This is a genomic window from Micromonospora sp. DT46, from assembly GCF_049841735.1.
GTDB lineage: Bacteria > Actinomycetota > Actinomycetes > Mycobacteriales > Micromonosporaceae > Micromonospora > Micromonospora reichwaldensis.
In genome coordinates this window covers 420,117-475,907 of sequence record NZ_JBNCKW010000005.1, presented here as the reverse complement: position 1 = coordinate 475,907, position 55,791 = coordinate 420,117, and the positions used below count along the sequence as shown (strand labels likewise).

At 73.1% G+C, this 55,791-nt stretch carries 53 protein-coding genes, 1 tRNA gene, 1 other RNA gene and 2 pseudogenes (1 of these 57 cut by a window edge); 43 read left to right on the top strand and 14 right to left on the bottom strand.

Features of this window, described 5'->3' with window-relative positions; translation table 11 throughout:
• The 3 genes in view from gltX to ACLQ20_RS16460 are tightly spaced (at most 48 nt apart) and all read right to left on the bottom strand, a layout consistent with a single transcriptional unit that may run on beyond the window.
• On the bottom strand, positions 1–31 hold the 5' end (the start) of the coding sequence (gene gltX / locus ACLQ20_RS16470; RefSeq protein WP_425856254.1) for a glutamate--tRNA ligase. The gene continues 1,379 nt to the left of window position 1, outside the view; only the first 31 of its 1,410 coding nucleotides appear in the window; the start codon lies at positions 29–31; the stop codon falls past the left edge of the window.
• A gap of 48 nt (positions 32–79) precedes the next feature.
• Complete coding sequence (locus ACLQ20_RS16465) at positions 80–1,357, bottom strand: MFS transporter (protein WP_425856252.1); 1,278 nt, start codon at positions 1,355–1,357, stop codon at positions 80–82.
• Positions 1,354–2,685 (bottom strand): GH1 family beta-glucosidase, encoded by a 1,332-nt coding sequence (locus tag ACLQ20_RS16460; protein ID WP_425856251.1) that lies wholly within the window; start codon positions 2,683–2,685, stop codon positions 1,354–1,356. Before ACLQ20_RS16460 ends, ACLQ20_RS16465 begins: the two co-directional genes overlap by 4 nt.
• Before the next feature lie 186 nt (positions 2,686–2,871).
• Between ACLQ20_RS16460 and ACLQ20_RS16455 the strand changes: the two genes are divergently transcribed.
• Positions 2,872–3,318 carry an SRPBCC family protein gene (locus tag ACLQ20_RS16455; protein WP_151456531.1) on the top strand — a complete coding sequence of 149 codons (447 nt, stop codon included), beginning with the start codon at positions 2,872–2,874 and terminating at the stop codon, positions 3,316–3,318.
• A 138-nt stretch (positions 3,319–3,456) separates the two neighbouring features.
• Here the strand turns inward: ACLQ20_RS16455 and aceE are convergent, their stop codons facing one another.
• Positions 3,457–6,201, bottom strand: coding sequence for a pyruvate dehydrogenase (acetyl-transferring), homodimeric type (gene aceE / locus ACLQ20_RS16450; RefSeq protein ID WP_151456530.1), 2,745 nt, complete (start codon positions 6,199–6,201; stop codon positions 3,457–3,459).
• Between the two features lie 196 nt (positions 6,202–6,397).
• On the opposite strand from aceE, the gene ACLQ20_RS16445 reads away from it, so the two are divergent.
• The 9 genes and pseudogenes from ACLQ20_RS16445 (at position 6,398) to ACLQ20_RS16405 (ending at position 12,417) form a co-directional block, all read left to right on the top strand.
• On the top strand, positions 6,398–6,781 hold the full coding sequence (locus tag ACLQ20_RS16445; RefSeq protein ID WP_327029233.1) for a hypothetical protein: 384 nt from the start codon (positions 6,398–6,400) through the stop codon (positions 6,779–6,781).
• Between the two features lie 23 nt (positions 6,782–6,804).
• The gene (locus ACLQ20_RS16440; RefSeq protein ID WP_132237228.1) at positions 6,805–7,209 is read left to right on the top strand and encodes a YjbQ family protein; all 405 of its coding nucleotides are present in this window, start codon (positions 6,805–6,807) and stop codon (positions 7,207–7,209) included.
• Positions 7,210–7,277: 68 nt separating this feature from the next.
• A complete protein-coding gene (locus ACLQ20_RS16435; RefSeq protein WP_327029231.1) occupies positions 7,278–7,760 on the top strand; it encodes a MarR family winged helix-turn-helix transcriptional regulator in 483 nt (160 codons plus the stop codon).
• Positions 7,761–7,811: 51 nt separating this feature from the next.
• Positions 7,812–8,156, top strand: a pseudogene (locus ACLQ20_RS16430) (transketolase); the annotation flags it as partial.
• Positions 8,157–8,417: 261 nt separating this feature from the next.
• Positions 8,418–10,403: pseudogene (locus ACLQ20_RS16425) on the top strand (transketolase C-terminal domain-containing protein); the annotation flags it as partial.
• Between the two features lie 112 nt (positions 10,404–10,515).
• Complete coding sequence (locus ACLQ20_RS16420) at positions 10,516–10,953, top strand: DUF3052 domain-containing protein (protein WP_151457486.1); 438 nt, start codon at positions 10,516–10,518, stop codon at positions 10,951–10,953.
• Positions 10,954–11,036: 83 nt separating this feature from the next.
• A complete protein-coding gene (locus ACLQ20_RS16415; RefSeq protein ID WP_121400357.1) occupies positions 11,037–11,504 on the top strand; it encodes a peroxiredoxin in 468 nt (155 codons plus the stop codon).
• A gap of 79 nt (positions 11,505–11,583) precedes the next feature.
• A tRNA-Val gene (locus tag ACLQ20_RS16410) sits at positions 11,584–11,655 on the top strand.
• A gap of 204 nt (positions 11,656–11,859) precedes the next feature.
• A complete protein-coding gene (locus tag ACLQ20_RS16405; protein WP_327029230.1) occupies positions 11,860–12,417 on the top strand; it encodes a hypothetical protein in 558 nt (185 codons plus the stop codon).
• A gap of 21 nt (positions 12,418–12,438) precedes the next feature.
• Here ACLQ20_RS16405 and ACLQ20_RS16400 read toward each other — a convergent pair whose 3' ends face one another.
• Together ACLQ20_RS16400 and ACLQ20_RS16395 are read right to left on the bottom strand one after the other, a co-directional pair.
• Positions 12,439–12,750, bottom strand: a complete 312-nt coding sequence (locus ACLQ20_RS16400; RefSeq protein ID WP_151455190.1) for a hypothetical protein — start codon at positions 12,748–12,750, stop codon at positions 12,439–12,441.
• A gap of 173 nt (positions 12,751–12,923) precedes the next feature.
• Positions 12,924–13,796 carry a hypothetical protein gene (locus ACLQ20_RS16395; RefSeq protein ID WP_151455189.1) on the bottom strand — a complete coding sequence of 291 codons (873 nt, stop codon included), beginning with the start codon at positions 13,794–13,796 and terminating at the stop codon, positions 12,924–12,926.
• A gap of 132 nt (positions 13,797–13,928) precedes the next feature.
• On the opposite strand from ACLQ20_RS16395, the gene ACLQ20_RS16390 reads away from it, so the two are divergent.
• From ACLQ20_RS16390 to ACLQ20_RS16365, 6 genes are all read left to right on the top strand, one after another.
• Complete coding sequence (locus ACLQ20_RS16390; protein WP_425856246.1) at positions 13,929–15,755, top strand: sigma-70 family RNA polymerase sigma factor; 1,827 nt, start codon at positions 13,929–13,931, stop codon at positions 15,753–15,755.
• Between the two features lie 161 nt (positions 15,756–15,916).
• Entirely contained in the window at positions 15,917–16,381 is a 465-nt protein-coding gene (locus ACLQ20_RS16385) for a GNAT family N-acetyltransferase (protein ID WP_425856441.1), read from the top strand.
• 84 nt (positions 16,382–16,465) lie between these two features.
• Positions 16,466–17,263: an alpha/beta fold hydrolase gene (locus tag ACLQ20_RS16380; protein WP_358116369.1), complete on the top strand. Its 798-nt coding sequence runs from the start codon at positions 16,466–16,468 to the stop codon at positions 17,261–17,263.
• Positions 17,260–17,622, top strand: coding sequence for a hypothetical protein (locus ACLQ20_RS16375; RefSeq protein WP_425856440.1), 363 nt, complete (start codon positions 17,260–17,262; stop codon positions 17,620–17,622). Before ACLQ20_RS16380 ends, ACLQ20_RS16375 begins: the two co-directional genes overlap by 4 nt.
• A gap of 20 nt (positions 17,623–17,642) precedes the next feature.
• Positions 17,643–18,122, top strand: a complete 480-nt coding sequence (locus tag ACLQ20_RS16370) for a GNAT family N-acetyltransferase (protein ID WP_425856242.1) — start codon at positions 17,643–17,645, stop codon at positions 18,120–18,122.
• 67 nt (positions 18,123–18,189) lie between these two features.
• Positions 18,190–19,335 carry a polysaccharide pyruvyl transferase family protein gene (locus ACLQ20_RS16365; protein ID WP_151455184.1) on the top strand — a complete coding sequence of 382 codons (1,146 nt, stop codon included), beginning with the start codon at positions 18,190–18,192 and terminating at the stop codon, positions 19,333–19,335.
• Between the two features lie 9 nt (positions 19,336–19,344).
• On the opposite strand, the gene ACLQ20_RS16360 is transcribed toward ACLQ20_RS16365, so the two are convergent.
• Positions 19,345–19,551 (bottom strand): hypothetical protein, encoded by a 207-nt coding sequence (locus tag ACLQ20_RS16360; protein WP_151455183.1) that lies wholly within the window; start codon positions 19,549–19,551, stop codon positions 19,345–19,347.
• A gap of 83 nt (positions 19,552–19,634) precedes the next feature.
• Between ACLQ20_RS16360 and ACLQ20_RS16355 the strand changes: the two genes are divergently transcribed.
• Positions 19,635–20,156, top strand: coding sequence for a DinB family protein (locus tag ACLQ20_RS16355; protein WP_425856239.1), 522 nt, complete (start codon positions 19,635–19,637; stop codon positions 20,154–20,156).
• Between the two features lie 63 nt (positions 20,157–20,219).
• On the opposite strand, the gene ACLQ20_RS16350 is transcribed toward ACLQ20_RS16355, so the two are convergent.
• Entirely contained in the window at positions 20,220–21,092 is an 873-nt protein-coding gene (locus tag ACLQ20_RS16350; protein ID WP_327029225.1) for a carbohydrate kinase family protein, read from the bottom strand.
• 145 nt (positions 21,093–21,237) lie between these two features.
• On the opposite strand from ACLQ20_RS16350, the gene ACLQ20_RS16345 reads away from it, so the two are divergent.
• Both ACLQ20_RS16345 and ACLQ20_RS16340 read left to right on the top strand, forming a co-directional pair.
• Complete coding sequence (locus ACLQ20_RS16345) at positions 21,238–24,465, top strand: SNF2-related protein (protein WP_425856238.1); 3,228 nt, start codon at positions 21,238–21,240, stop codon at positions 24,463–24,465.
• Positions 24,462–25,598, top strand: a complete 1,137-nt coding sequence (locus tag ACLQ20_RS16340) for an SWIM zinc finger family protein (RefSeq protein WP_425856236.1) — start codon at positions 24,462–24,464, stop codon at positions 25,596–25,598. Before ACLQ20_RS16345 ends, ACLQ20_RS16340 begins: the two co-directional genes overlap by 4 nt.
• A 31-nt stretch (positions 25,599–25,629) precedes the next feature.
• Here the strand turns inward: ACLQ20_RS16340 and ACLQ20_RS16335 are convergent, their stop codons facing one another.
• On the bottom strand, positions 25,630–25,887 hold the full coding sequence (locus tag ACLQ20_RS16335) for a DUF3040 domain-containing protein (protein ID WP_121400370.1): 258 nt from the start codon (positions 25,885–25,887) through the stop codon (positions 25,630–25,632).
• Positions 25,888–26,356: 469 nt separating this feature from the next.
• Between ACLQ20_RS16335 and ACLQ20_RS16330 the strand changes: the two genes are divergently transcribed.
• The 5 genes from ACLQ20_RS16330 to ACLQ20_RS16310 all read left to right on the top strand — a co-directional run bounded on the left by ACLQ20_RS16330 (position 26,357) and on the right by ACLQ20_RS16310 (position 32,752).
• On the top strand, positions 26,357–28,432 hold the full coding sequence (locus ACLQ20_RS16330; protein ID WP_151455178.1) for a DUF1800 domain-containing protein: 2,076 nt from the start codon (positions 26,357–26,359) through the stop codon (positions 28,430–28,432).
• Between the two features lie 8 nt (positions 28,433–28,440).
• Positions 28,441–29,820 (top strand): DUF1501 domain-containing protein, encoded by a 1,380-nt coding sequence (locus ACLQ20_RS16325; RefSeq protein ID WP_151455177.1) that lies wholly within the window; start codon positions 28,441–28,443, stop codon positions 29,818–29,820.
• A 200-nt stretch (positions 29,821–30,020) separates the two neighbouring features.
• The gene (locus ACLQ20_RS16320; protein ID WP_425856233.1) at positions 30,021–31,349 is read left to right on the top strand and encodes a ferredoxin reductase family protein; all 1,329 of its coding nucleotides are present in this window, start codon (positions 30,021–30,023) and stop codon (positions 31,347–31,349) included.
• A gap of 10 nt (positions 31,350–31,359) precedes the next feature.
• The gene (locus ACLQ20_RS16315) at positions 31,360–31,950 is read left to right on the top strand and encodes an FMN-binding protein (RefSeq protein ID WP_425856231.1); all 591 of its coding nucleotides are present in this window, start codon (positions 31,360–31,362) and stop codon (positions 31,948–31,950) included.
• 79 nt (positions 31,951–32,029) lie between these two features.
• Positions 32,030–32,752, top strand: a complete 723-nt coding sequence (locus tag ACLQ20_RS16310) for an FAD:protein FMN transferase (RefSeq protein WP_425856439.1) — start codon at positions 32,030–32,032, stop codon at positions 32,750–32,752.
• A 243-nt stretch (positions 32,753–32,995) separates the two neighbouring features.
• Here the strand turns inward: ACLQ20_RS16310 and ACLQ20_RS16305 are convergent, their stop codons facing one another.
• On the bottom strand, positions 32,996–33,667 hold the full coding sequence (locus ACLQ20_RS16305; protein ID WP_358116388.1) for a bifunctional DNA primase/polymerase: 672 nt from the start codon (positions 33,665–33,667) through the stop codon (positions 32,996–32,998).
• A 249-nt stretch (positions 33,668–33,916) separates the two neighbouring features.
• On the opposite strand from ACLQ20_RS16305, the gene ACLQ20_RS16300 reads away from it, so the two are divergent.
• The 8 genes from ACLQ20_RS16300 to ACLQ20_RS16265 all read left to right on the top strand — a co-directional run bounded on the left by ACLQ20_RS16300 (position 33,917) and on the right by ACLQ20_RS16265 (position 41,424).
• A complete protein-coding gene (locus tag ACLQ20_RS16300) occupies positions 33,917–35,146 on the top strand; it encodes a helix-turn-helix domain-containing protein (protein WP_425856228.1) in 1,230 nt (409 codons plus the stop codon).
• Between the two features lie 16 nt (positions 35,147–35,162).
• A complete protein-coding gene (locus tag ACLQ20_RS16295; RefSeq protein ID WP_151456238.1) occupies positions 35,163–35,735 on the top strand; it encodes a flavoprotein in 573 nt (190 codons plus the stop codon).
• 170 nt (positions 35,736–35,905) lie between these two features.
• Positions 35,906–36,736 (top strand): Nif3-like dinuclear metal center hexameric protein, encoded by an 831-nt coding sequence (locus ACLQ20_RS16290; protein ID WP_192581510.1) that lies wholly within the window; start codon positions 35,906–35,908, stop codon positions 36,734–36,736.
• Positions 36,733–37,470, top strand: a complete 738-nt coding sequence (locus ACLQ20_RS16285; protein WP_151456236.1) for a zinc ribbon domain-containing protein — start codon at positions 36,733–36,735, stop codon at positions 37,468–37,470. Before ACLQ20_RS16290 ends, ACLQ20_RS16285 begins: the two co-directional genes overlap by 4 nt.
• 4 nt (positions 37,471–37,474) lie before the next feature.
• On the top strand, positions 37,475–38,695 hold the full coding sequence (locus ACLQ20_RS16280; RefSeq protein ID WP_425856225.1) for a bifunctional RNase H/acid phosphatase: 1,221 nt from the start codon (positions 37,475–37,477) through the stop codon (positions 38,693–38,695).
• Positions 38,696–38,854: 159 nt separating this feature from the next.
• Entirely contained in the window at positions 38,855–39,136 is a 282-nt protein-coding gene (locus ACLQ20_RS16275) for a DUF3311 domain-containing protein (RefSeq protein WP_151456234.1), read from the top strand.
• Positions 39,136–40,791 carry a monocarboxylate uptake permease MctP gene (gene mctP, locus ACLQ20_RS16270; protein ID WP_425856222.1) on the top strand — a complete coding sequence of 552 codons (1,656 nt, stop codon included), beginning with the start codon at positions 39,136–39,138 and terminating at the stop codon, positions 40,789–40,791. The genes ACLQ20_RS16275 and mctP overlap by 1 nt, the downstream gene beginning before the upstream one ends.
• Positions 40,792–40,875: 84 nt before the next feature.
• Positions 40,876–41,424, top strand: coding sequence for a hypothetical protein (locus ACLQ20_RS16265; RefSeq protein ID WP_425856219.1), 549 nt, complete (start codon positions 40,876–40,878; stop codon positions 41,422–41,424).
• Positions 41,425–41,443: 19 nt separating this feature from the next.
• Here ACLQ20_RS16265 and ACLQ20_RS16260 read toward each other — a convergent pair whose 3' ends face one another.
• Positions 41,444–41,938: a GyrI-like domain-containing protein gene (locus ACLQ20_RS16260; RefSeq protein WP_225852378.1), complete on the bottom strand. Its 495-nt coding sequence runs from the start codon at positions 41,936–41,938 to the stop codon at positions 41,444–41,446.
• A gap of 154 nt (positions 41,939–42,092) precedes the next feature.
• On the opposite strand from ACLQ20_RS16260, the gene ACLQ20_RS16255 reads away from it, so the two are divergent.
• Both ACLQ20_RS16255 and ACLQ20_RS16250 read left to right on the top strand, forming a co-directional pair.
• Entirely contained in the window at positions 42,093–42,902 is an 810-nt protein-coding gene (locus ACLQ20_RS16255; RefSeq protein ID WP_151456231.1) for a phytanoyl-CoA dioxygenase family protein, read from the top strand.
• Between the two features lie 2 nt (positions 42,903–42,904).
• Positions 42,905–43,723: a TrmH family RNA methyltransferase gene (locus tag ACLQ20_RS16250; protein WP_425692494.1), complete on the top strand. Its 819-nt coding sequence runs from the start codon at positions 42,905–42,907 to the stop codon at positions 43,721–43,723.
• A gap of 217 nt (positions 43,724–43,940) precedes the next feature.
• Here the strand turns inward: ACLQ20_RS16250 and ACLQ20_RS16245 are convergent, their stop codons facing one another.
• Entirely contained in the window at positions 43,941–44,702 is a 762-nt protein-coding gene (locus ACLQ20_RS16245; RefSeq protein WP_327029218.1) for a sulfite exporter TauE/SafE family protein, read from the bottom strand.
• A 103-nt stretch (positions 44,703–44,805) separates the two neighbouring features.
• Between ACLQ20_RS16245 and rnpB the strand changes: the two genes are divergently transcribed.
• Positions 44,806–45,223: RNase P RNA component class A (gene rnpB, locus ACLQ20_RS16240), an RNA gene on the top strand.
• A 552-nt stretch (positions 45,224–45,775) separates the two neighbouring features.
• Here rnpB and ACLQ20_RS16235 read toward each other — a convergent pair.
• Complete coding sequence (locus tag ACLQ20_RS16235; protein ID WP_425856215.1) at positions 45,776–46,246, bottom strand: hypothetical protein; 471 nt, start codon at positions 46,244–46,246, stop codon at positions 45,776–45,778.
• A 496-nt stretch (positions 46,247–46,742) separates the two neighbouring features.
• On the opposite strand from ACLQ20_RS16235, the gene ACLQ20_RS16230 reads away from it, so the two are divergent.
• The 3 genes from ACLQ20_RS16230 (at position 46,743) to ACLQ20_RS16220 (ending at position 49,331) form a co-directional block, all read left to right on the top strand.
• Positions 46,743–47,528, top strand: a complete 786-nt coding sequence (locus ACLQ20_RS16230; RefSeq protein WP_327029213.1) for a maleylpyruvate isomerase N-terminal domain-containing protein — start codon at positions 46,743–46,745, stop codon at positions 47,526–47,528.
• 708 nt (positions 47,529–48,236) lie between these two features.
• Positions 48,237–48,596, top strand: a complete 360-nt coding sequence (locus ACLQ20_RS16225) for a hypothetical protein (RefSeq protein ID WP_327029212.1) — start codon at positions 48,237–48,239, stop codon at positions 48,594–48,596.
• A 345-nt stretch (positions 48,597–48,941) separates the two neighbouring features.
• Positions 48,942–49,331 carry an Imm32 family immunity protein gene (locus ACLQ20_RS16220; protein WP_327029211.1) on the top strand — a complete coding sequence of 130 codons (390 nt, stop codon included), beginning with the start codon at positions 48,942–48,944 and terminating at the stop codon, positions 49,329–49,331.
• Between the two features lie 129 nt (positions 49,332–49,460).
• On the opposite strand, the gene ACLQ20_RS16215 is transcribed toward ACLQ20_RS16220, so the two are convergent.
• On the bottom strand, positions 49,461–50,114 hold the full coding sequence (locus ACLQ20_RS16215; protein WP_425856212.1) for a TetR/AcrR family transcriptional regulator: 654 nt from the start codon (positions 50,112–50,114) through the stop codon (positions 49,461–49,463).
• Here ACLQ20_RS16215 and ACLQ20_RS16210 point away from each other — a divergent pair.
• The 5 genes from ACLQ20_RS16210 (at position 50,058) to ACLQ20_RS16190 (ending at position 55,679) form a co-directional block, all read left to right on the top strand.
• On the top strand, positions 50,058–51,341 hold the full coding sequence (locus ACLQ20_RS16210) for an FAD-dependent oxidoreductase (protein WP_425856210.1): 1,284 nt from the start codon (positions 50,058–50,060) through the stop codon (positions 51,339–51,341). The two genes, ACLQ20_RS16215 and ACLQ20_RS16210, sit on opposite strands and share 57 nt — an antisense overlap.
• Positions 51,342–51,564: 223 nt before the next feature.
• Positions 51,565–52,026, top strand: a complete 462-nt coding sequence (locus tag ACLQ20_RS16205; protein WP_425856208.1) for a hypothetical protein — start codon at positions 51,565–51,567, stop codon at positions 52,024–52,026.
• Between the two features lie 222 nt (positions 52,027–52,248).
• Positions 52,249–52,611: an SCP2 sterol-binding domain-containing protein gene (locus tag ACLQ20_RS16200; RefSeq protein WP_151454039.1), complete on the top strand. Its 363-nt coding sequence runs from the start codon at positions 52,249–52,251 to the stop codon at positions 52,609–52,611.
• Positions 52,612–52,624: 13 nt separating this feature from the next.
• Positions 52,625–54,703 carry a glycogen debranching N-terminal domain-containing protein gene (locus ACLQ20_RS16195; RefSeq protein WP_425856436.1) on the top strand — a complete coding sequence of 693 codons (2,079 nt, stop codon included), beginning with the start codon at positions 52,625–52,627 and terminating at the stop codon, positions 54,701–54,703.
• 109 nt (positions 54,704–54,812) lie between these two features.
• Entirely contained in the window at positions 54,813–55,679 is an 867-nt protein-coding gene (locus ACLQ20_RS16190) for an AraC family transcriptional regulator (protein ID WP_151454038.1), read from the top strand.
• Positions 55,680–55,791 lie beyond the last annotated feature (112 nt).

Sequence of the window (55,791 nt, the reverse complement as noted above, 5' to 3'; positions counted from 1 at the left end):
GGGAGGGGGCGAAGCGCACACGTACCGTCACGTCTCCAGCCTACGGCGGCGCGCGACCGGATTCCGCCAGGGGTGCGGCTCAGGGCACCGAGCGGATCTTCAGCACCAGGACGCTGCCCAGCACGGTGACCGCCGCGGTGACCGCGTAGAGCACCGGGTAGCCGCCGAGGTGCACCACGAGCGGGGCGGAGAGCGCCGGGCCGAGCACCTGCGGGGCGGAGTTGGCGATGTTGATGACGCCCAGGTCCTTGGCCCGGTCGGTCGCGGCGGGCAGCACCTGGGTGATGAGCGCGGCGTCCACCGACAGGTAGACGCCGTAGCCGGCGCCGAGCAGCAGCGCGGCGGCCACGGCCACCGGCCAGACCGGCGCGACGGCCAGCAGCAGCGCGGCGACCGCGATGATGCCGCCGGCGGTGATGACGAAGACCTTCCGCTTGCCGGAGCGGTCCGACAGCCGCCCGGCCACCACGGCGGTGGCCGCCAGGCCGGCCGTGTAGAGCAGGATCAGCACCAGCAGGCCGCCCTCGGGGTCGGGGTGGCGTACCTCGTCGGTGAGGAAGTAGAGCAGGTAGAGCGTGCCGAGCGCGTTGCCGAGCTGCACCAGGAAGCGGGTGATCCAGGCCCAGCCGAAGTCGGGGTGGCGGCGCGGCGAGATCCACATCGACGTGAGCAGGGCGCGCCACCGCAGCGCCGGCCGGTGCGCCCGGGGCAGCGGGTCGTCGGCGGTGAGCAGCGCGAACGGCAGGGCCAGCAGCAGCACCGCCGCGGCCATCGCCAGGTAGCCGGCGGCGGTGCCGCTCACCACGGCGGTGACCAGCACCACCCCGAGCACCAACCCCAGCGCCTGGGGGATGCCGACCCAGCCGGAGACGCCGCCCCGTTGGGCGACCGGCACCCGGTCCGGCACGGCGGCGGTCAGGCTGGCCAGCATCGCGTTGAAGCAGACCTGGGCGGCCACCCAGCCGAGCGCGACCCCGGCGACGGTGCGTTGCTGCGCCAGCAGCACCAGGGCCGCCGCGCCGAGCAGCGCGCCGCCGGCGGTCCAGACGTGCCGCCGGCCGAACTCCCGCCCGGCCAGCTGCAGGCAGGTGCGGTCCGACAGCGCCCCGGCGAGGGGGTTGGCGAGCACGGCGGCGAGCGCGCCGAGGCCGGTGACCACGGCCAGCGCCGTCTCCTTGTCGGCCGGGGCGATCCGTTCCAGCTGCTGCGGCAGCAGCACCTGGATCGGCGTGAAGAACGCCATCCAGACCCCGAGGTTGGCCGCGAAGATCAGCGCGATCCAGCCCCGCCGCACCGGCGCGGTCGGCTCGGCGAGCGCCGCCGGCAGCGACGCGGGCGTCGGGTCGACGGTGGTCACGGCCGGGCGATCAGGTCACGGAACCAGGCGTACGAGGACTTGGGCGTACGGAGCTGGGTGTCGAAGTCGACGTGCACGAGGCCGAAGCGCTTGGTGAAGCCCTCCGCCCACTCCCAGTTGTCCAGCAGCGACCAGACGAAGTAGCCGGTCACGTCGACGCCCTCGGCCATCGCGGCGCGTACCGCGCGCAGGTGCCCGTCGAGGTAGGCGATGCGCTCCGGGTCGTGCACCCGGCCGTCGGCGTCGGGCGTGTCGTCGTACGCGCAGCCGCTCTCGGTGACCTGGATCGGGGGCAGGTCGTCGGCGTACGTGCGGTGCAGCCAGCCGAGCAGCTCGCGCAGCCCGTCGGGGGCGACCGGCCAGTCGAAGGCGGTACGCGGGTATCCGTCCAGCGGCACGAACTCGAACGGCAGCGGCGAGCCCTCCTGCGGGGCGCGTACGCCGGTGGGGTTGTAGTAGTTGACCCCCAGCACGTCGATCGGCGCGGCGATCACGTCGAGATCGCCGGCGCGCACCACGGCGGTGTCGAAGCCCAGCTCGGCGGGGTAGCCCCGGCCGAACAGCGGGTCCGTGAAGAGGCGGTCGTGCAGCGCCTCGTACGCCGCGACGGCCGCCCGGTCGGCGTCGGTGTCCCCGGCCGGCCGCACGGGCGAGTAGTTGTTCGCGATGGCGACCGGGCTCGCGGTGCGCGCCCGCAGCGCGGCGACGGCGAGGCCGTGGGCGAGCAGCTGGTGGTGGGCCACCGGGAAGGCGTCGAAGAGCAGCGTCCGGCCGGGGGCGTGCTCGCCCGTGCCGTGGCCGAGGCTCATGTGGATGAAGGGCTCGTTGAGGGTGATCCAGAGCTTCACCCGGTCGCCGAGGCGGGCGGCGGTCGCGTCGGCGTACTCGGCGAAGCGGTGGGCGGTGTCCCGGTTCAGCCAGCCGCCCGCGTCCTCGAGGGCCTGCGGCAGGTCCCAGTGGAAGAGCGTGGCGACCGGGTCGACGCCGTGGGCGAGCAGGTCGTCGACGAGCCGGTCGTAGAAGTCCAGCCCGCGCGCGTCGACCGGCCCGTCGCCGGTGGGCCGCACCCGGGGCCAGGCGATCGAGAAGCGGTACGCCGAGACGCCCAGCCCGGCGAGCAGCGCGACGTCCTCGGCGTGCCGGTGGTAGTGGTCGCAGGCCACGTCGCCGGTGCTGCCGTCGGCGACCCGGCCGGGGGTGTGGGCGAAGGTGTCCCAGATGGACGCTCCCCGCCCGTTCTCGTCGACGCCGCCCTCGATCTGGTAGGCGGAGGTGGACACTCCCCAGCGGAATCCGGCGGGGAACTCGGGCATCGCTGCGGTCGACATGCGCCCTCCCGTCGTACGTGAATCGTGTTCGGGACTCTAGGGGGCGGCCGGCCGTTGCGCCATAGGTCGTACGTCGCCGCAGCGCAAGAGTTTTCGGCGCGTCTTTTCCGAACCCGTCCGTATACGTCCGAATTTGCGCATAGAGTGCCGATATCGTGGGATGTCCTCACTGGAGGAAAGACGGAAATGATCCTCGTGGAACGCAGTGCGCACGTGATGGCGCCGGTGGAAGCGGTCTGGGACGTCGTGCAGCGGGCCGAGCAGTTGCCGGCCTGGCTGGCGGGGGTCCGTGCGGCCGAGGTGCTCTCGGGAGAGGGCTTCGGGCGCCGACAACTCGTCCAGGCCGGACGTGGCGCCGCGCATGAGGCCGAGGTGATCGCCTATCAGGCGCCGACCCTGATCGGCTGGCGCGAACGCGCCAAGGGCGCCGGTGCCCGGGCGGAGGCGCGCACCGAGATCTACGTCCAGCTCACCGTGGACGAGGAGGAGGGCGGGACGATCGTGCGGCTCATCGTCGTACGCTGGCCGGCCGGTCCGGTCAAGGCCGCCCTGCTCCGCCTCGGCCTGCGCAGGGTCGGCGCCGACCTGGAGGACTCGCTCGCCCGGCTGACCGATCTGGCCGCCGTCGGCTGAGCCGGGCACGTCCTGGCGCCACCCGCGACGGCGGTGGCCCGGTGTCCCCGCCAGGGACTCCGGACCACCGCCGGTTCGCTCGTCGGCGGACGACGAAGGGCCCGGCGCGGGAAGCGCCGGGCCCTCGTCTCGTACGTCCTAGCTGTCGCCGCCGGTCTCGCCGACCGGGGCCGCGTTCACGTCCTCGATGGCGTACTTCTTGGCCGCCTCGGCCGGCACGCTGGCCGGTACCGCGCCGCGCAGGGCGAGCTGCCGCAGCGTCGCGACCACCACCGACTCGGCGTCGACGTGGAAGTGCCGGCGCAGGGCGTGCCGGGTGTCGGACATGCCGAACCCGTCCGTGCCGAGCGAGGTGTAGTCGCCGGGCACCCAGCGGGCGATCAGGTCCGGCACCGCGCGCATCCAGTCGCTGACCGCGACCTTCGGGCCCTCGGCGTCGGCCAGCTTCTGCTGGATGTACGGCACCCGCTGCTCCGCGCCCGGGTTGAGCAGGTTGTGCTCCTCGCACTGCACCGCGTCCCGGCGCAGCTCCGTCCAGGAGGTCACCGACCAGACGTCGGCGGCCACGCCCCAGTCCTGGGCCAGCAGCTGCTGCGCCTTGATCGCCCACTGCATGCCCGTGCCCGAGGCGAGCACGTTGGCCTTCGGCGCGTCGTCGCCCACCGACGGGGCGGGGGAGTAGCGGTAGATGCCCTTGAGCAGCCCCTCCACGTCCACGCCCTCCGGCTCCGCTGGCTGGAGGATCGGCTCGTTGTAGATCGTCAGGTAGTAGAAGACGTTCTCCTGCGCCTCGCCGTACATCCGGTGCAGGCCGTTCTCCACGATGTGCGCGATCTCGAACGCGAACGCCGGGTCGTACGCGACCACCGCCGGGTTGGTGGCGGCGATCAGGAGCGAGTGGCCGTCCTCGTGCTGGAGACCCTCGCCGTTGAGCGTGGTCCGGCCGGCGGTGGCGCCGAGCAGGAAGCCCCGGGCCATCTGGTCGGCGGCGGCCCACAGCCCGTCGGCGGTGCGCTGGAACCCGAACATCGAGTAGAAGATGTACATCGGGATCATCGGCTCGTCGTGCGTGGCGTACGCCGAGCCCGCCGCCGTGAACGAGGCGACCGAGCCGGCCTCGTTGATCCCCTCGTGCAGGATCTGCCCGCCGGTGGACTCCTTGTACGACAGGAACAGCTCCCGGTCGACCGAGGTGTAGCGCTGGCCGTGCGGCGAGTAGATCTTCTGCGTCGGGAAGAGCGAGTCCATGCCGAAGGTGCGGGCCTCGTCCGGGATGATCGGCACCCAGCGCTTGCCGAACTCCTTGTCCTTCATCACGTCCTTGAGCAGGCGGACGAAGGCCATCGTGGTGGCCACCTTCTGCTTGCCCGAGCCGCGCTTGACGTCGGCGAAGCGCTCCGGGCCGGGGATGGCCAGCCGCTTCTGGCCCGAGCGCCGCGACGGCAGGTAGCCGCCGAGCTGCTGGCGCCGCTCCTTGAGGTACGCGATCTCGTCGGACTTCTCGCCCGGCGTGTAGTACGGCGGCAGGTAGGGGTTGTCCTCCAGCGCCTTGTCCGGGATGTCCAGGTAGAGCCGGTCGCGGAAGGTCTTGAGGTCCTCCAGCGTCAGCTTCTTCATCTGGTGGGTGGCGTTGCGGCCCTCGAAGTGCGAGCCCAGCGTCCAGCCCTTGATCGTCTTGGCCAGGATGACGGTCGGCTGACCGGTGTGCTCCATCGCCGCCTTGTAGGCCGCGTAGAGCTTGCGGTAGTCGTGGCCGCCCCGCTTGAGGTTCCAGATCTCGTCGTCGCTGAGGTCCTCGACCATCTTGCGGGTCCGCTGGTCGCGGCCGAAGAAGTGCTCCCGGACGTACGCCCCGGACTCCGCCTTGTAGGTCTGGTAGTCACCGTCGGGCGTGGTGTTCATCAGGTTGACCAGCGCGCCGTCGGTGTCCGCGGCGAGCAGCGGGTCCCACTCCCGGCCCCAGACCACCTTGATGACGTTCCAGCCGGCGCCCCGGAAGAACGCCTCCAGCTCCTGCATGACCTTGCCGTTGCCGCGCACCGGCCCGTCGAGCCGCTGGAGGTTGCAGTTGATCACGAAGGTGAGGTTGTCCAGCTCCTCGCGGGCGGCCACGCCGATCGCGCCGAGCGTCTCCGGCTCGTCCATCTCGCCGTCGCCCAGGTAGGCCCACACGTGCTGGTCCGAGGTGTCCTTGATGCCCCGGTGGTGCAGGTAGCGGTTGAACCGCGCCTGGTAGATCGCGTTCAGCCCGCCCAGGCCCATCGAGACCGTGGGGAACTCCCAGAAGTCCGGCATGAGCCGCGGGTGCGGGTACGACGGCAGGCCGCCGCCCGGGTGCGACAGCTCCTGGCGGAACCCGTCGAGCTGGTGCTCGGTCAGCCGCCCCTCCAGGAACGCCCGCGCGTACATGCCGGGCGAGGCGTGGCCCTGGTAGAAGATGTGGTCGCCGCCGCCCGGGTGGTTCTTGCCCCGGAAGAAGTGGTTGAAGCCCACCTCGTAGAGCGAGGCCGAGCTGGCGAAGGTGGAGATGTGCCCACCGACGCCGATCTCGGGGCGCTGCGCCCGGTGCACCAGCATGGCCGCGTTCCACCGGACGTACGCCCGGATCCGCCGTTCCACGTGCTCGTCACCCGGGAACCACGGCTCGTGCTCCGGCGGGATGGTGTTGATGTAGTCGGTGGTGGTCAGCGACGGCACCCCGACCTGGCGCTCGCGGGCCCGCTCCAGCAGGCGCAGCATGACGTAGCGGGCGCGCTTTGTCCCGCGCTCGTCGATGACACCGTCGAGCGACTCGACCCATTCGCTGGTCTCTTCAGGGTCGATGTCCGGAAGCTGGCTCGGCAGACCAGCGGTGATCACCGGGCGCTTGCGTTCCGTAGCCACAGGCGTTCCCTCGGTTCTGTGTGGGATAGGTCTCTAGCGCCATCCTGCCCCCTGGTGGCACCTGTCGTCACGCCCACCGCCCGGAGACGCGACGCGCGACACAGGTACCCGCCGGTAACTTTGCGCAACCGGCAACGCGTCCCATCCGTTACCGGCGGACGAGCGGCCCTTGCCCGGCCTCTCTACGGTGCCGGGCATGGACAGGCGGAAGGCACGCGTCGGCGCGGTCATGGTGGCGGCCGGAACGGCCGGGGTGGTCGCCGGCGGGATCGGGATGCGCGAGGGACGCGCCGCCCTCCTGGCGATCGTCCTGAGCGGGGGCCTGCTGGCGGTGTTCGGCGTGGCGGTGCTGCGCGGCGCCCGGCGTGGCCGGCGTCGCGGCGGAGCGGGCGGCCGGCACGCGGGGGTCGGTTTCACGCCGGTCGGGCCCGCCGGGGACATCGGGGCCAGCTACGACAACCGCGACTGCGGCTCCGACGCCGCTTCGGGCTCCGGCTGGTGGGGTGGCGGGGATTCCGGCGGCGGCTGGTCCAGCGGCGGGGATTCCGGCGGCGGCGGGGACTCCGGCGGTGGTTGCTGACCCCCTCGGGCAGAATGCGTCGTATGCGCAGTGAGGTCATCACCGTCCAGACCGGGGCCCGGCCGACCGTCCGGGACATCACGGCGGAGGCCGAGCGGTTCGTCGCCGGGCAGGGCGACGGCCTGCTGCACGTCTTCGTGCCACACGCCACCGCCGGGTTGGCGATCATCGAGACCGGCTCGGGGTCCGACGACGACCTGCTGGCCGCGCTCGACGACCTGCTGCCCACCGACGACCGGTGGCGGCACCGGCACGGCTCGCCCGGCCACGGGCGCGACCACGTCCTGCCGGCGTTCGTCCCCCCGTACGCGACGCTGCCGGTCGTCGACGGCCGGCTGGCGTTGGGCACCTGGCAGTCGGTCTGCCTGGTGGACCCCAACGGCGACAACCCCACCCGGACCGTCCGCTTCTCGTTTCTCCCCGGCTGACGGCGGGGTTCCGCGCGAACCGCCGATGGTGGAGCTGCTCAACTTTTGACGCGCGTAGGATATGAGGCATGGCGCCGCAGCCCGTCCCCTCCGTCCCGCCGGATCCCGCCGACCGCGCGGCGCTGGCCGGCGACGTCGTGCGCCGCATCACGCACGTCGCCGCCGCGCTGCGCCACCACCAGGACCGGGAGATCGCCGAGCTGGGGCTGACCCCCGCGACCGCGCGGGCGCTGCACGAGCTGGACCCCGACCTGCCGCTGCCGGCCCGCGACCTCGCCGAAGGGCTGGGCTGCGACCGCTCCAACGTCACCGCCCTGGTCGACAAGCTCGAGCGGGCCGGGCTGGTCGAGCGGCACGCCGACCCCGCCGACCGGCGGCAGAAGACGCTGGTGGTGACCGGGCCCGGGCGGCGGGTGCGGGCCCGCGTGCACCAGGTCATGTCGGACTCCCGACTGCTCGCCGGGCTCACCGTCGAGGAGCTGGCGACCCTGCGCGAGCTGGTCTGGAAGGTCTCCGACGGCGGCTGCCCCGAGCGGTGCGACGACGACTGACCCACACCGCGTCGTTCGTGTCCGAGTGGGCGCACAGGCCGCTCGTCGGTAATGCTGTCCGACGTGACCACCCCGCAAGATCTCGACGACCGGTTCCGGGAGACGCTGGCCGCGCTGGCCACCCCGTCGCAGCGGCGCGACCCCGCACGGCCGGTCACCGACGACACGACGCTGACCGGCGCGCGGGCGCTGGACCTCTTCGACGCGCAGGCCACCAGCCGCCAGCTCGACCTGGCCGGCCGGTGGCTGCGCAGCTTCGGCGAGGGCTACTACACGATCGGCTCCGCCGGCCACGAGGGCAACGCCGCGGTCGCCGCCGCGCTGCGCGCCACCGACCCGGCGCTACTGCACTACCGCTCGGGTGCCTTCTACTGCGTCCGCGCCGCCCAGGCCGCCGGGTGGACGCCGACCGAGCGCCCCGAGGCCGCCCGCCCCGAGGCCGAGCGGGACGAGGCCGACCAGCCCTCGGGCGAGCGGTCCGACGCCGGGCGGTTCGACGCCGGGCGGTTCGACGCCGAGCGGGGCGGCACCGACTTGCCGGCGGCGGCCGACGGGCCCGTCGAGGCCGCGCCGGCCGACCCGGACGGCCCCGGCGACGGTTCCGCGCCGGATGCCGCCGACCCGGGGGAGCCGACCGGCGGCGCCGGGTCCGCCGTGGACCGGCCGCTCCACCCGGGGTACGCCGAGGCGGCCCGCGACGTGCTGCGGGGCATGGTCGCCTCCAGCAGCGAGCCGCTCGCCGGCGGCCGGCACAAGGTCTTCGGCCGGGCCGACCTGGCCGTCGTCCCGACCACCTCCACGATCGCCTCGCACCTGCCCCGCGCCGTCGGGATGGGGCTGGCCGTGGAACGGCTGCGCCGGCTGGAGACCTCCGGTCGGCGGGACGGGGTGCCGACCAGCGGCGGTGGGGGCGCCACGCACACCTCCTGGCCGCCGGACGCCATCGTGGTCTGCTCGTTCGGCGACGCGTCGGTCAACCACGCCAGTGCCACGGCCGCGTTCAACACCGCCGGCTGGTACGACCACACGGGCCTGCGCATCCCGGTGCTCTTCGTCTGCGAGGACAACGGCCTCGGCATCAGCGTCCGCTCCCCGAAGGGTTGGGTGGAGACCACCCTGCGGTCGAAGCCGGGGGTCCGTTACTTCTCCGCCGACGGCGGCGACCTGCCGCGGGCGTACGAGGCGGCCGTCGAGGCGGCGGCCTGGGTGCGCCGGCACCGACGCCCCGCCGTGCTCCACCTGTCGACCGTACGGCTGATGGGACACGCCGGCGCGGATGCCGAGACCGCGTACCGGAGCCCCGGAGAGATCGCGGCCGACCTCGCCCGGGACCCGCTGACCGCCACGGCACGGCTGCTGGTGGGGGCGGGCCTCGCCACCGGCGAGGAGCTGCTGGCCCGGTACGACGAGATCGGCTGGCAGGTGCGGCGGATCGCCGAGGAGGTGCTGGACGAGCCGAAGCTGACCGCACCGGCCGACGTGGTCGCCCCGCTGGCCCCGCGCCGGCCGGCACGCCTCGCCCGGGCGGTGGCGGACGCGGCGGCGCGTGCCGGCGGCCCCGGCGCCGGTGCCCGGGCGGAGGCGTTCGGCGGAAGGCCGCCGGAGCTGACCGGCCCGCTGACGCTGGCGCAGAGCATCAACGCCGCGCTCGCCGACGGGATGCTCGACCATCCGCAGATGGCGGTGTTCGGCGAGGACGTCGGCGCCAAGGGCGGCGTGTACGGGGTGACCAAGGGGCTGCGGGACCGCTTCGGCGTGGCCCGGGTCTTCGACACGCTGCTCGACGAGACCTCGGTCCTCGGGCTGGGGCTCGGCGCCGGGCTGGCCGGGATGCTGCCCGTGCCCGAGATCCAGTACCTGGCGTACCTGCACAACGCCGAGGACCAGCTGCGTGGCGAGGCCGCCACGATGCAGTTCTTCTCGCAGGGTGCGTTCCGCAACCCGATGGTGGTGCGGGTGGCCGGGCTGGCGTACCAGGAGGGCTTCGGCGGGCACTTCCACAACGACAACTCGGTGGCCGTACTCCGGGACGTGCCGGGCCTGGTGATCGCGGTGCCGGCGCGGCCGGACGACGCCGCGCCCATGCTGCGCACCTGCCTGGCCAGCGCGGCGGTGGACGGCAGCGTCTGCGTCTTTTTGGAGCCGATCGCGCTCTACCACACCCGCGACCTGTACGCCGACGGTGACGGTGAGTGGCTGTCCCACTACGCCGAGCCCGGCGCGTGGACCGGCGGTCATGTGCCGATCGGGCGGGCCCGCGTCTACGGCGTCGGCTCCGCCGAGGATGTCACGATCATCACGTTCGGTAACGGGGTGCCGATGTCGTTGCGCGCGGCGGCGACACTCGCCGACGAGGGGGTCGGCACCCGGGTGGTGGACCTGCGCTGGCTCTCCCCGCTGCCGGTGGCCGACGTCATCCGGGAGGCGGCGGCGACCGGCCGGGTGCTGGTCGTGGACGAGACCCGGCGTTCCGGCGGGGTCGGCGAGGGGGTCATCGCGGCCCTGGTGGATGCCGGCTATGTCGGAGCGGCGCGGCGGGTGGCCGGAGTTGACTCTTTTGTACCATTAGGTCCGGCGGCCCGTCAGGTTCTGGTCTCCGAGGAAGCAATTACCCAGGGTGCCCGCACGCTTCTGGCACGGTAAATTCCGTTCCACCCGGTGCGCCACTTGCGCGGGGAGCCACAACTGTGTGGACTTTGCCTGACGGCGTCGACGCGACGCCGCGGGCAGGGATGAGATGAGGAGGCACGCGACAGTGAGCGCGACCGCTGGTCAGGCCGCCGACGGGGTACGCAGCCTGGCGGACCGGTTCGGGATCGAACCGGGGATGGTCGTCATGGAGATGGGGTACGACGAAGACGTCGACCAGGATCTCCGTGACGCCCTGACCGACCGCTGTGGAGATCTGGTCGACGAGGACACCGACGAGGTGGTCGACGCGGTGCTGGTCTGGTACCGCGACGGCGACGGTGATCTCTTCGAGCTTCTCGTCGACGCCCTCGGCCCGCTGGCCGACAACGGTGTCGTGTGGCTGCTCACGCCCAAGGCGGGGCGCGAGGGGCACGTCGAGCCGAGCGAGGTCGCCGAGTCCGCGCCCACCGCCGGCCTCCAGCAGACCTCCACCGTCAACGCCGGCCGGGACTGGAGCGGCGCCCGCCTCGTCCTGCGCCGCGGGGCCAAGGGCAAGAAGTAGGCCGACGTCGGCGATCACCCGGCGGCGCCCGCTGCCGGGTGTGGCAGGCTGTTGCCCATCCGACCCCATCCTGAGGAGCTCGCATGCCGATCGAGGTTGGCGCCGAGGCGCCGGACTTCGTGCTCAAGGACCAGAACAACCAGGAGGTCCGGCTCTCGGACTTCCGTGGCAAGCGCACCGTGCTGCTGGTCTTCTACCCGCTCGCCTTCACCGGGATCTGCCAGGGTGAGCTGTGCGAGGTGCGGGACAACCTCAACGACTACGTCAACGACGACGTCCAGGTGCTGACCGTCAGCGTCGACTCGGTCTACGCCCACAAGATCTGGGCCGACAAGGAGGGCTACCAGTTCCCGCTGCTGGCCGACTTCTGGCCGCACGGCGCGGTCGCCCAGTCGTACGGCGTCTTCAACGACGTCGCCGGCATCGCCAACCGGGGCACCTTCGTGATCGACAAGGCGGGCGTGGTCCGCTTCGCCGAGATGAACATGCCGGGTGAGGCGCGCGACCAGCAGGGCTGGCGCAAGGCCCTCGCCGAGGCCGTCGCAGCCTGACCGACCGGGCACGCCGCACGACCGGGCCGGTGGGGGCAGGGTAAGCTTGCCACCCTCCGGCCCGCCGTACGGGCGTTCCGGGCGCGTAGCTCAGTGGGAGAGCACTCGCCTTACAAGCGAGGGGTCGCAGGTTCGAAACCTGCCGCGCCCACACTCTGATCAGCACGGGAACGGGCCGCCGGATGACCGGCGGCCCGCTTCGTTTCACGGTGTCCGGCCGGCTGTCGGATCACCGTCAGTGGGCCCCGCCAGGACACGAAAGTCCTACGCTCGTGGGAGCGATCCCGGCGCCGAAGCGAAGCCGGCGACCTCACCGCCGAAGCCGAGCCGGCGACCCCGTCTTGGAGGTGGTCCCATGTCCCCCCGCCAGGTCCCGCTCGCTTCCCGCCCCCGCCGTCGTCCACCGGCCCTGCTCCTGATCCTCGGGCTGCTCCTGGGCCTGGCCGCCCCCACGGTGGTAGCGGCCCCCGCCTCCGCCGGGCCTGGCGACGCGTTCTGCTCCACCAACGGCTTCTTCGAGCCGAACCCCGCCAACCCGTCGATCGGTACGACCTGGACGTTCATCGGGAGCCGGAGCAACGGAAGCTTCACCTACCGGTACTGGATGGCGCAGCAGCCGAGCGGGTCGTCCATCCTGTACTACCGGAACAGCCTGGTGGCCAAGTGCAACGGCATCGCCCTGGTCCTGAGCACGACGCTCGCGACGACCGGTGCCTCCGGCACCGCCCACTGCACCAGTAGCGCCGACATGACGCCACCGGCCTCGTCGGTCACCGAGCGGTACGTCGGGCAACGCTGGGTCCCCACCCAGGGAACCACCCCGACCGCCACGATCCGGTACTGGCACCGGGAGTGGTTCTCCTACGCCACCCTGACCTGGAACTACAGCTCCAGCTACGTGGTGCGGTGCTGAACCGCCGTCGGCTCGCGCCGGTCATGACGAGAACTTCGCCGCCTCCTGCATCACCTTCTGGTACTCGTTCCTGGCCAGGGTGAGTTTCTCCTGAAGGCTGAGCATGGCGTCCCGCCGCGAATCGGCGGTGCTGCCCGGGCCGACCTCGGCCAACAGTGCCTTCACCGGCGGTGTGTTCATGGCTGGCGTGTACGGGTTGGCGGGATTCAGGAGATGCTCGACATGGTTGAGCGCCATCGAGATCGTCTGCACCTTTTCGAGAGCCCGCAGAAGCTTGTTCTGTACTTCCTGTTCCGCGGGGCTGAGGGTCACGTCATCTGAATCCGAGTCCATGGGCACCCATCCTTGCCGTGCGGACTGTTCGCAGGTCGGGGCGGTTGGCCGTCGCCCCATTCTAGAGCTGTTCACCGGGCCCCCGTGACGATTGTCGGTGCCTGACGGCAACGCGCGGAACCCGTACGCGAAGCGGGCCGCCGGCTGGTCCGGCGGCCCGCTGTCGTGGGCGATCAGCTCGCGCAGACGGCGTACGCGCGCACCTTCCAGTTGCTGCTGAAACCGTTCTCGTCCTCGGCGGCGGAGACGGTGACGACGGTCGAGGTGGTGGCCCGCATCTGGGTCAGGCGCACCTGCCCGTCGCCGCCGAGGATCTCGCCGCCCACTCCGTGCACCCGCGTCCCGGGCGGGCAGGTTGCGGTGACCGACTGGGTGGCGGCGGAGCTGTAGACGCTGTCGTCGATCACGCGCTGCTCGCCGGGCAGCGGGTCGGCGCAGATCGCGACCGCGTCCAGCCACCAGCTGTCGGCGAAGCCGGTGCCGTCCTCGGCGCCGGCCACCACGACGCTGTTCTGGTGGATGCGCAGGTCCTCCAGGACGACCTCGCTGTTCGCCGCCCCGACGACCGCGCCACCGACCCCGATGGCGTGCTTGCCTGCCGGGCAGGACTTCTCGAACCAGTTCGACGTGCCGAAGCTCGGCGCCGAGCTGCCGGACACCATCACCAGGCCGGCCGGCGGCGTGGCGCAGATCGCGTTCGCCGTGACCGCCCAGTTGCCGCCGACGCCGTTCTCGTCCTCCCGGCCGGTCACCGAGTACGCGTCCCCGCCGATCAGCGGACGCATGATGTCCATGCCGACCTGCCCGAGGCCGGAACCGGTGATCGCGCCGCCGCCGCCGATGACCTTGGTGCCGGCCGGGCAGGTCGCGTTCTGCGTCTTCGCGCTGCTGTTGCTGGGGCCGGTCGTCGTCTTGACGCTCAGGCCGGGCACCGCCGCCACCGGCCCGGCGAGGGCCAGCTGGCCGAGGACGAGCGCGCTCAGCGCGGCCCCGCCCACGGTGGCCGTCCGACGCGCCCACCGGATGTGCTTCGATCCTTCTCGCATGGTGTCTTCCCTTCGGGTTCTTCGTCGCGATGACACCGGTAGGAGTCGGGGCGGGTCGGGATGCCAACAGAAACTTCGAAGAAAAATATTCCGCCGCTTTACTGGACCCGTCGACGAGCAGCGAGGGACACGATGGACACGGCGGCACAGGACGACTCCACGCTGGTCGAGGCGGTGCGCCGCGGCGAGCGGGCCGGGCTGGAGGGCATGTACCGGCGCTACGCCGACCGGCTCTACACGTACGCCCGGACCATGCTGCGCGAGCCGGAGGCCGCCGCGGACGCCGTCCACGACGCGTTCCTCACCGCCAGCCAGCGCATCGACCAGCTCCGCGAGCCCGACCGGCTGCGCTCCTGGCTGTACGCGATCGTGCGCAACGAGTGCCTCCGGCAGCTGCGGGAGCGGTCCCGCTCCCTGCCGCTGGAGGAGGCCGGCGAGCCGGCGGCCGACATCGCCGACCCCGGCACGGGCGTCAACGCCGATCAGGTACGCGACCTGGTGCACACCGCGGTGGCGGCGCTGAACCCGGGCGACCGTGAGGTGGTCCACCTGGCCATCCGCCACGACCTGTCGTCCGCCGACATCGGCGTGGCCCTCGGGGTGCCCACGAACCACGCGCACGCCCGCCTGTCGCGCGCCCGCTCGCAGCTCGAACGGGCGCTGGGGGCGCTGCTGGTGGCCCGCACCGGAGCCCGGGACTGCCCGGGTCTCGCCGACCTGATCGACGGGTGGCAGGGCCGGCTCACCCCGACGCTGCGCAAGCGGGTGTCGCGGCACATCGAGAGCTGTGCGGTGTGCGGGCTGCTCCGGCGCGAACAGCTCAGCCCGGCCGCGCTGCTGTCGGCGTACACGGCTCCGGTGTTCCTGGTCGTCGCCGACTCGGTGTGGCCGCGACTGGCCGAGGCCGCGACCGGTGCCCCGGCCGATTCGGCAGCCGGCGCGGGGACCGATCCGGCGGGCACGGTCACGGCCGACCCCGCGCCGGCCGACCCGACGCTGCCGGCCGATCCGGCCGATCCGGCGGCGCCGGGCCCGGTGTCGACGGTCGATGCGGCACCGTCCGTCGGTCCGGCTTCGTCGGCCGATCCGGCGCTGTCCGCCGATTCGGCCTCGCCGACCGACCCGGCGTCGTCCGCCGACCCGGCGCCGCCGGCCGAGGCAATCCCCGGGATGGGGGACACCGGACAGGCACTAGCCGCTCCGGGCGGCGCGGTGGCGTCGCGCGGTGCGGCGCATCCCGTGCGGACGACCTCGCCTGCGAACCGCAAGCGGCACCGCCGGCAGGTGGCCGCGTCCGTGGCTCTGCTGATCCTCCTCGCCGCACTCGGCACCTGGGCGCTGGCACCTGGGCGCCCGACCGCCGCGCAGGACGCCGCCGGCCAGCCGGTGTCGGAGACGCACGGACCGGCGGCCGGCGACCCGGTGACGCCCGCCTCCGCGCTGCCGTCGGGCACCGCCCCGGTGACCGGTACGCGGGCCGCCGAACCGCCGTCGGCCGGCGCCGTCGGTCCGACGCCCGGGCCCGTGGTCACGCCGGCGGACGGCGACGGGGTTACCCGGACTGACGCGCCCGACGCCGTGCCGGGTGGCCCCGCGCCGTCGCCGACCGCTGCGCCGTCCAGGCCTCCGACCGCGCCCCGGCCGACCGCCACACCGCAGGTCGCCGCGGCGTTCACGGTCTCCGCCACCGCCCACGTGCGGTGCGGCTCGGACACGTACACCCTGGTGGTGCAGGCCACCGGCAGTGCCGCGCTCGGCGGCGCCGAGGTGCGCTGGACACCCGCCGGGGGCAGGACGTCGACCCGGGCGATGACGGTGGACGGAACGACCGCGCGGGCGAGCGTCGGGCGGCTGCGCGCACCGACGCTGACCTGGTCGGTACGGGCGACGGCCACGGACGGCCGCACGGCGCAGAGCGCGACCCGTACGGTCACCGACCCGTGCGTGCGACCGGGCTAGCCGGAACGACCGGGCGGGACGGCCGTGGAGCAGGACGGCCGAGGTAGCCGGGACGGCAGGGCCGGTCGGGACGGCCGTGGAGCAGGACGGTTGCGGACCGTCCTGTTTGTCCTCGTCGGACGCTGCGGCCCGGACGGCTGAAATACGGTGTCGGGGTGGCGATGCTGAGACTTGAGCCGATGACCGCCGAGCAGTACCTCCGGTATCGGCGGCGGGCGGAGGCGAGCTACGCGCAGCACATCGCCGAGTCCGGCGCGCTGCCGGCGCCGGAGGCCGAACGGAAGGCCCAGGAGGATTACGCGACGCTCCTGCCCGACGGTCTGGCCACGCCGGGGCACCATCTCTGGACGGTCCACGACGGTGACGACGAGGTCGGCATGTTCTGGCTGCACGTCGAACAGAAGTCGGACGGGCCGCACGCCTTCTGCTACGACGTCGAGGTGCGACCGGAAGTGCGGCGCAGGGGCTACGGGCGGGCCATGTTCCAGGCCGTCGAACAGCGGTGCCGGGAGTGGGGAGTCGTCTCGATCGGCCTGAGCGTCTTCGGTTTCAACCTCCCCGCGCGCAGGCTCTACGAGCAGCTGGGCTTCGAGGCGACCGCCATCCAGATGCGCAAGCGGCTGTAGCGCACGGCCAGCCCGGCCGCCCCGTCCCAGGGAGAGCGCGGCCGATCGGCCGCGTACGTCGTGCGGGCCGGGTTGGATGGGGCGATGAGTTACGCGGAGGTCGCCGGGCTGCGCCTGTGGCACGAGGAGCACGGCGCCGGCCGCCCGCTGCTGCTGTTGCACGGCGGCTTCGGGTCGGTGGAGACGTTCGCGCCGATCCTGCCGGCGCTGGCCGCGCGTCGTCGGGTGATCGCGGTCGACCTCCAGGGCCACGGGCGCACCGCCGACGTCGACCGCCCGCTGCGCTACGAGTCGATGGCCGACGACGTCGCGGCGCTGATCGGGCACCTCGGCCTGGCCGAGGCCGACGTGCTGGGCTACTCGCTCGGCGGCGGCGTGGCGCTGCGTACCGCGATCCAGCACCCGGCGCTGGTGCGCCGGCTGGTCGTCGTCTCCGCGCCGTGCCGGCGGCTGGGCTGGTATCCGGAGGTGCTGGCGGGCATGCCCGAGCCCGACGAGGAGGCGGGCGAGCGGATGCGGGGCACGCCGTCGCACGCGCTCTACACCCGCGTCGCGCCCCGGCCGGGGGACTGGTCGCGGCTCTGGGCGAAGACGGGCGAGCTGCTGCGCCGCGACTACGACTGGTCGGCCGAGGTGGCCGCCCTCGCCGTGCCCACCCTGCTGGTCTTCGCCGACGCCGACTCGGTCAGCGCCGCGCACGTGGTGGAGTTCTTCGGGCTGCTCGGCGGCGGCCACCGGGACGCCGGCGGGGACGGCACCGACCGCCCGGCCTCCCGGCTCGCCGTGCTGCCGGGACTCACCCACTACGACATCGTCGTCTCGCCGGCGCTGCCCGCCGCCGTCCTGCCGTTCCTCACCCACCCGGTGTCGCCGCCCGGCTGACGCTGGGCGCCCGCGAGCCGTCCCTGGAGCTGTTCACGGACTACCTGCGCTACATCGTCGAGCGGACCACGCGGCAGCCCGATCTCACCCGGGCGCTGATCGAGCTGCGGCTGGAGGCCGCCCGCCGCCCCGACCTGGCCCGGATCCTCGGCGACACCCTGCGGCGCGGCTACCGCGACGACGTCGCGTTCCACCTCGCCGCCGGATTACCGGGTGGCGCGTTCGAGGTCGCTCTGCTGCACTACGCCGTGGACGGGCTGCTGCTCGATCTGCTCGGCACGTCCATCGAGGCGGGATTCGACGCCGACGACGTGGTCGTGGCATTCGTGTCCCGGCTGGTCGGCGGTGTCGACCGGTGACTCCGACAGAGGGAGGCGGCGTGGTGGAACTGGTACCGATGACGGCCGAGGAGTTCGCGCGGGTGCGGGAGCCGCTCGTGCGCTCGTACGCCGAGGCGATGGTCACCGACCGCGGCCTGGCGCCGGCCGCGGCCCTGGAGCGGGCCACCACCCAGCTGCGCGAACAGCTCCCCGACGGCGTCGACAGCGCCGGCGCCCTGCTCCGCACGGCCCGGGTGGGCGTCGTCGAGGTGGGGTGGATCTGGGTGGGGCTCCCCGGCGGCCCCGCCGGGCCCCACACCGCGTGGCTCAACAGCGTCGAGGTGCATCCCGGACATCGCAGACAGGGGTACGGGCGGCGGATGATCCAGCTCGTCGAGGCGGAACTCGCCGCCCTCGGGGTGCCCGAGCTGGGGCTGAACGTCTTCGGCTCCAACACCGAGGCCATCCATCTCTACCACGACCTCGGCTACCGGGTGGCCGCCCAGCAGATGACGAAGCGGATCTCCCCGGCTGGCTGAGCCCGTCAGGAGTGTTCCCCGGCGCAGCGGGAACCCCGCCCCGGACGCACCTGGGGAGGAGCGACGGATGAGGCATGGTGGCGGACTGACCATCGGTGTGCTCGGCTCGTACGGCGGTCGCAACCTCGGTGACGAGGCGATCCTGAGCGGTCTGCTGGCCGACCTGCGCGAGCAGGAGCCGAACGGGCGGATCATCGTCTTCTCCCGGAACCCGGAGCACACCAGGATCGCCCATCCCGACGTGGAGGCGGTGCCCTGGGAGGGGATCAGCCGGACCGACTCGGCGCTGGTCCTGGCCCAGCTCGACGTGCTGATCCTCGGCGGCGGCGGCATCCTCTACGACCGGGAGGCCCGCCGCTACCTGCGGGTGGTCCGGGTCGCCCAGGAGCGGGGCCTGCCGCTGCTGACGTACGCGGTGGGGGTCGGGCCGCTCAGCGAGGACGTGGACACCGGCATGGTGCGGGAGACCCTCGCCAGCGCCACCCAGGTGACCGTACGGGACCAGGAGTCCCGGATGGTGCTGGAGGAGGCGGGGCTGCTCAACCCGATCACCGTCACCGCCGATCCCGCGTTCCTGATCGAGCCCGAGGACTTCCCGGCGGAGCTGCTCCGCGAGGAGGGGGTGCCGGCCGGCAAGCGGCTGGTGGGGATGAGCGTGCGGGAACCGGGCCGGGCCGCCGAGCGCCTCGACGTCGACGGCTACCACCGCCTGCTCGCCCAGATCGGCGACTTCCTGGTGCACCGGATCGACGCCTACGTGCTCTTCGTCCCGATGGAGCGCGACGACATCCGGCACTCGCACGGCGTGCTGTCGCACATGGTCGCCGCCGAGCGGGGCCGGATCCTGCACGGCACCTACTCGCCCCAGCAGGTGCTCGGGCTGATGCGCCACTTCGACCTGGCCGTGGGCATGCGGCTGCACTTCCTGATCTTCGCCGCGATGGCGGGCACGCCGTTCCTGCCGCTGCCGTACGCCGGCAAGGTCTTCGACCTCGCCCAGCGGCTCGGGGTGCCGGCGCTGCGCGGCGTGGAGCGGGAGGTCGAGGGCCCGCTCCTGGCCGAGGTCGACCGGCTCTGGGACGAGCGGGAGCAGCGGGCCGAGGCCACCGCCCGACGGGTGGCCGAGGTGTGCGACGAGGCCCGGGGAACCTCCCAGGTCACCCGCGCCGTGCTGGACAGCCTGCGCGCCCGCACCCTGGCCCCGGCGGTCTGACCCGCCGGCTCAGACCGCCGGCCCCCGCCAGCGGTAGCACCACCGGTCGGCGTCGGCGTCCACGGACTCCAGCTCGTAGATCTCCGCCTCGGCCAGCCCCTTCGCGCCGAGGTGGTGATGGGTCAGCGGCGGGCGGCCGTTCGGGTCCAGCTCCACGGTGACGGTCTCGCCGTCGGCCACGCCGCCGGCCAGGGGGATCTCTGCCGTTGATGCCATGCGCCCCATCCTGCCCCGCCCGGGGGGACCCCGCAGCGGATAGCGGGGCAGCGGGCCTGGGCGGACGGCACTAGGGTCGGTGGATGGCGGAGATGGCAATCGATCCCACGCTCGGCCCGGTGCTGGCGCGCACCGGCGACGAGCGCGCCGTGCTCGAATCGTTCCTCGACTTCCACCGGGGCGTGCTGCTGCGCAAGGTGCGCGGGCTCTCCGACGTCGACGCGGCCCGCCGGCTGGTGCCCTCGGCCACCACCGTCGCCGGCCTCGTCAGACACCTGACGCTGGTGGAGCGGAACTGGTTCCCGTGCCTGCTCGCCCCCGGCCCGGGCGACGTCTACCTCACCTCGGAGGAGGACGCGGCGGCGAGCTTCACGCTCACCGACGACGACACCGTCGAACGGCTCGCCGCCGCGTACGAGCGGGCCTGCGCCCGGTCCCGGGAGGTCGCCGGCCGGTTCGACCTCGACCACGTCGTGCCGCACCCGCAGCTCGGTGAGGTCTCGCTGCGCTGGATCCTCGTGCACATGATCGAGGAGACCGCCCGGCACGTCGGGCACGCCGACATCCTCCGCGAGCTGACCGACGGCGCCACCGGCGCGCTCTGACCGCCGGCCGCGCGGCGACCTGACCCTGACCCGGGCGCGCCCGCGCGCCGACGCACAGCGGGCTCAGCGACGCGGCAGCAGGTCGGGCGGATACTCCATGCCGTCGTGGGTGCAGGCCGCCGCGGCGACCCGGGCCGCGTACGCCGCCGCGTCGGTCAGCGCCGCGCCGCGCAGCCGGGCGGCGATCACGCCCGCCGCGAAGGCGTCCCCCGCGCCGTTGGTGTCGACGACCGGTGCGGGCGGCGCGGCGGCGGGCACCGCCGTCGGTGCGCCGCCGCCGGTGTGCAGTTCGGCGCCGTCCGCGCCCCGGGTCACCAGCACCGTGCGGGGCGCCAGCGTGGCGGCGAGCGCGCCGGCCCCCGCGCCCAGGCGGACCCCGCTGACGAAGACCAGGTCGGCCACCTCGGCGAAGGGCCGGTGGTAGGCGTTCCCGCCGTCCCAGTCGTGCAGGTCGGTGGAGAGGACGGCCCCGTCGGCCAGCCCCGCGCGCAGGGCGGTCAGCAGGGGAAGCGTCCAGTCCATGATCGACAGATGTACGTGGGCCGCCTGCCGGACGAGCGCGGTCACCTCGGCCGCCGGGAACGGGGCCGGCCCGTGCCAGGGGCGCGGGTCGTAGAGCGACATCCGCCGGCCGGCCGGGTCGACCATGTTCACCGACCGCCGGGTGCCGGCCGGGGCGTCGCCCAGCACGGCGTGCACTCCGGTGCGGGCCAGCGCGGCGCGGACCACCTCGCCGGCCGGGTCGACACCGATGACGTCCACCACCGCCACCCGGAGCCCGAGCGCGTGCGCGGCGAGCGCCACCCCCGCGCCGGTGTTGCCGATCCGCAGGTCGATCGGGTCGACGGTGACGGAGTCGGCGGCCGGCAGCGGGATCGCGGGCACCCGTACCCGCACGTCGACGCCGAGACCGCCGATCACGAGAAGGTCGTACACGCGCCCGACCCTATCCCCGCCGCCCGGCGGCCACGGGGCCCGGGCCGCCCGCCGCCCGCTCGTCCGGACGGCCGACGGTGTGCTGGCCGGGGCCGCCGGGCCCGGACCGATATCCTCGCCGGGGTCGTCGCGAGGAGGGGGACGCGTGCTGGTCGTCCACGGGGTCTGGCGCTCCGGCGTGGGGCTCGCCGTCTGGGCCGAGGACAGCGCGCTGCCGGCCGACGCGCCGCGCCGCCCTGGCCGGGCGCCCCGGGAACGGCCGCACCCGTTCGCCGCCGACCAGGCCGCGCTCGTCGCCGCGCTGGCCGCGACGGCCGAGCCGGCCCACCTCGGCACCGCCCTGCTCACCCTCCCCACCCGGGCCGGCGCACCGCTGGACTCCCCGGAACTCGTCCGCGCCGACGTCGCCGGGCCGGTCCGCGGGCCGGTCACCCTCGCCGGCTGGCGGGTGCCCGTCCTCTGGTACGCCCCCGACGCCGCCCTGGCCCTGCTGCGCGGCGTCGACGCGGTGGCCGCCGTGCCGGGCGCGACCCTGCGCCACCTCGCCGAGCTGGCCGACTTCGCGGTCGACCTGGCGGCCCGGGGCCGGGTCCTGCCCGGCCTCGCCGAGGCGCCCCCGACGGCTCGCGCCCGGGCGGGCGGGAAGCGGGCGGAGGCCGGCGCCCGGGCGGTCTGGCGACCGCTGCTGACCGGCACGGACGCCGCCTGGGCCCGGGCGCTGGCGCTGGCCCTGCCCCCGGCCGCCCGCGCCGCCACCGGGCCGGACGAACCGGGCGACCCCGGTGCCGCCGCCGGGGCGGGCACCCCGTCCGGACCGGGTGCCGCTCGGCGCGCGCGATCCGGCCCGCCCGCCGGCCGCCACCGGCCCGCGCCGGCCGCCGTCGACGCGCCGGGCGCGCTGGTCGCCGACGCGCTCGACGCGCTCACCGACGCCGCCGTCCGGGCGACCCTGGCGGAGACCGCGCTGGCCCGGGGCGTACGCCCGAACGGCGCGGTGCCGGCCTGGCTGGCGGCGCTCACCGGGCCGGTGCGGGAGTTCGCCGCCGACCCGGCCGCGCTGGACACCCTCCGCGCCGAACTGGACGCCTGGCAGCGCGACGCGGCCGGCGGCGCCGTGCGGGCCAGCTTCCGCCTGGTCGAACCGCCGGCCGAGGAACTCACCGAGCCGGTCGTCGTGGTGCCCGCCGACCCGGCGGCGACGGCGCGACCGGCCGGGCGGTGGCGCATCGAGTTCGGGCTCCAGGCGGCGGACGAGCCGAGCCTGCACGTGGACGCCGGGCAGGTCTGGCGGGCGCCGGCCAGCGTCGCCGGGTTGGCCGGTCGCGGCGACGACCCGCAGGAGACCCTGCTCGCCGAGCTGGGGCGCGCCAGCCGGCTCTGGCCCGAGCTGGACACCGCCCTGCGGACGGCCACGCCGGAGGCCCTGGAGCTGGACGTCGAGGGGGCGCACCGCTTCCTCCGCGAGGGCGCGCCGGTGCTGCACGCCGCCGGGTTCGCCGTGCTGCTGCCGTCCTGGTGGCGGCGCCCGTCGTCCCGGCTCGGCGCCCGGTTGCAGGCCCGCAGCCGGACCGCCCCGGGCACCGTCGCCGCCACCGCCGGGGGCGTCGGGCTGGACGCCCTCGTCGACTACCGCTGGGAGGTGTCCCTCGGCGACCAGCCGCTCACGGCCGAGGAACTGGCGTCGCTGGCCGCGCTGAAGACCCCGCTCGTGCGGCTGCGCGGGCAGTGGGTGGAACTGGACCCGAAGCGGCTCGCCGCCGGCCTGCGGCTGCTCCGGTCCTCCGGCGAGCTGACCGTCGCCGACCTGCTCCGGCTCGGCCTGGCCGACGCCGAGCAGCCGGACGCGCTGCCGGTCCTGGAGGTCGGCGCCGACGGCGCGCTGGGCGACCTGCTCGCCGGTGCGGTGGAGCGCCGGCTCGCCCCGCTGGACCCGCCGCCGGGGTTCCACGGCACGCTGCGGCCGTACCAGCGGCGGGGGTTGGCCTGGTTGGCGTTCCTCCAGTCGCTGGGGCTCGGCGCGGTGCTCGCCGACGACATGGGGCTGGGCAAGACGGTGCAACTGCTCGCCCTGCTCGCCGGGGACCCGCCGGACGCCGGCCCGACCCTGCTGGTCTGCCCGATGTCGCTGGTGGGCAACTGGCAGCGCGAGGCGGCGCGGTTCACGCCGGGGCTGCGCGTACACGTGCACCACGGCGCGGAGCGGGCGCGGGGCGAAGCGTTCGGCGCGGCCGTGCACGACGCGGACCTGGTCCTCACCACCTACTCGGTCGCGGCCCGCGACGCCGTCGAGCTGGCCGGGATCGACTGGCGGCGGGTGGTCGTCGACGAGGCCCAGGCCATCAAGAACGCCGCCACCCGGCAGGCCGAGGCGGTCCGCGCGCTGCCCGCCCGGCACCGGATCGCCGTCACCGGCACGCCCGTGGAGAACCGGCTGGCGGACCTCTGGTCGATCATGCAGTTCGCCAACCCCGGCCTGCTCGGGCCGGCGGCGACCTTCCGCAAGAAGTACGCCGAGCCGATCGAGCGGCACGGCGACGCCGAGACGGCCGAGCGGCTGCGCCGGATCACCGGCCCGTTCGTGCTGCGCCGGCTCAAGACCGACTCCTCGATCATCTCCGACCTGCCGGAGAAGCTGGAGATGGAGGTGCTCTGCAACCTCACCGCCGAGCAGGCCTCGCTCTACCGGGCGATCGTCGACGACATGATGGCGCGGATCGAGTCCAGCGACGGCATCGAGCGCCGCGGGCTGGTGCTCGCCGCCATGACCCGGCTCAAGCAGGTCTGCAACCACCCCGCGCAACTGCTGCGCGACGGCTCGGCGCTGCCCGGCCGCTCCGGCAAGCTGGCCCGCCTGGAGGAGATCCTGGACGAGGTCCTCGCGGCGGGGGAGCGGGCCCTGCTCTTCACCCAGTACGCCGAGTTCGGTGGCATGCTGCGCGGGCACCTGTCAGCCCGCTTCGGCCGGGAGGTGCTCTTCCTGCACGGCGGGGTCGGCAAGGCCGACCGGGACGCCATGGTGACCCGGTTCCAGTCCCCGGGGGGACCGGCGATCTTCGTCCTGTCGCTCAAGGCCGGCGGCACCGGACTCACCCTCACCGAGGCCAACCACGTGGTGCACGTCGACCGGTGGTGGAACCCCGCCGTCGAGGACCAGGCCACCGACCGGGCGTTCCGCATCGGTCAGCGGCGCCGGGTGCAGGTCCGCAAGTTCGTCTGCGCCGGCACGGTGGAGGAGAAGGTGGCGGCGCTGATCGCCGACAAGCGCAGCCTCGCCGCCTCGGTCGTCGGCACCGGCGAGCAGTGGGTCACCGAGCTGTCCACGACGCAGCTGCGCGAGCTGTTCACCCTGGAGGCCGGGGCGGTGGTGGAGTGAGCGGGCAGGCGCAGGGCGACGGCGGCGCCAACGGCCGGTTCGCCGACTACGGCCGGCCGCGCCGGGTCGACGGCGGGCTGCGGGCCCGCAGCACCCGGGGGGCCATCGGCCGGTCCTGGTGGTCCCAACGCTTCCTGGAGGTGCTGGAGTCGTTCGCCCTCGGCACCCGGCTGACCCGTGGCCGGTCGTACGCGCGGGCCGGACAGGTGGTCCGGCTGGAGGTCGCCCCGGGCACCGTCGGCGCCGTCGTGCAGGGCTCCCGCGCGCAGCCGTACGAGGTGAGCATCGCGCTGCCGCCGTTTCCGGAGGCGATCTGGGCCCGCGTGGAGGCGGAGCTGGCCGCCCAGGCGTTCTTCAGCGCCCGGCTGCTCGCCGGCGACCTGCCCCCGGAACTGGAGGAGCTGTTCGGGGCCGCCGGCGCCCCGCTCTTCCCCGCCGGCGTGGCGGAGCTGCGTCAACGGTGCAGCTGCCCCGACTTCGCCGTTCCCTGCAAGCATCTCGCGGCCACGTTCTACCTGCTCGCGGAGGCGTTCGACGCCGACCCGTTCCAGTTGCTGCACTGGCGGGGTCGGAGCCGGACGCAGCTGCTCGACCGGCTGCGCGTCCTGCGGGCCGACGCCGCAGGCGCCGACGACCAGCCGGCCGCGACGGAGGCCGCACCGGCGTCGCCGTCCCTGCCGAACGGTGCGGTGCCGACCACGCCGTCCAGCTCGGACGGTGCCGTGCCGGCCTCGCCGTCCATGTCGGACGGTGCCGTGCCGCCAGCCGTGCCGCCGGCCGTGCCGTCCGTGGCGGACGGTGCCGGACCGCAGCCCGCGCCGTCCATCCCGGACGGTGCGTTGCCGCCGACGGCGGAGTCCACGCGGGACGGCGCTGTCTTGGGTGCCGGGCGGGACGCCGTGGCCGCCCCGCCGGTCGGGGCGTCGCGGGCGCTCGCCGGCCTGCCGCCGGCGCCGCTGGCCGAGGCGGTCGACCGGTTCTGGCTGCCGCCGGTCCCGTTGCCCGACCGGCCACCCAGCCTGTCGACCGGACCGGACCTGCTGCTGCGGCAGCTCGGCGCGCCGGCCCCCGCCATCGGCGGGCCCGGTCTCCTGGAGCGGCTGCGGCGGGCGTACCGGCTCCTCGGCGGGTGAGACCGCCGGCGGAACGGTACGCGGCCCCGGCTCACAGCCAGCGGCGGCGGAACCGCCACATGAGTGCGGCGTTGGCCACCAGGACCACCGCGCAGACGGCCCCGGCCAGTCGCCCGGCCAGCACGGTCATCGCCGGCAGCGAGGCCCACAGCACGATCGTCAACAGCATCAGCCACCGGCCGCGACGGGCCCGGGCCCGGTTGTCGAGCCGGGCGAAGAACGCCGGATCGCTCTCCCGGAGCTGACGGGTGATCTGCTCGAACCTGCGCTGATCCTCTTTGCTGAGCATGTGCCTTCCCCTCACGTGTTCAGCGGTTCGGCGGCATACCCGCTGCGGCGGCGGCTCACGCTCCCGTCCTGCTGCTACTTTGCGGCCCCGCCCGGCCCACGCCCGTCCGGCCGCGCCCCGGCCCTCCGGGTGCGCGGGGAGCGCCTCAGCGCAGGCTTAGCCGAACCTTAAATTTGCCTGTGGCGATGAAATGACCCTCCCGCGCCGGGTCGGCCGCGATGGCCGGGTCCGGCCCGTGTCGTGCCGCGTACGCCCTGCTCGCGAGGTCCGTGCCGGGCGGCGCCGGGTTCCGGTGTCGCCGACCCGCGCTGAGCGGCGCCTTAAGTGCCGTCCTGGGGGCTTCCGGTGCTGCTTGAAGGCACCTGAACGCTTCATTACCTTCCGGTGACAACCCCCTCAGGCACCAGTCGCCGCACCTGCCCCCGTGCCCGGTGCCAGTCGTCGCGGCGCAGCAGAAACGGATTGGTACATGGCCGACCAGAATGTGCCACCACGGCGACCGCGGGACGATCGCGGATGGGACGGGCGTCAGTACCCCGCCGCCGGCGACGGTCACCGCGACACCTACGCCCCCACCCCGTACGGCCACGACGCGCGCGCCCCGCACCAGGGCGGACACCCCGAAGACACGCAGGGCCAGTACGCGCACGCCGGGCACCCGGCCGCGCGCGGGCCGCAGTGGGTCGGCCCGGAGGGCTTCGCGCGGCAGGCCGCCGCGCCGTCGGCCGGCCCGGGACTGCCCAACCTGGACGACGGCGACGAGCCGGGCCCCAAGGTCGGCCGGCGCAAGGCCCTCGTGGCCCTCGGCGGCACCGCGGCCGTGGTCGCCGGTGGCGCCGCCCTGGCGATGACCCCGCAGATCCGCAGCCTCCTCGGCGACGAGGCGGTGGCCGGCGACGCCACCGGCACCACGGTCACCGACGGCACCCCCGCCCGGCCGAGCGGCCAGCAGCCGAGCACGGTGCGCACCTACACCGAGCAGAACGAGAGCTACATGGGCTCCCGGGCCGGCGAGGCGCTGAAGAAGAACGCGCCGGCCGGCGGCCGGACCTTCTCCGGGCCGGCCGCCGCCGCCGCGGAGACCAAGGTGACCGTCAAGACGGTGCTCGCCAAGGACCCGATCCTGCACCTGGCCCGCCGGGCCACCTTCGGCGCCACCAGGCAGGTCCTCGCCGACATCAAGGAGCGGGGCATCGACGGCTGGCTGCGCTGGCAGCTCGACCCCGACAAGATCGCCCCGACGAAGGCCGAGCTGAAGCTCGCCGACCTGCCGACGCTGAAGCTGGGCACCGCGCAGCTGCGCGAGCAGCGCGAGCAGCTCAACGAGCGCGGCGCGCAGCCGGAGAAGGAGATGGTGGACGCCACCATCGCCCGGCAGATCTGGTCGCAGCGGCAGCTGTTCGAGGTCATGGTCGACTTCTGGAACGACTTCCTGCACGTCGCCGCGGACTTCGACGGGGGCGAGGTCTACCGCGCGTCCTTCGACCGGGACGTCGTCCGGGCGCACGCCCTCGGCAGCTACCCCGAGATGCTGCTCGCCGCGAACCGGCACCCGGCGCTGCTGCTCTACCTCAACCAGAACGACTCCCGCGCCGACGCGGTCAACGAGAACCTGGCCCGCGAGAACCTGGAGCTGTACTCGGTCGGCGTCGACGGCGGCTACACCGAGAAGGACGTCCGGCAGGCGGCCCTGCTCCAGACCGGCCGGGGCGTCAACGACGGGAAGTACGTGTTCCGCCCCGAGCGGCACTACGTCGGCAAGGTGAAGGTGCTCGGCTTCACCCACGCGAACGCCTCGAAGGACCCGAAGAAGGCCGAGGCGGCCATCGACGCGTACATCACGTACATCGCGCTGCACCCGTCCACCGCGAAGTACGTGGCGCAGAGCCTGGCCACCCGGTTCGTCTCGGACACCCCGCCGAAGTCCCTCGTGGAGCGGCTGGCGAAGTCGTACAGCCTGAACAAGGGCATGATCAAGCCGGTGCTGATGACGCTGTTCAGCTCCTCGGAGTTCTGGGCGGCGGTGGGCCAGAAGGTGCGCCGGCCGATGGAGTACCTGGTCGCCACGTACCGGGTCCTGGGGGTGTCCCCGGAGGCGTCGCCGAAGCACGACAACGGCGACAACAAGCGCACCCCGTACGCCCGGGGGCTGCGGCAGATCCACGACCGGATGCGCGAGCTGGGCCAGTACCCGATGGGCCAGCCCACCCCCGACGGCTACCCGGACGTCTACGTGGCCTGGACCTCCGCCGGCACCATGGTCCACGGCTGGAACGAGGCGGGCGAGCTGCTCGCCGGCCGACGTACCGTCTTTACCTACACCCCGCCGGAGAAGCTGGTGGCCCGACCTCCGGCCACCGCCGGGGCGTACGTGGACGCGCTGGCCCTGCGGCTGGTGGGTCAGAAGCTGAGCGCCAGGGAACGGTCCCTGATCCTCGGCGTGGCCGGCGTGGCTGCCGGCGACAAGGTCGACGCCACGTTCGACGGGGCCGTCACCGCCGTAGCGCGGGCGATCCTCGCTTCCCCCCAGCACCACCTCCGGTGAGGCACCCGATGGAGAAGACTGTGCACACGTTCCCCCTGCACCCCGAATGCCCCGACCTGCGGCGGCTGGCCGACGACCCGGCCGAGGCGCTGCTGCGGGCGGAGGCCGACATCGTCGCCGCCGAGAACGCCGCCGAGGCCGACCGCTACCGGCGGCTGGAGGACCTCGAGGAGGCCCAGCAGGACGGTCGGGGCGTGACCCGACGGACGTTCGTGGCCGGCGCCGCCGCCACCGCCACCGCCCTCGCGACCGCCCAGTTCGTCACCACCTCGGCCTCGTTCGCCGCCACCAAGACCGGCACCCTGATCCACGTCTTCCTCTACGGCGGGCTGGACGGGCTGAGCCTGGTCGCCCCGGCGGACGACCCGGTGCTCGCCAAGGCCCGCCCCGACCTGCTGCTCGGCGACGACTCCCTGGCCGTGGGCCGCGGCTTCAAGCTGACCAGCGCGTTCAAGCCGCTGGAGAAGTGGCTGAAGAGCGGCAACCTGGGCTTCGTCCCGGCGGTCTCCGACGAGCGGCTGTCCCGCAGCCACTTCCAGGCCGCGGACGCCTGCAACCTCGGCGGGCTGCCCAGCGAGACCGGCGGCCGGGGCTGGCTGGACAGCCTGGTCGACGCGCTCGGCACGGGCACCGCGTTCCGCAGCGTCGGCATCGGCAGCACGCTGCCCCGGTCCCTGGTCGGCAACAACGGCGCGCTCTCGCTCAACAGCGTCGGCTCGCTGCGGCTCAACGGCGACGACCGGTACCGGGCCGCGACCGAGAAGGCGATCAAGGGGCTCTTCACCGGGATCAACCACCCGGTGCAGGACGCCGTGCAGGACGGCCTGGGCGCGCTGGCCACCGCGCAGCGCCTCGCCGCGAAGCCGTACCAGGCGGCCGAGGGCGTCGAGTACAAGGGTGTCGGCTACGCGTTTCAGCAGCTCGCCCAGCTCATCAAGGGCGGGGCGAACGTCCGGGTCGCCACCGTCGGGATGGGCGGCTACGACACCCACGAGAACCAGGGCACCCGCGACGGCGGTCAGCTGCACCGGCGGCTCAACGAGCTGGCCGGCGCCATGGCGGCGTTCTTCACCGACCTGGGGGAGAAGTCGGCCGACGTGACCATCATGGTCTCCAGCGAGTTCGGCCGGCGGGTCGCCTCCAACGGCGGCGGCACCGACCACGGCCACGGCGGGGTGGTCACCGTGCTCTCCGGCCGCAAGCTCGCCGGCTCGCTGTTGGGCACCTGGAACGGGCTGTCCGACCTGGACTCCGGCGACGTGCCCGAGTACAACAACATGTTCAACGTCTACGGGGCCGTCGCGCAGGGCCGCTTCGGGCTCACCAACGCGGAGGTGGACAAGATCTTCCCCCGGCAGAAGTACCGCCCGATGAAGCTGTACGCGTGACGTACCCGCGCACCCACGCCGCCGGCCGCCGCGCCGCCCCCCCCCCCCCCCCCCCCCCCCCGGCCCCCCCCCCCCCCCCCCCCCCCCCCCCCCCTCTGGGCCGGTGGGCGCCCCCGCCCCCCCCCCGCCCCCGCGCCCGCGCCGCCGCCCCCCCCCCGCCCGGCGGCGCCCGCGGGCCGGCTGCGGACGTACGCCCCCTGGTGCCGCCGCGACGCGGACCCGGCGGCCGGCGGCTGCTGGCCGCGCTGCTCGTCGTCGGCCTGCTCGCCAGCGTGCTGCCCTGGTGGCTGGACACCCCGCCCGGATCGCTGCGGACGACGGCCGCCACCGTGACCGCCGCCGGCCGGATCACCGGGCTGGTCGCCGGCTACCTGCTGCTCGTGCAGGTGCTGATGATGAGCCGGCTGCCGATCCTGGAGCGGTGGGCCGGCGGCGAGCGGATCGCCCGCTGGCACCGCGACGTCGGGGCCACCCTGCTGGTGGCCGTGCTCGCGCACGCGTCGCTGATCCTGGTCGGCTACGCCGACCTGGAGGACAACCCGGTGCTCACCGAGGCCGGCGTGCTGCTGCGCGACTACGAGGACATGGTCTCGGCGTTCGCCGCCGCCGGCATCCTGGTGCTGGTCGGCCTCACCAGCGTCCGGGCGATCCGGACCGCGCTGCCCTACGAGCTGTGGCACGCCCTGCACCTGTCGAGCTACGCGGTGCTGCTGCTCGGCTTCGCCCACCAGTTCAGCAACGGCGCGCAGCTGTTTCGGCCCGGCCCGGTGCGCACCTTCTGGATCGCGATGTACGTGGTGGTGCTCGCCGCCCTGCTCTGGGGCCGGGTCGTCGCGCCGCTGGCGTTCAACCTGCGGCACCGGCTGCGGGTCGCCGACGTGGTCGCGGAGAGCCCGGACACGATCTCGATCTACCTGACCGGCGACCGGCTGGAGCGCCTGGAAATGCTCGGCGGACAGTTCTTCCGCTGGCGGTTCCTCGCCCGGGGCTGCTGGTGGCAGGCGCACCCGTTCTCGGTCTCGGCCGCCGCCAACGGCCGCTGGCTGCGGCTCACCGTCAAGGTGGTCGGCAGGCACACCGCCGACCTGCGCGACCTCGAAGCGGGTACCCGCGTCTGGGCGGAGGGCCCGTCGGGCACCTTCACCGCCGCCCACCGCACCCGGGAGCGGGCCCTGCTGATCGCCGGCGGCAGCGGGATCACCCCCATCCGGGCCATGCTGGAGGAGTTGCCGCCCGGCGCCGCGCTGATCTACCGCGCCCGCACCCCGGACGACGTGCTGCTGCACCGCGAGCTGGACTGGCTCGCCGAGGCCCGGGACACCGCGATCTGGTACGTCGTCGGCTCCCGCCACGATCCCGGCCCCCGCCAGGTGATGAGCCCGGACGGGCTGCGCCGGCTGGTGCCCGACCTCGCCCGGCGCGATGTCTACCTCTGCGGCCCGCCCGGCCTGGTCGAGCAGTCGCTGCGGGTGCTCCGCGAGGCCGGCGTGCCCCGCCGGCAGATCCACCTGGCCACGTTCGAGCTGTAGGAAGGCTTCCATGCGTCGCGCCCTGCTCGCGATCACCGGCCTGGCGGCCGGCACCACCGCCATGGTGGTGCTGAAGGGCTCGCCGGGCACCAGCCCGGTCGCCCAGGACCTGCCGGCGGCGCCCCCACCGGTGGTCCCCGCGCCAGCCGGTCCGGCCCCGGGCGGCGGGGAGGTCTCCGCCCCGCCGTCGCCGGCCCGCACCAGCGCGTCGCCCCGGCCCGGTCGCACCGCCACCCGGGCGCCGGCGAGCCGGCCCAGCGTCACCAGCCGGGCGCCGTCCGCGCCGCGCACCACCACGAAGCCGCCGCCCGCGCCGACGACCCGCACCGTCACCGGGCCGGTGGTGGAGAACGAGTACGGCAACGTGCAGGTGCAGATCACCCTCTCCGGGACGCGGATCGTCGACGTGGTGGCCCTGGAGCTGCCCGAGGAGACCGCCCAGTCCGACCAGCGCAGCGAGCAGGTCGACGGCCGCTACAGCGGTGGCTCCGGGCTGGTGGTGCAGCGGCAGAGCGCCGACGTGGACACCGTCTCCGGGGCGACCGCCACCAGCACCTCGTACAAGAGGTCATTGCAGGCAGCGATCGACCGGGCGAACTGACGTGTCGGCGGCGGGGCGGCGCGGGCCCGGCGGGGGTCCGCCGGCGACCAGGCCCGGGCTGCGCCGCGTGGAGCAGGTAATGGGCACCGCGATCAGCCTCGACCTCGCCGACGACCTGCCCGCCGCCGAGCTGGACGGGCTGGCCGGGGACGTGTTCGCCTGGCTGCGCGAGGTGGACGCCCGCTTCAGCACGTACCGGGCCGACAGCGAGGTGTGCCGCGTCGACCGGGGCGAGCTGCCGCTCTCCGGAGCCGGCGCCGACCTGCGGGACGTGCTGGCGCGCTGCGCCGACCTGTGGAAGGCCAGCGACGGCTTCTTCGACGCGTACGCCACCGGGCGGCTCGACCCGTCCGGCTACGTCAAGGGCTGGTCGGTGCAGGTCGCCTCGGACCGGCTGCTCGCGGCCGGGGCGGCGAACCACTGCCTGAACGCGGGCGGCGACGTGCGGGTACGCGGCCACTCCTCGACCGGGCGACCGTGGCGGGTCGGCGTCCGCCACCCGTGGGACGCGATGTCCACCTGCCTCGTGCTCACCGGCACCGACCTGGCCGTGGCCACGTCCGGCGTCTACGAGCGCGGCCACCACGTGCTCGACCCGCGCCGGGGCGTGCCGGCCCGGGGGCTGCGCTCGGTCACCGTGGTCGGGCCGGACCTGGGGCTGGCCGACGCGTACGCCACCGCGGCCGTCGCGATGGGGCCGGCCGGCATCGGCTGGCTGGACGGCCTGCCCGGGCACCAGCACGCGGTCGTCACCGACGACGCCCGCCTCCTGCACTCCACCGCCCTGCCCCTGGCCGGCTGAGGATCAGCGAAAGGGGCGGGTGGTGGCGGGGCGGGAGCCGAGGGGTCGCGGGCGGCCCGGGCGGGAGCCGACGGGACGGGTGACCGGCCAGCGGCGGCGCGGCCGGTGCCGGGGCGGCGGCTCCGCGCCGTCCGGCTGGCGCGCGGTGTCATCGGTGGACATGTAACCCCCCGCTCCCGGCGCGGGTGCGCCGTCGCCGTGCTCAACGAGCGCCGGCCCTCCGGCGTCGCTGCCGCGCCGCCGTCACATGCCCCGGCGCGGCAGCGGCAGGTGCCCGGGGAGCAGGTCGGAGGTGATCCTGACCCCGGTGGCCCGCAGGGCCTCGATCAGCGCGTTCTGCACCAGGTAGGAGTCGGGCAGTTGCCAGCGGGCCTGTTCGGGCGCGACCGCCCACCGGACGGTGCCCTCCGGCAGCCGGGTCGGTGGGGCCGGGATCCAGGAGCCGGGGCCGTGCCGGACCACGTGGAAGCAGTGGTCCAACTCGGGGCGGAGCGGGTCGCCGGGGCGGACCAGGAACATCCAGCGGCCGGTCGGCGTCACCAGCACCGGCCCGCGTACGCCGACGCCGGCCGGGTGCGTCCGGACCGCGTCCAGCACGTGCCGGCCGAGGTGCGTGGGGACCTCCAGCACGTCGAACGCCCGCCCGGTGGGCAGCAGCACCCCGTGTGGCCGGGTGCGCCACCAGGTCGCGACCCGGGCCGGGTCGGCGCTCGCCGCGTGCTCCCAGTTCTCCAGGGCGGGGTGGCAGCCGACCGTCGGACAGCCGGCCCGCCCGCAGACGAAGCGGCTGCGGGCGAGGCAGGCGCCGGGGGTGACGTCCCAGCCGTGCAGGGCGTACCGCACGGCCACCCGGCGCAGCCGCACCCGTTCCAACGGGGACAGTTGAACGACGCGCGGCGCGACATTCCCCCACATGTGCCATCTCCCCTCGCCGGACCCGGCCGGTGCCCAGGTCGCATGTCGAGCACCGTCACTGCCGTAACCCGCGATCGTTGAGCTGACGAACGGCTCGTGCAACTTGCACGAAAACTACGAGAACTGGCTGTACGGCTGACGCACACGCTGTGCGACCAGCGAAAACCTGAGACGTACGGATCGATCGCCGCACCCGGCAGGACCGGCCGGCACGCCCGCTCGAGCAGGCACAGGGGAAGGAACGGGTGGATGGACGAGTTACCCATCGGGCGGCGGGTGGCCTACTGGCGGGGGCGGCGCAAGATGTCGCAGCAGGTCTTCGCCGACCGGCTGGGCAAGTCGAAGAGCTGGGTGGACAAGGTCGAGCGCGGGGTGCGCCGGCTGGACAAGTTCTCCGTCCTCTACGAGATCGCCGACATCCTCCAGGTCGACGTGCAGCTGCTGCTCGGCAAGGACCCGGAGCGGCGTACGGACGCGCTGAACTGCATCGACCAGGTGGAGGTGCAGGAGATCCGGGCGGCCCTGGAGCGGTACGACTCGATGAGCGCGTACTTCGACGCCGCGCCGTGCCCGCCGCCCCTGGCCGACATGCGCAAGGCCGTCAACCACGCCTGGCTCACCTACCAGTACGGCCGCTACGGGATGCTCACCCGGGCGCTGCCGAAGCTGCTGCGCGACGCCCAGGCCGCCGACGCCGGCCACGGCGGCGACCAGGCGGTCGAGGCGGCCCACCTGCTCGGGCAGGTCTACCAGATCGCCTCGTCGGTGCTGCGCAAGCTGGGCGAGTGCGACCTGGCCTGGCTGGCCGCCGACCGCTCGATGGCGGTGGCCCAGCGCGCCGACGACCCGCTGCTGGCCGGCATCGCCACCACCCGGGTCTGCAACGCGCTGGTGGCGATGGGCCGGCCCCGGCCCGCGCTCGAACTCAACGTCACCATCGCCAACCGGCTCGCCCCCGGCTGCGGCAACGCCGCCGACCCGGCCCTGCTCTCGGTCTACGGGATGCTGCTGCTCCAGGGGGCGATGGCCGCCGCCCGGATCGGCGACTCCGCCACGGTCGGCGACCTGATCAACGGCGCGCACGAGGCGGCCGTCCTGTTGGGCGGCGACCACAACCACTACTGGACCTCGTTCGGACCGACCAACGTGGAGCTGCACCGGGCGGCGGCGGCGGTCGAGCTCGGCGACGGGGGCCGGGCGGTCGAGGTGCACCAGCAACGCATCCAGGAGCCGGCCTTCGGCGCCCTGCTGCCGGAACGCCGGGCCCACCACCTGCTCGACATCGCCCGGGGCTTCGCCCAGATCGGCGACGTGGCCAACGCCGGCGAGATGCTGCTGCGCGGCGACCGCCTCGCCCCGTCGGAGATCCGCTGCCGGCCGATCGCCCACGAGGTGATGTCGGACATCCTGCGTCGCACACGTGGTGCGCCGCCTTCTCCGATTGCGGAGTTGGCTGAGCACATGGGAGTTGGGGTATGAGCGCGGAGCCGGCCTGATGACCGGCCCGCACCCGAGCAGCGAGCGCCGCGAGGTGCTCTACGTCATCGCCTGCGGTTCGCCGCTGGCCCGCCACGTCGGCCGGCTCGTCGAGCTGGCCCACCAGGACGGTTGGGACGTCTGCGTGGTCACCACGCCGGACGGCGCCAAGTTCGTCGACCGGGCCGCGCTGGCCCGGCAGACCGGCCATCCGGTCCGCACCCACTACAAGAATCCGGGCGATCTCGACGTGCTGCCGCAGGCCGACGCGATGATCGTCTGCCCGGCGACGGTCAACACCGTCAACAAGTGGGCGGCCGGCATCACCGACACACTGGCCCTCGGTCTGCTGGTGGAGGCGCAGGGCCTGGGCGTGCCGGTGGTGGCGGTGCCGTACACGAACGCGGCGATGGCGGCCCACCCGGCCTTCCGGGCGGGCATCGCCCGGCTCGCGGAGTGGGGGGTCACGGTGCTCTTCGGCGATGACGTCTTCCCGTTGCACCCGCCGGGCACCGGCGAGCGGCACGTGCACGCCTTCCCGTGGGCCCTGGGTCTGGCCGCCGTACGGGACCGGCTCTGCCCCGTCGCCTGACGCGTGCCGACGGGTCCCCGGCTGACGTGTGGCGTCCGCCGGGGACCCTTCGGCACCGGGGGAGCGCTGGGACACGCCGCCGCGTCGGTGGGCGAGGGCCCCGGCCACGGCTCGCGCCGGTAAGCTGGCCCGCCGTGAGCACCAACGCAGTCCCGCCGACCGTCGCCGACGTGGTCGCCGAGCTGGAGCGGCGCTATCCGCCGGCCTGGGCCGAGGACTGGGACCGGGTCGGGCTGGTGCTCGGCGAGCCCTGCGCCCCGGTGCGCCGGGTCCTCTGCGTCGTCGACGTGGTGCCGGAGACGGTCGCCGAGGCGCTCGACGCCGGCGTCGACATGATCGTCGCCCACCATCCGCTGCTGCTGCGCGGCGTCTCCTCGGTGGCGCCCACGACCTTCAAGGGCCGGATCGTCCACCGGCTGATCAAGTCCGACGTGGCGTTGTACGTCGCGCACACCAACGCCGACGTGGCCGCCCCGGGGGTCTCCGACGCCCTCGCCGCCCGGTTCGGGCTGACCGGGCTTCGCCCGCTGCACCGGCCCGCACCCGGCTCGCCCGCGCACGGCGACGGCCGGGGGATCGGCCGGATCGGCGAGCTGCCGGAGCCGATGACGCTGGCGGAGCTGACCCGGCACGCCGCCGCCGTACTGCCCGCCACCGCCTGGGGAGTTCGCGCCGCCGGGGATCCCGGGCGTATGGTTCGTACCCTCGCGGTCAGCGGCGGCGCGGGGGACGGCTTCCTCGCCGACGCGACCGCGGCCGGGGTGGACGCGTTCCTCACCGCCGATCTGCGCCACCACCCGGCCGGCGAGCACCTGGCCGCCGACGGCCCGGCCCTGCTCGACGCCGCCCACTGGGCGACGGAACGACCGTGGCTGGACGACCTGGCCGTCCTCCTGCGGGAGGCGACGGGTGTCGAGACGCTGGTGTCCGACCTGGCCACCGACCCGTGGACCGTACACGCCGCCCCACCCGCGGTGGACGACAAGGAGCCCAGAACGTGAAGGCTGACCCCCAGGTCCAGCGCCGCCTGCTCGACCTCCAGGCGATCGACACCACCCTCGCCCAGCTCGCCCACCGGCGGCGTTCGCTGCCCGAGCGGGCCGAACTGGACGCGCTGGCCCGGGAGCTGTCCGCGCTGGAGGACGAGCGGGTCCGTGCCCAGGTCGCGGTTGACGACCTGGACCGGGACATCGCCCGCATGGAGAAGGACGTCGACCAGGTGCGGGCCCGCAAGTCCAAGAACGAGGCCCGGCTCGCCGCCGGCACTGGCCCGGCCCGGGAGCTGGAGGCCCTGCAGCACGAGCTGGTCTCGCTCAACCGGCGTCAGGGCGACCTGGAGGACGCCGAGCTGGAGCTGATGGAGCAGCGGGAGACGGCCCAGGGCGTGCTGGACGGCGTCGAGCAGCGGCTCGCCGAGGTGCGGGAGAAGCGCGACGACGCCGAGCGGCGCCGCGACGAGAGCCTGGCCGAGATCGCCAAGGAGGAGGAGTTCAAGCGCGGCGCCCGCCAGCCGCTGGCGGGCGACCTCCCGGCCGACCTGGTGCAGCTCTACGACAAGATCCGCGAGGACACCGGGCTCGGCGCGGCGCTGCTGACCGCCGGCCGGTGCGGCGGCTGCCGTCTGACGCTCTCCGGCGCCGACGTGGCCCGGATCCGCAAGACCGACCCGGACGAGGTCGTCCGCTGCGAGGACTGCCGGCGGATCATGGTCCGTACCAACGAGTCCGGCCTGTAGTCCCGTGGCGCCGCGCGTGGTCGTCGTCGAGGCCGACGGCGGATCCCGGGGCAACCCCGGCCCGGCCGGCTACGGCGCGGTGGTCCGCGACGCGGACACCGGTGAGGTGCTGGCCGAGCGGGGCGAGTCGATCGGCGTCGCCACCAACAACGTCGCCGAGTACCGGGGGCTGATCGCCGGGCTGGAGGCCGCCGCCGAGCTGGGTGCCGCCGAGGTCGAGGCCAGGATGGACTCGAAGCTGGTGGTCGAGCAGATGTGCGGCCGCTGGCAGATCAAGCACCCCGGGCTGCGCCCGCTCGCCGCGCAGGCCGCCGGGCTGGTCAACCGCTTCGCCGCCGTGCGGTTCCACTGGATTCCCCGGGAACGCAACCGGCACGCCGACGCCCTCGCCAACGCCGCCATGGACGCTGCCGCCGGCAAGGCGCCGGCCCGGCCCGCCGTCGCGCCGCCGCGCGTCGTGGAGCCGCCGCGCGAGGTCGCCGGTCCCGACTCGCCGGCCCGCGCGAAAGCCCGGGAGGTGGCCGCCCGCGCCGCGTCGGCGACGAGCACCGGCACCGACCCGGCCACCGCGCCCGCCTCCTGGGAGCCGCGGCCGAGCTTCACCGCCACCCGGCTCGTCCTCGTCCGGCACGGCGAGACGGCCTTCACCGAACAGCGCCGCTACTCGGGCCGCGGCGACGTGCCGCTCTCCGAGCGCGGCCGGGCCCAGGTCCGGGCCACGGCCGCCCGGGTGGCCGCGCTGGCCCCGACCGTCGCGGCCGTGGTCAGCTCGCCCCTGTCCCGGTGTACGGCGACTGCCGAGGCGATCGCCGGGGCGCTCGGCGGCGTGCCGGTGCGCCGCGAGGACGACCTGATCGAGTGCGACTTCGGGGCCTGGGAGGGGCGCACCTTCGCCGAGGTCCGCCAGGAGTGGCCGGGCGAGATGGACGCCTGGCTGGCCTCGACCCGGGTGGCCCCGCCGGGCGGCGAGTCGTTCGTCGACGTCGCCGAGCGCTGCCGCCGCGTGGTCGACGGGCTGTGCCGGGCGTACCCGGGGGAGACCGTGGTGGTGGTCTCGCACGTCTCGCCGATCAAGCTGGTGCTGCGCGACGCCCTCGCGGCCGGCGACGGCTTCCTGCACCGGCTCTTCCTGGACGCGGCCGGCATCTCGGTGCTCGACACGTGGCCGGACGGCGGGGTCGCCGTCCGTACGGTCAACGACACCGCGCACCTCGCCGGGATCTGACCCGGGCGGCCGGCCGTCCGGCCGCCCGGGTCGCCGTTCGGCGCACGCCGTCCGCCGTTCGGCGCAGCAACCTCCTCCCGTAGAACGTGACCCGGGTCACAGGGTCGTAGCCTCCGGCCGTCATCTGTGTCGATCTACGACTCGCGGAGGTTTGTCGCAATGGCCGCACCCGAACCGGAGGCGCCGACCGCGGCGCGCTCCAGGGCGAAGGACCACAGCCCCTGGAACTGGTTGCTCTTCATCCCCATCGTGGTGCCCCTGATCCCGGTCTTCTTCAACGCCGACTCGCCCCGGTTCCTCGGCTTCCCGCGCTTCTACTGGCTCCAGCTCGTCTACATCCTGCTCGGCGTGGCCACCACCACGCTGGTGTACCAGATGACGAAGAAGCGGGCCGGCGCGCCGTCGGACGGCCCGGGCGACACGGCTGCGGGTGATCGCTGATGTGGCGCGACCACCTCACCGAGATCATCGTCTTCTCGGCGCTCTTCCTGCTGGTCAGCGGGATGGGATTCGTGGCGGCCCGGTGGCGGGCCCCGAAGGACATGGCCCACCTCGACGAGTGGGGGCTGGGCGGGCGCAACTTCGGCGGCTGGATCACCTGGTTCCTGGTCGGCGGTGACCTGTACACCGCGTACACCTTCGTGGCGGTGCCGGCGCTGATGTTCGGGGCCGGCGCGGCCGGCTTCTTCGCCGTCCCCTACACCATCGTCATCTACCCGCTGGTGTTCCTGGTGCTGTGCCGGCTCTGGTCGGTCTCGCACCGGCACGGCTTCGTCACCCCCGCGGACTTCGTCCGCAAGCGGTTCGACTCGCCGGTGCTGGCGCTGCTGATCGCGATCACCGGCATCGTGGCGACGATGCCGTACATCGCGCTGCAACTGGTCGGCATCGAGGCGGTGCTCAAGACCATGGGGGTGACCGGCGACAGCGCCCTGGCCCGGCACCTGCCGATCATCATCGCGTTCGCGATCCTGGCCGCCTACACCTACCAGTCGGGGCTGCGCGCGCCGGCGCTGATCGCGTTCGTCAAGGACACGCTGATCTACATCGTGATCCTGGTGGCGGTGCTCTACCTGCCGTACAAGCTGGGCGGCTGGGGCGAGATCTTCGACGCCGCCGACGCGAAGTTCGACGCGTCGCCGAACCCCAACGACGGGGTGCTGCTCAACGCCAACAACCAGCTCCAGTACGTCACGCTGGCGTTCGGCTCGGCGCTGGCGCTGTTTCTCTACCCGCACAGCATCACCGGCGTGCTGGCCAGCCGGAACCGCGACGTGATCAAGCGGAACATGTCGGCGCTGCCCGCGTACAGCCTGCTGCTCGGCCTGATCGCGCTGCTCGGCTTCATGGCCATCGCGGCCGGGGTGAAGCCGCTGCCCGGGTCGAAGGAGGGCACCGTGGACAGCAACACGGTGGTGCCGGTCCTGTTCGACCAGCAGTTCCCCGACTGGTTCGCCGGCGTCGCGTACGCGGCCATCGGCATCGGCGCGCTGGTGCCGGCGGCGATCATGTCGATCGCGGCGGCGAACCTGTTCACCCGCAACATCTACAAGGAGTACCTGAAGCGGGACGCCAGCCCCGCGCAGGAGGCGAACGTCTCCAAGATCACCTCGCTGGTGGTGAAGGTCGGCGCGGTGGCGTGCATCGTCTTCCTCGACCCGCAGTTCTCCATCGACCTCCAGCTCATCGGCGGCGTGATCATCCTCCAGACGCTGCCGGCGGTGGCCCTCGGCCTCTACACCCGCTGGTTCCACCGGGGGGCGCTGATCGGCGGCTGGATCGCGGGCATGGGACTGGGCATGTGGATGCTCTACCAGATCCCGAACGCCGCGACCGGCCGCAAGCACTTCGGCGGCTCGGCGTTCCCGCTGGCCGACTTCGGCTTCGACACCCCGAAGACGATCTACGTCGGGATCGTGGCGGTGCTGGTCAACCTCGGGGTCGCGGCGCTGCTCACGGTGGTGCTGCGGGCGGCGAAGGTGCGCGACGGCGGCGACGGCACCACGTCGGACGACTACTTCGCCGACGAGGGCGACCCGCGCGTCGTACCCGGCCCGAACCGGGACGCCGACGCCGCCCCGGAACCGGTCGCCTGAGCGTCTCCCGGACCGCGTCGCCCCCGGCCCCCTGCGGCTGGGGGCGACGCGGCGGGAGTGGACGCCCTTCGTACGCTGACGACCATGACGAGACGCGCGCTGGTGGCCGTCCTCGGCGGCTCCGCCGCGCTGCTGCTGCTGGTGATCGTCGGGTGTGTGGGGGCCGTGATCCGGGTCGTCAGCGACGACCCGGGCGACACCCCCGAGTGCCGGGAGTCCGTGCGCGCCGAGGAGGCGAAGGTGCGCACCAACCGGTGGGACCCGCCCCAGGAGCTGCCGGACCTCGGCGACTACCTGGAGATCCACTGGCAGGTCCATCCCCTCTCGGGCGAGCCGTGCGGCCGCGCGCCGGGTCCGGTGGACTGGGCCTACCAGGGCGTGGTCCGGCTGCGTCCGGCGGACGCGCGGACGCTGGCGCAGCGGTACGACTTCGTGCCGTACGCGCCCGCCGCCAAGGCTCCCCACTCCGGCAGCCCGGCGGACGCCTGGCCCGCTCTCGCGCCGTTCCTGCCGGCCGCGCCCCGCTGGCTGCACAGCCGGGCGTACGACGAGGCGACCCCGTCCACGCGGTGGCGGACCGCCTTCCTGGACGTCGAGCACCGGACGTTCTTCTTCACGCTCAACGACCACTAGGCCGTATTCCAGAGGCGGGCTACGCCGGCTCGACGGGCAGCCAGAGCTCGCGGGTCGCGGTGCTGAGGTCGTCCGTCGGCTCGGGCACCGCGACGATCTCCGGGCCCGGCCGCAGTTGCCACGGGTTGAAGGGAAACCACTCGGCTGCGGCCGCGGCCCAGATCTTCTGCAGGGTCTGCGGCTGCGGCCCCACGGCCCGGATGACCACCCAGCGGCCCGCCGGGACCTCGATGACCTCGAGATCGCCCCGGACCGGCGTGCCCGGGGACACGGCGACCCCGTGCAGGTAGGTCAGCTCGCTGCCTTCGTCGTAGTCCGCGTCGAGGTCATCGAAGACCGCGAGCAGGCCGCCCGGCTCAGTGTCGCCGAGTGCCTTCAAGCGCAGGTGCTCCTCTGCCGGCAGCGCGGCGATGTGCTGCTGGATGTGCGGGTTGATGCCTCGGTGGATCAGTGGAACCCGGACAGCGTGCCCCACGAGCCAAAACGCGGGATGGTCGACGATGCGGGTTTCCATGCGTTCGCTCCCTTCGGCAGTTGGGCGGAACCTCAAGCTGTAGTGCTGTGCGACAGTGCCTCCGTATCGTGACCGGCTCTGTTGCGGCACACCCGACAGAGGCGGAGCGGAAAGTGTCGGGTGATCGGGATCGGTGCCGCCACACGATGGGGGCATGGACGACACGACACTGGTATCCCGGTTCCTTCGCGACGGCTTCGTGAAGTTGGCGGGCGCCGTCGCACCGCGCGTGGCCGCGGACTGCGCGCGGCTGCTGTGGCGGGAGACGGGCTGCGACCCGGACGACCCAGCCACCTGGACGCAGCCCGTGCACTGGGTGCCCGGCATGGCGCAGGGGCCGTTCGCCGCCGCACCCAATTCACCGTTCCTCCATCACGCGTACGACCTGCTCGTCGGCGCGGGACGCTGGGAGCCGCGTTACTCGCTGGGCACGTTCCCGTTGCGCTTCCCGCACAAGGACGAGCCGAACGACGCGGGCTGGCACATCGAGGGCAGCTATCTGCCTGAGGGTGCGAGCTGGTACTTCACGAACGTTCGCTCCCGGGGCCGGGCGCTGCTGATGCTGTTCCTGTTCAGCGAGATCGGTGCGGAGGACGCCCCGACACGGATCCGGGTCGGCTCACACCTCGACGTGCCGAAGGTGCTGGAGAAGTACGGGGAGGACGGGGCGAGCGGGCTGGACCTCGCGCCCGAGCTGGTGGCGGCGTCCGACCACAGGCCACTCGCCCTGGCCACCGGGTCTCCTGGCGATGTATTCCTGTGCCATCCTTTCCTGGTGCACGCGGCGCAACCGCACCACGGGACGCGGCCGCGCTTCATGGCCCAGCCGCCGCTGGTGCCGGCCGCGCCGTTCGAACTGGAACGGGCCGACGGTGCGTACTCGCCCGTGGAGATCGCGATTCGCCGAGGACTCGGGCAGGACACCCCTGTTCCTGATGTACGGGGAAGGCGGGGACAACGGTGAGGGTGCGGGTGAGTGGCCGCAATGCACGATTCCAGCAGTGGGAGGCACTGCTCCGCAATCGAACCAAGCGGCAGCGTCGCGGCGAGTTCCTCGTGCAGGGCGTGCGCCCGATCACCATGGCCATCGAACACGGCTGGCAGGTTCGAGAGCTGCTCTACGACGCCGACGTCCAGCTCTCCGGCTGGGCACGCAAGGCCCTGGACACCGTCCGGGCCGAGAGGTTCGCCGTCTCCCGTGAACTGATGCACATGCTGGGCGGCAAGGCGGACACGGTTCCGGAGCTGCTGGCCGTGGTCGCGCTGCCGCAGGACGACCTGTGCCGCATCCCGGCCGGGCCGACCATGCTCACCGTCGTGTTCGACCGGCCCACCAGCCCTGGCAACATCGGGACGCTCATCCGGTCCGCAGACGCCTTCGGCGCGTCCGGCGTCATCGTCACCGGCCATGCCGCCGATGTGTACGACCCGAAGGCGGTGCGGGCGAGCACCGGCTCGCTGTTCGCGCTGCCCGTGGTCCGGGCGCCCTCACACCAGGCGGTGCTCTCCTGGGTCGCCGACGTGCGCGCCGACGGCGTCGACATCGGCATCGTGGGTGCCGATGAGCACGGCGCACTGGATGCCGCCGAGTACGACTTCACGCAACCCGCGCTGACCCTGATCGGCAACGAGACCACCGGTCTCAGCGTCGGCTGGCGTGAGGCCTGCGACCAGCTCGTCCGGGTCCCGATGTCCGGGGCCGCCAGCTCCCTGAACGCGGCGGTCGCCGCGACCGTCGTGCTCTACGAATCGGCACGCCAGCGCAGCGCTGCCGCCCGCCGGTAGCGCGCTGATCACACTGGTGGGCTGATCACCCTGGGCCGCGTTTCGAAGTGGGTGCGATGGTGGGCATGGCCTACAGCTCGCGGGCCAACCGTGAGTACCTGCGCCGCCGAGGGATCAAGGCGACCATCCCGATCAAGGCCGGTCAGGCGGCCCCCGCTTCACGCTCCACGACCACTAGCCGCTCGGGTGCCCCAGGCCGGCCACGTGTCGCCGAGGCTCAGCGCAGCGCGCGCCAGAGCAGGTAGAGCCCGATCGCCGTGCCGAAGACCACGATCAGCACCTTGAGCACCACCGGCGGCAGCCGGCGCACCAGCCGCGCGCCGGCGTACCCGCCGACCAGCGTCGCCGGCGCGACCACCGCGACGGCCGCCCAGTTCACCGGCCCGAACAGCGCGAACACCACGAGCGTGGTCAACCCGACCAGCGCGGAGAGCAGGTTCTTGATCGCGCTCACCCGGGCCAGCGTCGCGTCCAGCACCAGGGCCAGGCCCGCGACCAGCATCACCCCGAGCGCCGCGCCGAAGTAGCCGCCGTACACCGCGCCGACCGCGACCATGGCCTGCACGGTGACCGTACGGCGGCGCGGCGCCAGGTCGCGCGGATGCCCGACCAGCCGGCGCAGCGGATCCTGGAACGCCAGCACCGCCGTCGCCCCGAGCACCAGGAAGGGCACCACCAGCTCGAACGCCCGGGCCGGGGTGGCCAGCAGCAGCAGGGCGCCGGCGATCGTGCCGACGATCGTGGTGGGCACCAGCGTGGCCAGCATCCGCCGGGGCGGCAGGTCCTGCCGGCTGCCCGCCACGCTCGCCACGTACCCCGGAAAGACCGCGACCGAATTGCTCACGTTGGCCGGCACCGGCGGCAGGCCCACCGCGATCATCGCCGGGAAGGTGATGAGCGAGCCCCCGCCGGCCACCGCGTTGACCGTGCCCGCGGCGAGACCGGCGGCGAGCAGCAGCGCGGCGTCGGAGACATCCATGGTCACCAGAGGCTAGTACCCGGCCTCGGCAGGACGGGTGCCGGTCGGCCCCGGGGTGGCAATGGACGCGGCCGTGGCGTCGTTAGGATGGATGAGCGACGGACGAGTCGACCGGGCGGTCGCGTCGGCGGGCTCCGGCCCGCCGCCGAGGAACGTCCGGACTCCACAGGGCAGGGTGGTTGCTAACGGCAACCCGGGGCGACCCGCGGGACAGTGCCACAGAAAACAGACCGCCGACCCCATCGGGGACGGTAAGGGTGAAACGGTGGGGTAAGAGCCCACCAGCACCCCGGGTGACCGGGGTGGCTCGGTAAACCCCACCCGGAGCAAGGCCAAGCAAGGGCCGTCACCAGAGATGATGACGACCCGGCGCAGACGCTTGAGGGCTGCCCGCCCGATGTCTGCGGGTAGGCCGCTCGAGCCTGCCGGCGACGGCAGGCCTAGATGGATGGCCGCCGCCGACGCGAGCCCCTCGGGGCGCGCGCCGGTCACAGAATCCGGCGTACAGGTCGACTCGTCCGTCGCCCACCAGCTCAGAGCAACGAACAAGGCTCTGAGCTGGTTCTCTGTCTGGTGCCGTTGGTTGGGCTTGGTCATCGTTGGGTGGCGTTTGACGGCCTGGAGACGGCCTGAGCGGGGGATCAGTGGACCGCCCTCGTCCTGGCGCAGGTTGTCCCGTCGTGAAGCTTCCGGGCGGAATGCAGGCACCTCTGTGCGTCGCCGGCAACGGTAGGCGAGGGCCGGGCACGTCCTGGCGGTGGAGCTGGTGCCGCGCCCGGTGACTCGGTGGCAAGCCAGTCCCGGGGGTGGACTGGCGCGGCAGCCGGAAGCCCTGACGACTCGACCAGGCTGACCTGCCGGCTTCCGTCACGGCCCGCTGAAGCTGGTTCCTGAGTGTGGTGGGGCGGCTTGCCGCCGGCCGGGCTTGCCGCCCCGCACCGCGCGGAGCGCGGTGCCTTGATCCAGAAGAGAGTGTTTCGGCAGTAGGAACAGGCAAGAGGCTCGTCGTGTCCCGGCTGATGCTTTACACCTGCGTCCCAGCCGATGCTTGACATGATCGACGTTCCTCGCCGCTATGGCAGCCAGTCCGCCGTCTCGCGGTGGCGTCCGAGGCCGACCGCCTCGAACTCATCGCGGTACCTGTGGCGCTCGACACCAAGGCGCGCCAGCAGCTGAGAGATAGGGCTTCCTTGGGGAGCGAACGGTTCACCCTCGCCCACAAACAGCGGTCCGAACGCCAACTCGCCAGCGACCCAGAGGGCCGCGCGCTGGCTGCCCACGCCCCCGAAGAAGTCCGCCTCGACATAGCCGACCGGTCCCACTGAGGACCAGGACGACAGCTCACGGTCGAAGCCGCCCGGCAGCTTCCAGAATCCGAGTACCCGCTCCGTCGTGCCGTCCGTGACGGCGTCGAACAGTTCGTCGGTCATTGGCAGCAGCGCGAGGTCATGCGCCAGCGGCACGGGCACAGCAGCCGGCCACTGGCTTGCAGCGGCGTGGAGAGCGCCGACGGAGCCGATGAGGGCGTCAAGCGTGTAGCCCAACGGACAGCCTCCTCCTTCTTTCCGTTGGCGAGGAACCCACGCCGCCAACCTAGTGCCTCGTCATGCAGCTTTGAACGGGTAATCCTGGCGGCGGATCTTGGAGTTGATCGCGAACCCGGACGCGTACCTCGGTGGTGGTGGTCTTGACCAATCCGAGGTCGGCAAGTTCCTGGACGGCGTCGAGGTGTGCACGCTGCCGGCCGCTCGTGATCCTGTGGCAGTCGCCGGTGTGCTTGGTGATGTACTTCGTGACGTACCTGATGGTGCGTTCTGCGTCCTCGGTGCCGGGCATGACGCCGCGCGCCGACCCGGGCCACCGGGATGCACGCGCTGCGTCACTTCTACGCCTCGGCGTTGCTCGACGCGGGGGGAGAGCATCAACGCGGATGTCGCTTTCCGCGCGTGAACCAAGGGCACGTATCAGTGCCGGGGCGGCCGGCGCGATCGATCGCGAAATTCGCTGTCCGGTCGTCGGAGCACAGTGGTAGAAAGCCGGGTGCATAAAGTTCTCACGTTCCCTGATCATCTGCGGCTGATCAACGAACGGTCGACCGCCTTCCGCGCCGCGGTCGCCGCGGCGCCCCGCCTCGACATGCAGGTTCCGACCCATCCCGAGCGGACGTTGTTCGATCTTGTGCAACACGTGGGCATGGCTCGCCGCAAATCGGCCGCCATCGTCGCCGCAGGGCCGGCAGACGCGCCCCCGGAGAAGTCGGCTTGGGACGACGGCATGGGTGCGCCTCGGGAGCGCGAGGCACTGCTGGCCTGGTGGACCGAGTCCATCGAGCACCTGACGAGCGCGCTGCGTGAGGCCGGCCCGGATCGCAGTTGTTGGACGTGGTGGGATGACTCGCCGTCACCGCAAACCTCAGGTGCCTGGGCGCGGCGACAGGTCCCCGAGATCGCGGTGTACACCTACGACGCCCAGCTCACCCTGGGTGCCCCGCAGCCGCTACCAGACGAGGTCGCCCTCGACGGTTTCGACGACTGCCAGTTCACGGTCTGCGCAACCACGGTTGCCTGGCCACACGACCCCGCCATCGTCGATTACCACGCCACCGAGGGCCACTCCTGGCGCCTTCGGCTCTCCCGCGACGGGGCACAGGTCGCCCGCTTCACGCCCGCTGCCGGCGAGGATCCCAAAAAGGCCCACGTCTCCGCCCGGGGCACGGCAAGCGACCTGGTCCTGTTCTTCTACGGCCGCATACCGCTGGAGTCGCTGGAGTTCGAAGGCGACCGCCGTATCTTCGATCAACTCGCCGCCTGGGACCCGTCCGTGTGACAACCGACGACATGCGATCTTCGCACCTGCGACGCCTGACGGCCTGGCGACGGCCTACAGTGGCTGTTGCCAGGCTCCGCCCCAGGTCAACGCGGGTGCGATGATCGCAATCCGGCGTACAAATCGACTCGTCCGTCGCCCACCAGCTCCCAGCCCTGATCAAGGCTCTGAGCTGGTTCTATGTCTGGATGTCGATGGTCGTTCTTGGTCAACTTTGGCCGGCGTTTGACGCCCTGCGGACGCCCTGACGCCTGGAGACGCCCTGAGTGCTGGGTCAGTTGGTCTTGCCTCGGTACGGCGCGCTCTGCCGTCGTGAGGGCCTTTTCCGGTCCGGCGCTTGGGGACCTGGCTCGATGGCCGGCTGCTGTGGGGGAGGCCCCGCAACGTCCTGGCGGCGGAGCTGGTGCCGCGACCCGGTGACCCGGTGGCAAGCCAGTCCCGGGGTTGGACTGGCGCGGCAGCCGGAAGCCCTGACGATACGAGCGTGCAGTGCCGGTCACGGATCAGCTCGGTCAGACGGGTCAGGCTGCGCGTGGACAGTGAGACGCCGGCAAGATAGGTCAGCAACGAGGCTTCCGTACTGGCCGGTTGTTCTTGGTCGACTGCTGTCCTACCGGAGCCTCGTTCCATCTGGAGCAGCGACACACCGTCGCGTGTCCTGATCAGGCGCCCTTCATCACGATGAGTTGTTCGCCCTTATTCTGAGGCATGCTCGAAGCCGGTAGCCGCACCCGTAGCCAGCCACCCCCACCGGCCATCGTCTTCGAGGCGCTCACCGAGCCTGACCGCGACCCGGCGCGCCCCTGGCTGCGGCTGCTCGACGACGAGCAAACTCCGCAGATCCTGCACGCGGAGCATCCGCGCCTGGTCATGTGGTCGTCACTATGGCCCAGGCGCCCCGATGCTCAGGTGCGTTTCGACCTGGTGCCCGACGGTGCACAAGGCACGCAGTTGCGCTGGACGCTGTTGGTCGCCGAGCCCTTGCCCGACCCGTCACTGCTGGGACACCTACGCAAGCGGCTCAACGAACTGATCAACGCGAACCTGCGCTCCACTTTCGGCCAGTAGGCAGGCCACGATTGGTGGGCACCAGCCAACGATCGGCGCACCACGATAAAACTGCTCCCTCGTCTCTGCGCATAGGACGCGGGTCAGGTACGCGCGTGAGATGCGGTCATTCTGGACAGAACCACGAGCAGCGCTAAGAATGGCACCGGTGCAATGGCACGCGGCAGATAGCCGCGACCTGGTTGAGGCGTTCGCTGGCGCCACGGCGATGTTGATGGACGTCCTCGCCTCCGGGAGATGCTTGACGCTCGCGTCCCACCTGATGCCCGACATGTTCCTCAAGGCGCTCGCGGAGGCCTTCGCGGCGGGCGACGCAAGGATCGCGCGGCGAGGGACAATGCGTCGATGGAGGATCACCGACGCTGCCGTGTCTCCGTCAGCGACGACGAGTTGGAGCTTGCCGGTCCGCCGGCTGCGCTCCGCGCCCTCAGCCGGCTGCTTCGCCAACATGCCGAGCCCATTGAGGTGGCGGTCACCGACGGGGTCGTCAGTCAGAAGGCGACCGCAGGCCCGCTGCTTGTCGGTCTGCAAGGCGGAACCACGCTGCACTTCTCCGGCGGGCGTGAGTATCTCGACATCATCTGGGACATGCTGGACGGGGTGGCTGAGCAGGCCGAGACTGCCGATGATCGGACAGTCCGTCGGCATCAGCACATTGAGTACCTCCCTGGCGACGACTACCGGTCGCCGGACCTGGTCCCATTGGTCATCGTGGCTGACTGGCCAGAATCGTAGGTGCACGATCGCCGGGCGGTGGCAGTCCGTCAACTGATCTGCCACACCCTCGGCGCGCTGGTTGCAGCAGATCCGGATGTCTGACCGAGGTGCAGGCTCTCAGCGGGCGGCTGGTCTCGGAGCATGTGGTCACGTCTGGGGATGGCCCGTGATGCCGTCCAGGACGGTGATCAGGTTGTGGTGGAAGGTCTCCTCGGCGTTGAGGTGGGCGCCGTCGATGACGAGCCGGGCGATGGTGGGGTAGCGGCCTGTTTCGAGCATGCGTGTCAGGTAGGGCCCGAGGGCGGCCTGCCAGGCGGACACGTCGGTGCCGGTGGAACGGGCGGTGCGTCGCTCGGTGACCTCGCTGCGGAGCGCCCCGATGATGAACGCGTTGAGGGCGCCCATGGCCCGCTGGAGGTCGTCGATGCCGCGTACGCCGGGGGCCTGGCTGAGCGCCGCCGCGGTCGATTCGCCCACGGCGAGCGCATGAGGTCCCAGGTGCGGCCTTGCGCCGAGCAGGTCGGCGAACCACTCATGCTCAAGAGCGGCGTCGCGGGTCCGGTGGACGACGGCCAGTAGCGTGGCGCGCCACTCGGAGTGCTGACCGGCCTCGGCGATCTGGGCATACACGGCGTCGACCATCAGGTCGAGCAGTTCGGATCTGTTGGACACGTAGTCGTAGAGCCGCATCGGACCGACGCCGAGCTCTTTGGCGATCTTGCGAACCGACAGGCCGTCGAGGCCGTGTGCGTCGGCGAGCCCGATAGCCGTGGCGGCGATCTTCGCGCGGCTCAGCGGCACCGGCGCCGCTCGCGGCTGAGGCTCGGGCCGTTCCCAGACGGGCAACGGCGCGCTACCGTACGGCGTATCCATAAGATACAGCGTACGGTAACGGAGGTGATGATGCGGATCGCGATTGCCGGCGGTGGCCTCGGCGGCCTGACACTGGCGCGAATCCTGCACCGGCACGGCATCGACGCGGTGGTGTACGAACGCGAGGCGAGCCGATCCGCGCGATCGCAGGGCGGATCGCTCGACCTGCACCCGGAGTCCGGGCAGCGGGCCCTGGCCCAGGCGGGCCTCGCCGGCCGGTTCCGGTCCGAGGCACGGCCGGAGGGCGAGGAACATCGCATCCTCGACCCGGCCGGACGCACCCTCGTGCACCACACGCCGCAACCCGGCTCATTCTCCGGACGCCCCGAGATCGACCGCGCCGCACTGCGGGATCTTCTGCTCGATTCGCTCCCCGGCGACACGGTGGCCTGGCAGCACCGGCTCGTCGCGGCGACGCCGCGACCCGACGGAGGCTTCGGGCTGACGTTCGACGGTGGTCACCGCGCCGACTGCGACGTCCTCATCGGCGCGGACGGCGCGCGCTCGGTCGTCCGGCCGCTGCTCACCGACGCGAAACTGTCCTACGTGGCCACCCTGGTCGAGCTGAGCATCAGCGACGCCGACCGGCGCCACCCGGATCTCGCCGAGCTGGTCGGCCCCGGGAACCTGTGGTGCATCGGCGTGAACCAGATCCTTGCCGCGCAACGCCTCGGCGACGGCGGCATCCGAGTCGGCATCTCCCTCCGCGCGGACGATCGGCACCTGGACACCTACCGCAGCAAGCGCGCTCTGCTGGACATGTTCGACGGCTGGGACTCGAATCTCACCGCACTCGTCGAAGCCGGCGACAGCGCGCCGACGCCTCGAAGGATCGAGGCGCTGCCCATCGGTACACGCTGGGCACACCAGTCGGGCGTCACCCTCATCGGTGACGCCGCGCACCTCATGCCACCGGTCGGCGAGGGTGCCAATCAGGCCATGCTCGACGCCGCCGAACTCGCCGGCGAACTCGCCGCCAACCCCGCCGACCCGGACTCGGCGATCCAGGCGTACGAGGAGGCAATGTTCACCAGAATCCACCCGATCGCCGAAATGTCCGCACGGGTCCAGGCAATGATGCTGTCCCCCACCGCGGCCGACGACATCATCCGCTTCTTCACACCACGGCCCACCGAGCCGGCACCCGCGGATTGACAACGCGCAACGCAGTCGGCCGCGCGCCGCGATGCGCGAGCGGTCCCAGGCCCTGGTGCCCGATGCCATGGGGGTGCTGAAAGACCATCAGGCCTTCTTCCGGAGGGGCCGGTGCGGGGTGTGGCCCGGTGCGGCAGACCGTCGCCCACCAGCTCAGAGCCGCACATCTTCCACGATGTTCGGCCGCCGAACCCCGATTGGTCGGGCGCAATAGGATCCGGCGATGACTGATGAGCCGTTGGAGCCCGGCCCGCTGCCCGCCGGTCGGGAGCCGATGCGGCGGCCGTCCAGCATCGTCATCAGCATCGTGCTGCTCGCGCTCTGGTGGGCGTACACCATCGTCGTGGCCGTCGCGTTGCTCGGCGCGGTCGGCGGTGCGGGAAACTGGCTCGCGCTGGCCTGTTGCACGGCGGCTGCCGCAGCCGTGCTCCGGGGGCTCTGGCACGGCGGCCCGACGGCGTGGCGGGTGGTGCACGGGTTCGCCGCGCCGGTCGCCGTCGCGTTCCTGGTGGGGGCCGGCATCATGCTGCTCTTCGGGCCGCGCCTCGGGTCGTTGATCACGCCTCCGGTCGACGCAGCCTTCGTCGCGGCGACGGCGGGCGGGCTGCTGGCGGTGCTGGCGCTGTTGGTCAGCGGGCTCCTGGTCCGTACCGCGCCGGCCCGCGCCTGGTGCGGCCGCCGCTGACTCCTCACCCGCGCAGTGCCTCCTCACGGCGGTCGGTTCGCCCCGCGGCGACGCCACCTGAGCGGCCGGTGCGGCCGTGCCGGCATCGGTCGGACGCCGGCTGGCCGGCCGGTGCGAAGCATGCGCAACTCGGTGCAGCGGGCCGGGGCGCCGGTGGGAGCGTTAGTGCCCCCGTACGACGGGTAGTCGGCGAGCGCTCCTGACAAGTGGCGGGGAGGTCGTATGACGGCGACCAGTGCCTTCTTCGAGCAGTTGGCGGATGTCGGTCACGATCCACGGTTGTGCAAGGTCCGTGGCACCGTCCGGTTCGACATCCGGGAGGGGGACCGGGTGGAGCGGTGGCTGCTGGACATCGACCATGGAAGCCTGAAGGTGACGCAGAGCGACGCCCCGGCGGAAACGGTCATCACGGTCACCGCCGACGTCGCGGAGGCGATGTCGCGGGGTGAGATGAACGGCCTGGCCGGGATCACCCGGGGCGAGATCATGGTCGACGGGAACCTCGCGTTGGCGATGCGGGTCGGGCGGCTGTTCCCGGTGCCCCCCGCCTCACGGCAGCAGGCCGTCTCCGGTCGCGGGGAGTGACCCGGTGAAGGACATCCCGGGCACCGTGTCGTGCATCGACGGCAGCACCTTCATCGTCTCGGATTCCAGCGGTGACGTGGAGTCGTCACCCGCGACCCCGGTCGGCCTGTTCGCCGCCGACTCGCGTTTCCTGTCCCGATGGGTGCTCACCGTCAACGGCGAGCGGCTGACCGCGCTGTCGGTGGACGACAGCCAGTACTACGAGGCGGCGTTCTTCGTGGTGCCGGGCGGGCAGACCGACTACGTGGAGGCCGACGTGTCGGCGATCCGGCGGCGGCGGATCGGACCGGACCTGACCGAGTCGCTGACGCTGTTCAACTACGGCGAGAAGGAGATGGACCTCGACGTACGACTGGAGGTGGCGGCCGACTTCGCCGACATCTTCGACATCAAGTTTGACGTCCGCCAGAAGGCCGGCAGCCACTACCTCCACGTCGGTCCGGACGAGTTGCGGCTGGGCTACCGGCGCGGCACGTTCCAGCGTGAGGTGTCCGTCTCGGCCAGTGAGCCCGCCGACTTCGACGAGGGCGGTCTCCGCTTCACGCTCCGGCTGCCGCCCGGCACCCGCTGGTCGACGGAGCTGCGGGTGGTCATGCGGGCGCTGCGTCCGGACGGTGTCGACCTCCGTGCCTCGGTGCGGGCGCTGCGCCCGGACGCCGCCACCCTGCCGACGAGCGTGCGGGAGTGGCTCGCGGAGGCCCCGAAGCTGGACACCGACAGCAGCGCACTGCAACAGGTGTACCACCGCAGCCTGGTGGACCTGGCGGCGCTGCGCTTCGCCCCGCTCTCGCTCGGCGGCGCGGCCGTGCCGGCGGCGGGACTGCCCTGGTTCATGACCCTGTTCGGCCGGGACAGCCTGCTGACCTGTTTGCAGACCCTGCCCTTCACCCCGTCGCTGACCCCGCCGACGCTGCGGATCCTCGCCTCGTTGCAGGGCGCCCGGACCGACAACGTGCTGGAAGAGGACCCCGGTCGGATCCTGCACGAGCTGCGCTACGGCGAGTCGGCCGCGTTCGAGGAGCAGCCGCACTCGCCGTACTACGGCACCGTGGACGCCTCGCCGCTGTTCGTGGTGCTGCTCGACGAGTACGAACGGTGGAGCGGCGACGCGGCGCTGGTGATGGAGCTGGAACAGGAGGCCCGGGCGGCCCTGGCGTGGATCGACCAGTACGCCGACCTGACGTCCACCGGCTACCTCTGGTACGAGCGACGCAACCGGGTCACCGGGCTGGAGAACCAGTGCTGGAAGGACTCCTGGGACAGCATCTCCTACGCCGACGGCAGGCTGCCGGGCTTTCCCAGGGCCACCTGTGAGGCCCAGGGCTACGCCTACGACGCCAAGATCCGGGCGGCGCGGCTGGCCCGTACGTTCTGGAACGACCCGGCCTACGCGGACCGGCTGGAAAGCGAGGCGGCGGCGCTGTACGAGCGCTTCAACCGGGACTTCTGGCTCGACGACCGGGGTTACTACGCTCTCGCCCTCGACCGCGACGGCACTCCCGTCGACAGCCTCTCCTCCAACATCGGGCACCTGCTGTGGAGCGGGATCGTGCCGCCGGAGCGTGCCGGGCGGGTCGCCGAGCACCTGATGGGGCCGGCGCTCTACTCCGGCTGGGGAGTGCGGACCCTCGCCGAGGGGCAGGGCCGCTACAACCCGCTCGGATACCACCGCGGCACCGTCTGGCCCTTCGACAACTCGTTCATCGCCTGGGGTCTGCGCCGCTACGGATTCGCCGACGAGGCGGGACGCATCGCCGAGGGCGTCATCGACGCCGCCACCTACTTCCAGGGCCGGCTTCCCGAAGCCTTCGGCGGATTCGACCGCCACACCACGCGGTACCCGGTCCGGTACCCCACCGCCGGCAGCCCGCAGGCGTGGTCCAGCGGAGCGTCCCTGCTGCTCATCCGGATCATGCTCGGTATCGAACCGCACGAGGACCACCTCGCCGTGAACCCGGCGCTGCCGCCCGGCCTCGACCGGCTCGCACTGCTGGACATCCCGGGCCGCTGGGGCAGGGCGGACGCGTTCGCCCGGCACCGCTTCGACCAGCCACGAACCAACGGCGGCGGGGCCGATCCGGGTCTTTCCTGAGCCATAATGCCCATGCCGCGACCGGGGCGACCGATCCGGGCACAGCATGTCGGGTGCGCCAACATCCCGCGCGCCTAGCGTTGCTGTTCGGAACGGGAAGGAGAACCGGGTGCTGGAGCGGCTCAACCAGGCCATGGAGCACATCGAGCGGCACCTCGACCAACAGATCGAGGTGGCCGAGCTGGCGCGGATCGCGGTGACGTCGGAGTACCACTTCCGTCGGATCTTCTCCGCGCTGGCGGGCGTCGGCCTGTCCGAGTACATCCGGCGGCGGCGGCTCACGGTCGCGGGCGCGGAGGTGCTCGCGGGGGAGCGGACGCTGCTCGACGTCGCGGTCCGCTACGGCTACGGCTCCACCGAGGCGTTCGCCCGGGCGTTCCACGCCGTGCACGGCGTGGGCCCCGGCGAGGCCCGGCGTACGGGGGCGGCGTTGCACTCCCAGCCCCGGATGTCCTTCCGACTCGTCGTCGAAGGGAGCAGCAGCATGCGATACCGGATCGTGCACAAGGACGGGTTCCAGCTGGTGGGCCGCAAGGCCCGGGTGCCGCTGGTGCACGAGGGGATGAATCCGTCGATCGTCGCCTTCGTCAAGGGCATCCCGCCGGAGACGGTACGCCGGATCGAGGCCCTGTCCGACCAGGAGCCGCAGGGCGTCGTCAACGTCAGCGCCGACGTGGCCGACAGCCGCGCGGAGGGCACCGAGCTGGACTACTGGTACGGCGTGGTGACGGGCGCGGACGCGCCGGAGGACCTGGACGCGCTGCCCGTGCCGGCGGGCGCCTGGGCGGTCTTCGAGACCTCCGGGGAGTTTCCGCAGGCGGTGCAGTACCTGTGGCGGGACGTGTTCACCCAGTGGTTCCCGTCCAACCCGTACCGCAGCCGGCCGGGACCGGAGATCTCCCGGACCCGGCTGTCGGCGGACGGCACGCAGGCGGACGCCGAACTCTGGATCCCGGTAGAGCCCGTCACCGGCTGACACCTCGGGGGCCCAGCCCGGGACCCGCCGGGCCCCCCCCCCCAAGGAGAGGGTCGATAAAATGCCGCAGTGCGCCACCCCCACCCCGGCGCGCGGGGGCTCGCCGCGCAGC

What these genes read in the sequence shown, in the direction of transcription:
- ACLQ20_RS16275 (WP_151456234.1), top strand. Translation starts at nt 38,855, where the DNA reads ATGGCCGCACCCGAACCGGAGGCGCCGACCGCGGCGCGCTCCAGGGCG.
- ACLQ20_RS16405 (WP_327029230.1), top strand. Translation starts at nt 11,860, where the DNA reads ATGTCCCCCCGCCAGGTCCCGCTCGCTTCCCGCCCCCGCCGTCGTCCA.
- ACLQ20_RS16205 (WP_425856208.1), top strand. Translation starts at nt 51,565, where the DNA reads ATGACTGATGAGCCGTTGGAGCCCGGCCCGCTGCCCGCCGGTCGGGAG.
- ACLQ20_RS16300 (WP_425856228.1), top strand. Translation starts at nt 33,917, where the DNA reads ATGGACGAGTTACCCATCGGGCGGCGGGTGGCCTACTGGCGGGGGCGG.
- ACLQ20_RS16305 (WP_358116388.1), bottom strand. Translation starts at nt 33,667, where the DNA reads ATGTGGGGGAATGTCGCGCCGCGCGTCGTTCAACTGTCCCCGTTGGAA.
- ACLQ20_RS16460 (WP_425856251.1), bottom strand. Translation starts at nt 2,685, where the DNA reads ATGTCGACCGCAGCGATGCCCGAGTTCCCCGCCGGATTCCGCTGGGGA.
- ACLQ20_RS16415 (WP_121400357.1), top strand. Translation starts at nt 11,037, where the DNA reads ATGCCGATCGAGGTTGGCGCCGAGGCGCCGGACTTCGTGCTCAAGGAC.
- ACLQ20_RS16395 (WP_151455189.1), bottom strand. Translation starts at nt 13,796, where the DNA reads ATGCGAGAAGGATCGAAGCACATCCGGTGGGCGCGTCGGACGGCCACC.
- ACLQ20_RS16440 (WP_132237228.1), top strand. Translation starts at nt 6,805, where the DNA reads ATGCGCAGTGAGGTCATCACCGTCCAGACCGGGGCCCGGCCGACCGTC.
- ACLQ20_RS16385 (WP_425856441.1), top strand. Translation starts at nt 15,917, where the DNA reads ATGCTGAGACTTGAGCCGATGACCGCCGAGCAGTACCTCCGGTATCGG.
- ACLQ20_RS16365 (WP_151455184.1), top strand. Translation starts at nt 18,190, where the DNA reads ATGAGGCATGGTGGCGGACTGACCATCGGTGTGCTCGGCTCGTACGGC.
- ACLQ20_RS16325 (WP_151455177.1), top strand. Translation starts at nt 28,441, where the DNA reads ATGGAGAAGACTGTGCACACGTTCCCCCTGCACCCCGAATGCCCCGAC.
- ACLQ20_RS16445 (WP_327029233.1), top strand. Translation starts at nt 6,398, where the DNA reads ATGGACAGGCGGAAGGCACGCGTCGGCGCGGTCATGGTGGCGGCCGGA.
- ACLQ20_RS16310 (WP_425856439.1), top strand. Translation starts at nt 32,030, where the DNA reads ATGGGCACCGCGATCAGCCTCGACCTCGCCGACGACCTGCCCGCCGCC.
- ACLQ20_RS16380 (WP_358116369.1), top strand. Translation starts at nt 16,466, where the DNA reads ATGAGTTACGCGGAGGTCGCCGGGCTGCGCCTGTGGCACGAGGAGCAC.
- ACLQ20_RS16245 (WP_327029218.1), bottom strand. Translation starts at nt 44,702, where the DNA reads ATGGATGTCTCCGACGCCGCGCTGCTGCTCGCCGCCGGTCTCGCCGCG.
- ACLQ20_RS16265 (WP_425856219.1), top strand. Translation starts at nt 40,876, where the DNA reads ATGACGAGACGCGCGCTGGTGGCCGTCCTCGGCGGCTCCGCCGCGCTG.
- ACLQ20_RS16225 (WP_327029212.1), top strand. Translation starts at nt 48,237, where the DNA reads ATGCTCGAAGCCGGTAGCCGCACCCGTAGCCAGCCACCCCCACCGGCC.
- ACLQ20_RS16315 (WP_425856231.1), top strand. Translation starts at nt 31,360, where the DNA reads ATGCGTCGCGCCCTGCTCGCGATCACCGGCCTGGCGGCCGGCACCACC.
- ACLQ20_RS16455 (WP_151456531.1), top strand. Translation starts at nt 2,872, where the DNA reads ATGATCCTCGTGGAACGCAGTGCGCACGTGATGGCGCCGGTGGAAGCG.
- ACLQ20_RS16435 (WP_327029231.1), top strand. Translation starts at nt 7,278, where the DNA reads ATGGCGCCGCAGCCCGTCCCCTCCGTCCCGCCGGATCCCGCCGACCGC.
- ACLQ20_RS16360 (WP_151455183.1), bottom strand. Translation starts at nt 19,551, where the DNA reads ATGGCATCAACGGCAGAGATCCCCCTGGCCGGCGGCGTGGCCGACGGC.
- ACLQ20_RS16220 (WP_327029211.1), top strand. Translation starts at nt 48,942, where the DNA reads ATGGAGGATCACCGACGCTGCCGTGTCTCCGTCAGCGACGACGAGTTG.
- ACLQ20_RS16255 (WP_151456231.1), top strand. Translation starts at nt 42,093, where the DNA reads ATGGACGACACGACACTGGTATCCCGGTTCCTTCGCGACGGCTTCGTG.
- ACLQ20_RS16355 (WP_425856239.1), top strand. Translation starts at nt 19,635, where the DNA reads ATGGCGGAGATGGCAATCGATCCCACGCTCGGCCCGGTGCTGGCGCGC.
- ACLQ20_RS16200 (WP_151454039.1), top strand. Translation starts at nt 52,249, where the DNA reads ATGACGGCGACCAGTGCCTTCTTCGAGCAGTTGGCGGATGTCGGTCAC.
- ACLQ20_RS16335 (WP_121400370.1), bottom strand. Translation starts at nt 25,887, where the DNA reads ATGCTCAGCAAAGAGGATCAGCGCAGGTTCGAGCAGATCACCCGTCAG.
- ACLQ20_RS16400 (WP_151455190.1), bottom strand. Translation starts at nt 12,750, where the DNA reads ATGGACTCGGATTCAGATGACGTGACCCTCAGCCCCGCGGAACAGGAA.
- mctP (WP_425856222.1), top strand. Translation starts at nt 39,136, where the DNA reads ATGTGGCGCGACCACCTCACCGAGATCATCGTCTTCTCGGCGCTCTTC.
- ACLQ20_RS16390 (WP_425856246.1), top strand. Translation starts at nt 13,929, where the DNA reads ATGGACACGGCGGCACAGGACGACTCCACGCTGGTCGAGGCGGTGCGC.
- ACLQ20_RS16260 (WP_225852378.1), bottom strand. Translation starts at nt 41,938, where the DNA reads ATGGAAACCCGCATCGTCGACCATCCCGCGTTTTGGCTCGTGGGGCAC.
- ACLQ20_RS16330 (WP_151455178.1), top strand. Translation starts at nt 26,357, where the DNA reads ATGGCCGACCAGAATGTGCCACCACGGCGACCGCGGGACGATCGCGGA.
- ACLQ20_RS16295 (WP_151456238.1), top strand. Translation starts at nt 35,163, where the DNA reads ATGACCGGCCCGCACCCGAGCAGCGAGCGCCGCGAGGTGCTCTACGTC.